40 protein-coding genes are annotated in these 49,389 nt (G+C 76.8%); 27 read left to right on the top strand and 13 right to left on the bottom strand.

The features are described from left to right. From AAHH18_RS14985 to AAHH18_RS15000, 4 genes are all read left to right on the top strand, one after another. Positions 1-225, top strand: a 225-nt coding sequence (locus tag AAHH18_RS14985) for a hypothetical protein (RefSeq protein WP_343302147.1), incomplete at its 5' end; no start/stop codon positions are given. Further along, positions 222-1,178 carry a tRNA (adenosine(37)-N6)-dimethylallyltransferase MiaA gene (gene miaA / locus AAHH18_RS14990; RefSeq protein WP_343302148.1) on the top strand — a complete coding sequence of 319 codons (957 nt, stop codon included), beginning with the start codon at positions 222-224 and terminating at the stop codon, positions 1,176-1,178. The genes AAHH18_RS14985 and miaA, both read left to right, overlap by 4 nt. Beyond that, positions 1,175-2,137, top strand: a complete 963-nt coding sequence (gene dapF / locus AAHH18_RS14995) for a diaminopimelate epimerase (protein WP_343302149.1) — start codon at positions 1,175-1,177, stop codon at positions 2,135-2,137. Before miaA ends, dapF begins: the two co-directional genes overlap by 4 nt. A 55-nt stretch (positions 2,138-2,192) precedes the next feature. Then, complete coding sequence (locus AAHH18_RS15000) at positions 2,193-2,651, top strand: thioredoxin family protein (protein ID WP_343302150.1); 459 nt, start codon at positions 2,193-2,195, stop codon at positions 2,649-2,651. A gap of 13 nt (positions 2,652-2,664) precedes the next feature. On the opposite strand, the gene AAHH18_RS15005 is transcribed toward AAHH18_RS15000, so the two are convergent. Next, positions 2,665-3,276, bottom strand: a complete 612-nt coding sequence (locus AAHH18_RS15005) for a class I SAM-dependent methyltransferase (protein WP_343302151.1) — start codon at positions 3,274-3,276, stop codon at positions 2,665-2,667. A gap of 119 nt (positions 3,277-3,395) precedes the next feature. Between AAHH18_RS15005 and hflX the strand changes: the two genes are divergently transcribed. From hflX to AAHH18_RS15020, 3 genes are all read left to right on the top strand, one after another. Then, the gene (gene hflX / locus AAHH18_RS15010; RefSeq protein WP_459349151.1) at positions 3,396-4,949 is read left to right on the top strand and encodes a GTPase HflX; all 1,554 of its coding nucleotides are present in this window, start codon (positions 3,396-3,398) and stop codon (positions 4,947-4,949) included. Between the two features lie 56 nt (positions 4,950-5,005). Next, on the top strand, positions 5,006-7,180 hold the full coding sequence (locus AAHH18_RS15015; RefSeq protein WP_343302152.1) for an ATP-dependent DNA helicase: 2,175 nt from the start codon (positions 5,006-5,008) through the stop codon (positions 7,178-7,180). Positions 7,181-7,362: 182 nt separating this feature from the next. Beyond that, on the top strand, positions 7,363-8,334 hold the full coding sequence (locus AAHH18_RS15020; RefSeq protein WP_255596361.1) for an L-lactate dehydrogenase: 972 nt from the start codon (positions 7,363-7,365) through the stop codon (positions 8,332-8,334). Positions 8,335-8,353: 19 nt separating this feature from the next. Here AAHH18_RS15020 and AAHH18_RS15025 read toward each other — a convergent pair whose 3' ends face one another. Beyond that, positions 8,354-9,313: a LysR family transcriptional regulator gene (locus AAHH18_RS15025; protein WP_343302153.1), complete on the bottom strand. Its 960-nt coding sequence runs from the start codon at positions 9,311-9,313 to the stop codon at positions 8,354-8,356. Positions 9,314-9,394: 81 nt separating this feature from the next. Between AAHH18_RS15025 and AAHH18_RS15030 the strand changes: the two genes are divergently transcribed. Then, positions 9,395-10,459 (top strand): aminotransferase class V-fold PLP-dependent enzyme, encoded by a 1,065-nt coding sequence (locus tag AAHH18_RS15030; RefSeq protein WP_343302154.1) that lies wholly within the window; start codon positions 9,395-9,397, stop codon positions 10,457-10,459. A 109-nt stretch (positions 10,460-10,568) separates the two neighbouring features. On the opposite strand, the gene lexA is transcribed toward AAHH18_RS15030, so the two are convergent. After that, positions 10,569-11,309 carry a transcriptional repressor LexA gene (lexA, locus tag AAHH18_RS15035; protein ID WP_343302155.1) on the bottom strand — a complete coding sequence of 247 codons (741 nt, stop codon included), beginning with the start codon at positions 11,307-11,309 and terminating at the stop codon, positions 10,569-10,571. 294 nt (positions 11,310-11,603) lie between these two features. Here lexA and AAHH18_RS15040 point away from each other — a divergent pair, with 294 nt between their 5' ends. Next, positions 11,604-12,041, top strand: a complete 438-nt coding sequence (locus AAHH18_RS15040; RefSeq protein WP_343302156.1) for a LysM peptidoglycan-binding domain-containing protein — start codon at positions 11,604-11,606, stop codon at positions 12,039-12,041. 456 nt (positions 12,042-12,497) lie between these two features. Here the strand turns inward: AAHH18_RS15040 and AAHH18_RS15045 are convergent, their stop codons facing one another. Together AAHH18_RS15045 and AAHH18_RS15050 are read right to left on the bottom strand one after the other, a co-directional pair. Further along, positions 12,498-13,646, bottom strand: coding sequence for a DUF6544 family protein (locus AAHH18_RS15045; protein ID WP_343302157.1), 1,149 nt, complete (start codon positions 13,644-13,646; stop codon positions 12,498-12,500). Then, complete coding sequence (locus AAHH18_RS15050) at positions 13,643-14,104, bottom strand: MarR family winged helix-turn-helix transcriptional regulator (protein WP_343302158.1); 462 nt, start codon at positions 14,102-14,104, stop codon at positions 13,643-13,645. The genes AAHH18_RS15045 and AAHH18_RS15050 overlap by 4 nt, the downstream gene beginning before the upstream one ends. A 183-nt stretch (positions 14,105-14,287) precedes the next feature. Between AAHH18_RS15050 and nrdR the strand changes: the two genes are divergently transcribed. Continuing rightward, on the top strand, positions 14,288-14,803 hold the full coding sequence (gene nrdR / locus AAHH18_RS15055) for a transcriptional regulator NrdR (RefSeq protein WP_343302175.1): 516 nt from the start codon (positions 14,288-14,290) through the stop codon (positions 14,801-14,803). A gap of 79 nt (positions 14,804-14,882) precedes the next feature. Beyond that, the gene (locus AAHH18_RS15060; protein ID WP_343302159.1) at positions 14,883-16,922 is read left to right on the top strand and encodes a S9 family peptidase; all 2,040 of its coding nucleotides are present in this window, start codon (positions 14,883-14,885) and stop codon (positions 16,920-16,922) included. A 206-nt stretch (positions 16,923-17,128) separates the two neighbouring features. Here the strand turns inward: AAHH18_RS15060 and AAHH18_RS15065 are convergent, their stop codons facing one another. The 4 genes from AAHH18_RS15065 to AAHH18_RS15080 all read right to left on the bottom strand — a co-directional run bounded on the left by AAHH18_RS15065 (position 17,129) and on the right by AAHH18_RS15080 (position 23,497). Continuing rightward, the gene (locus tag AAHH18_RS15065; RefSeq protein WP_343302160.1) at positions 17,129-18,829 is read right to left on the bottom strand and encodes an AMP-binding protein; all 1,701 of its coding nucleotides are present in this window, start codon (positions 18,827-18,829) and stop codon (positions 17,129-17,131) included. A gap of 61 nt (positions 18,830-18,890) precedes the next feature. Then, a complete protein-coding gene (locus AAHH18_RS15070) occupies positions 18,891-19,940 on the bottom strand; it encodes an aldo/keto reductase (RefSeq protein WP_343302161.1) in 1,050 nt (349 codons plus the stop codon). A 25-nt stretch (positions 19,941-19,965) separates the two neighbouring features. Continuing rightward, entirely contained in the window at positions 19,966-21,162 is a 1,197-nt protein-coding gene (gene serA / locus AAHH18_RS15075) for a phosphoglycerate dehydrogenase (protein ID WP_283320040.1), read from the bottom strand. Positions 21,163-21,265: 103 nt separating this feature from the next. Further along, positions 21,266-23,497, bottom strand: a complete 2,232-nt coding sequence (locus AAHH18_RS15080) for a HelD family protein (RefSeq protein ID WP_343302162.1) — start codon at positions 23,495-23,497, stop codon at positions 21,266-21,268. 310 nt (positions 23,498-23,807) lie between these two features. Here AAHH18_RS15080 and AAHH18_RS15085 point away from each other — a divergent pair, with 310 nt between their 5' ends. The 3 genes from AAHH18_RS15085 to AAHH18_RS15095 all read left to right on the top strand — a co-directional run bounded on the left by AAHH18_RS15085 (position 23,808) and on the right by AAHH18_RS15095 (position 26,613). Continuing rightward, positions 23,808-24,743 carry a proteasome assembly chaperone family protein gene (locus tag AAHH18_RS15085; protein ID WP_283320042.1) on the top strand — a complete coding sequence of 312 codons (936 nt, stop codon included), beginning with the start codon at positions 23,808-23,810 and terminating at the stop codon, positions 24,741-24,743. 56 nt (positions 24,744-24,799) lie between these two features. Further along, entirely contained in the window at positions 24,800-26,092 is a 1,293-nt protein-coding gene (locus AAHH18_RS15090) for an MFS transporter (RefSeq protein ID WP_343302163.1), read from the top strand. A gap of 317 nt (positions 26,093-26,409) precedes the next feature. Beyond that, positions 26,410-26,613 (top strand): cold-shock protein, encoded by a 204-nt coding sequence (locus AAHH18_RS15095; protein WP_146952335.1) that lies wholly within the window; start codon positions 26,410-26,412, stop codon positions 26,611-26,613. A 106-nt stretch (positions 26,614-26,719) separates the two neighbouring features. Here AAHH18_RS15095 and AAHH18_RS15100 read toward each other — a convergent pair whose 3' ends face one another. Beyond that, complete coding sequence (locus AAHH18_RS15100) at positions 26,720-27,535, bottom strand: spermidine synthase (RefSeq protein WP_343302164.1); 816 nt, start codon at positions 27,533-27,535, stop codon at positions 26,720-26,722. A 201-nt stretch (positions 27,536-27,736) separates the two neighbouring features. Between AAHH18_RS15100 and AAHH18_RS15105 the strand changes: the two genes are divergently transcribed. From AAHH18_RS15105 to AAHH18_RS15115, 3 genes are read left to right on the top strand one after another with little or no spacing between them, the layout of a single operon-like run. After that, positions 27,737-28,174: an SAV_6107 family HEPN domain-containing protein gene (locus AAHH18_RS15105; protein ID WP_222169670.1), complete on the top strand. Its 438-nt coding sequence runs from the start codon at positions 27,737-27,739 to the stop codon at positions 28,172-28,174. Further along, a complete protein-coding gene (dinB, locus tag AAHH18_RS15110; protein WP_283320045.1) occupies positions 28,171-29,520 on the top strand; it encodes a DNA polymerase IV in 1,350 nt (449 codons plus the stop codon). The genes AAHH18_RS15105 and dinB overlap by 4 nt, the downstream gene beginning before the upstream one ends. Positions 29,521-29,558: 38 nt before the next feature. After that, complete coding sequence (locus AAHH18_RS15115) at positions 29,559-29,948, top strand: DUF3040 domain-containing protein (RefSeq protein ID WP_283320046.1); 390 nt, start codon at positions 29,559-29,561, stop codon at positions 29,946-29,948. Between the two features lie 247 nt (positions 29,949-30,195). On the opposite strand, the gene AAHH18_RS15120 is transcribed toward AAHH18_RS15115, so the two are convergent. From AAHH18_RS15120 to AAHH18_RS15130, 3 genes are read right to left on the bottom strand one after another with little or no spacing between them, the layout of a single operon-like run. Next, a complete protein-coding gene (locus tag AAHH18_RS15120) occupies positions 30,196-32,439 on the bottom strand; it encodes a DUF3488 and transglutaminase-like domain-containing protein (RefSeq protein WP_343302165.1) in 2,244 nt (747 codons plus the stop codon). Between the two features lie 37 nt (positions 32,440-32,476). Further along, the gene (locus AAHH18_RS15125) at positions 32,477-33,661 is read right to left on the bottom strand and encodes a DUF58 domain-containing protein (RefSeq protein WP_343302166.1); all 1,185 of its coding nucleotides are present in this window, start codon (positions 33,659-33,661) and stop codon (positions 32,477-32,479) included. Between the two features lie 35 nt (positions 33,662-33,696). Further along, positions 33,697-34,701 (bottom strand): AAA family ATPase, encoded by a 1,005-nt coding sequence (locus AAHH18_RS15130; protein WP_343302167.1) that lies wholly within the window; start codon positions 34,699-34,701, stop codon positions 33,697-33,699. Positions 34,702-35,205: 504 nt separating this feature from the next. Here AAHH18_RS15130 and mraZ point away from each other — a divergent pair. The 10 genes from mraZ (at position 35,206) to murC (ending at position 49,256) form a co-directional block, all read left to right on the top strand. Further along, on the top strand, positions 35,206-35,640 hold the full coding sequence (gene mraZ, locus AAHH18_RS15135; RefSeq protein ID WP_283322019.1) for a division/cell wall cluster transcriptional repressor MraZ: 435 nt from the start codon (positions 35,206-35,208) through the stop codon (positions 35,638-35,640). 183 nt (positions 35,641-35,823) lie between these two features. Beyond that, positions 35,824-36,909 carry a 16S rRNA (cytosine(1402)-N(4))-methyltransferase RsmH gene (gene rsmH / locus AAHH18_RS15140; protein WP_343302168.1) on the top strand — a complete coding sequence of 362 codons (1,086 nt, stop codon included), beginning with the start codon at positions 35,824-35,826 and terminating at the stop codon, positions 36,907-36,909. Continuing rightward, the gene (locus tag AAHH18_RS15145) at positions 36,906-37,319 is read left to right on the top strand and encodes a hypothetical protein (RefSeq protein ID WP_283320051.1); all 414 of its coding nucleotides are present in this window, start codon (positions 36,906-36,908) and stop codon (positions 37,317-37,319) included. The genes rsmH and AAHH18_RS15145 overlap by 4 nt, the downstream gene beginning before the upstream one ends. After that, positions 37,316-39,196: a peptidoglycan D,D-transpeptidase FtsI family protein gene (locus AAHH18_RS15150; RefSeq protein WP_343302169.1), complete on the top strand. Its 1,881-nt coding sequence runs from the start codon at positions 37,316-37,318 to the stop codon at positions 39,194-39,196. Before AAHH18_RS15145 ends, AAHH18_RS15150 begins: the two co-directional genes overlap by 4 nt. Before the next feature lie 73 nt (positions 39,197-39,269). Beyond that, positions 39,270-40,874: a UDP-N-acetylmuramoyl-L-alanyl-D-glutamate--2,6-diaminopimelate ligase gene (locus tag AAHH18_RS15155; RefSeq protein WP_343302170.1), complete on the top strand. Its 1,605-nt coding sequence runs from the start codon at positions 39,270-39,272 to the stop codon at positions 40,872-40,874. Next, positions 40,871-42,364 (top strand): UDP-N-acetylmuramoyl-tripeptide--D-alanyl-D-alanine ligase, encoded by a 1,494-nt coding sequence (locus AAHH18_RS15160; protein WP_343302171.1) that lies wholly within the window; start codon positions 40,871-40,873, stop codon positions 42,362-42,364. The genes AAHH18_RS15155 and AAHH18_RS15160 overlap by 4 nt, the downstream gene beginning before the upstream one ends. Next, the gene (gene mraY, locus AAHH18_RS15165; protein WP_283320055.1) at positions 42,361-43,443 is read left to right on the top strand and encodes a phospho-N-acetylmuramoyl-pentapeptide-transferase; all 1,083 of its coding nucleotides are present in this window, start codon (positions 42,361-42,363) and stop codon (positions 43,441-43,443) included. Before AAHH18_RS15160 ends, mraY begins: the two co-directional genes overlap by 4 nt. Beyond that, a complete protein-coding gene (gene murD / locus AAHH18_RS15170) occupies positions 43,428-44,900 on the top strand; it encodes a UDP-N-acetylmuramoyl-L-alanine--D-glutamate ligase (protein WP_343302172.1) in 1,473 nt (490 codons plus the stop codon). The genes mraY and murD overlap by 16 nt, the downstream gene beginning before the upstream one ends. 10 nt (positions 44,901-44,910) lie before the next feature. Beyond that, a complete protein-coding gene (gene ftsW, locus AAHH18_RS15175) occupies positions 44,911-46,140 on the top strand; it encodes a putative lipid II flippase FtsW (RefSeq protein ID WP_343302173.1) in 1,230 nt (409 codons plus the stop codon). 134 nt (positions 46,141-46,274) lie between these two features. Beyond that, complete coding sequence (gene murC, locus AAHH18_RS15180; RefSeq protein ID WP_343302174.1) at positions 46,275-49,256, top strand: UDP-N-acetylmuramate--L-alanine ligase; 2,982 nt, start codon at positions 46,275-46,277, stop codon at positions 49,254-49,256. Positions 49,257-49,389 lie beyond the last annotated feature (133 nt).

Below are 49,389 nucleotides of genomic sequence, written 5' to 3' on the forward strand. Positions count from 1 at the left end.
CTGGCCGGCGGTCCCGCCGCGCTGGCGCAGGCGCTGGACGCGCTCGGCCCGCGGGCGGCCCGCGAGCTCGCGGTGTCCGGGTGGCCGACGTGGCGCGCGGCCGCCGCCGCGGCGGAGGGTCCCGTGCGGGTGTCCGGGCCGCGGGTCGAGGTCGTCGCGGGCGCGTGGCACGTCGTGGCGGCCTGGCACGCGGCCGGGCACCCTGCCGCGCAGGAGGCCCCGTGACCCTCGTCGTCGCTGTCGTCGGCCCGACGGCCACCGGCAAGTCCGACCTCGGCCTGGCGCTCGCGGAGCGCCTCGGGGGCGAGGTCGTCAACGCCGACGCGCTGCAGCTCTACCGGGGGCTGGACATCGGCACCGCGAAGCTGGCGCCGGCCGAGCGCCGCGGCGTCCCGCACCACCTGCTCGACGTGCTGGACCCCACCGAGGACGCGAGCGTCGCCGCCTACCAGCGCGACGCCCGCGCGGCCGTGGCCGACATCGGGGCGCGCGGCCGGCGGCCCGTCGTGGTCGGCGGCTCGGGGCTCTACGTCCGGGCCCTGCTCGACCGCATCGAGTTCCCGGGCACCGACCCGGAGGTCCGCGCCCGGCTCGAGGCCCGCGTCGAGGCGGAGGGTGCCCGCGCGCTGCACGCGGAGCTGGCGGCCGTCGACCCCGTGGCGGCGGACAGCATCGGACCGCGCAACGCCCGGCGGATCGTGCGCGCGCTGGAGGTGGTCGCGCTGACCGGCAGGCCGTACTCCGCGAACCTGCCGGGGCACGACTACGCCGTCCCGGCGGTGCAGATCGGGCTCGACTGCGACCGGGCGGTGCTCGACGCGCGGGTCGAGGCCCGGGTCGACCGGATGTGGGCGGCCGGGCTCGTCGACGAGGTGCGCGGGCTCGTGAAGAGCGGGATCGGCCGGACCGCGGCCCACGCCGTGGGGTACGCGGAGGTGATCGCGGCGCTGCGGGGCGAGATCACGCTGGACGAGGCCCGCGCGCAGGTCGTCGCCGGGACGAGGCGTCTCGCCCGCAAGCAGATGGGGTGGTTCGGGCGCGACCCCCGGGTGCACTGGCTGGACGCCCAGGACCCGGACCTGCCGGAGCGCGCGCTCGCCCTGGTGGCGGCCGCGGACGCCGGCGAGCTCGGCCTCGCCACGGCCGACCCGGCGCCCCGCCGTAGTCTGGGTTCATGACCGTCCCCACAGCCGCGCCCGCGACCGCCACCTCCTCCCGGGTGCTGCACGCGACCAAGGGGCACGGCACCCAGAACGACTTCGTGCTGCTGGACGGCCGCGACGGCGTCGACCTCGACGCGGCGCTCGTCCGGGCGCTCGCCGACCGGCGCGCGGGCGTGGGGGCGGACGGCGTGATCCGGCTGGTCGCCAGCGGCGACCTGCCCGAGGGCGCCGCCGTGCTCGCCGAGGACCCCGCCGCCACGTGGTTCATGGACTACCGCAACGCCGACGGCTCCGTGGCGGAGATGTGCGGCAACGGCGTCCGGGTGGTCGCGGCGTACGCGCGGGCGCTCGGGCTCTGGGACCCCGCGGAGGGCGAGCTCGTGCTCGGCACGCGCGCCGGCGTCCGCCGCGTCCGCGAGGTCGAGGGGCCGGCCGGCGAGCTCTGGTACGCCGTCGACATGGGCGCGTGGCGCCTGCCGGGCGGCACCGGGGCGGTGTCCGCCGGCTTCGACGCCCAGGTCGCGGTGGCCGGGCTCGACGTGCCCCGGCCGGCGCTCGGCGTCGACCTCGGGAACCCGCACACCGTGCTCGCGCTCGCCGGGGACGCCGAGCTGGACGCCGCCGACCTCACGCGGGCGCCGGCCGTCGAGCCGGTGCCGCCGCACGGCACCAACGTCGAGCTCGTCGTGCCCCTCGGCGAGGAGCGGGACGCCGACGGCACCGTGCTGGGACGCCTCCGGATGCGGGTGCACGAGCGGGGCGTGGGGGAGACCCGGTCCTGCGGCACCGGCGCCTGCGCCGCGGCGCTCGCCGTGCGCACGTGGGCCGGGCCGCAGGCGCCCGACGTGTGGCTGGTCGACGTCCCCGGCGGCACGGTGCGGGTCACGGCGCTCGCGGACGGCCACGTCGAGCTCGCAGGGCCCGCGGTGCTCGTCGCGGACGTCGACGTCGACGTCGCGGCGCTCGCGGGCTGAGCACGGGCGCCGGCCGTCCGGGAACACCACGGCGGCGACGAGGCGTTCCGTCTCCGTGACCCCCGATCCCCGGCCGCGTGACGCGGGCACGCCGGCGCGTGACGTGCTGCCGCCGTCCGGCGCGCTCCCGCCTGGCGCCCTCCCGTCCGGCGCGCTCCCGCCCGGCGCCCTCCCGCCCGGCGCCACCGCGGCGGACGCGGCGGGGCAGCCCCTCCACGCGGGCGCGCTGCGCCACCCGCTCGGCGCCGCGGCCACGTTCGTGCAGCTCTCGTCGGCGTTCTGCGCCCCGTGCCGCGCGACCCGCCGGATCCTCGAGCGCGTCGTCGCGACGACCGAGGGCGTCGCCCACGTCGAGGTCGACGTCGCGGACCGGGCCGACCTCGCCGAGCGGTTCGCGGTGACGCAGACGCCGACGGTCGTGCTGCTCGACGGCGGCGGTCGGCCCGTGGCGCGCGTGACCGGCGTGCCGTCGCTCGCGCAGGCCCGTGCGGCGGTGGCCGCCGTCGCCGGCTGACGCCGGCCGCCGGTCAGCCCGCGGCGACCACCCGCAGCACCCGGAACCCCCGGGACGTGGCGACGCGGTCGACGTCCGCCTCGCCCCCCAGCTCCTCGCCCAGCCAGCGCAGCAGGGAGTCCGACCCGAGGTTCTTCGCCACGACCAGGTACGCCTCACCACCGGGGACGAGCCGGCGCAGCCACTGGCGGAGCATCGCGTGCAGGGTCTCCTTGCCCACCCGGATCGGCGGGTTCGACCAGATCGCCGCGAACCGCACGTCGTCCGGGACGTCCTCCGGGCGCACCGCGCGCACCCCGGTCAGCCCGTGCGCCGCCGCGTTGCGGCGCGTGAGGTCGAGGGCGCGCTCGTTGACGTCGACCGCCCACACGCGGGCCGCGGGGGACGCCAGCGCGAGGCTCAGCGCGACCGGCCCCCACCCGCACCCGAGGTCCAGCAGGTCGCCGGCGCGGGGCGGCGCGGGCACGTGGCGCAGCAGCACCTCGGTCCCCGCGTCGAGGTGGTCCGGGGAGAACACGCCGCCCGCCGTCCCGACGTCCAGGTCCCGGCCGGCCAGGTGCACGGTGCGGCGCCGGAGCTCGCCGTCCGACGCGGGCTCGGCCGTGAAGTAGTGCTCGGGGCTCACGTCCGCGACCCTACCGGCGTCCGCCGGTGGCGAATTGCCTCGCGCGGCCCCCCGGGGCGCGCGACACTGGACACCGGGCGCCGACGACGGACGCCCGTCGCCGACACCGAAGGACGCGCGTGACCGATCCCCAGACCCCCCCGACCCGCGAGCAGGACGTCACGGACGCACCGGGGGACCCGCAGCAGGCCGCGCGGGACGCCCAGCGGGTCGCCGACGACGTCGTCGCACGCGTGCTGGCCCGGGCGGGCACGGCGCTCCAGGACGGCGCGACCGTCCACACCGCGCACGACGGGGAGCAGCTCGACCTCGAGGAGCGCACGTCGCTGCGCCGGGTGGCGGGGCTCTCGACGGAGCTCCAGGACGTCACCGAGGTCGAGTACCGGCAGCTCCGGCTGGAGCGCGTGGTGCTCGTCGGCCTCTGGGGCGGCCCGGGCACGACGCAGGAGACCGCTGAGATCTCGCTGCGGGAGCTCGCGGCGCTCGCCGAGACGGCCGGCTCCGAGGTGCTGGACGGGCTGCTGCAGCGCCGGTCCACGCCCGACCCCGGCACGTACCTCGGGTCCGGCAAGGCCGCGGAGCTCGCGGGCGTCGTCCTGGCCGTCGGCGCGGACACCGTCGTCGTCGACGGGGAGCTGGCGCCCTCGCAGCGCCGCGCACTGGAGGACGTCGTCAAGGTGAAGGTCGTCGACCGGACCGCCCTGATCCTCGACATCTTCGCCCAGCACGCCAAGTCGCGGGAGGGCAAGGCTCAGGTCGAGCTCGCGCAGCTCGAGTACCTGCTCCCGCGCCTGCGCGGCTGGGGCGAGTCGATGTCCCGGCAGGCGGGTGGCCAGGTCGGCGGCGCCGGGGCCGGCATGGGCTCCCGCGGACCCGGTGAGACGAAGATCGAGCTGGACCGCCGCCGCATCCGCAACCGGATGGCCAAGCTGCGCCGCGAGATCGCCGCGATGGAGCCCGCCCGGCAGACCAAGCGGGCGTCCCGGAAGAAGAACGCGATCCCGTCGGTGGCGATCGCCGGCTACACCAACGCCGGCAAGTCCTCGCTGCTGAACCGGCTCACCGACGCCGGCGTCCTCGTGGAGAACGCGCTGTTCGCCACGCTGGACCCGACCGTGCGCCGCGCCCAGGCCGCGGACGGCCGCGTGTACACCCTGGCGGACACGGTGGGCTTCGTCCGGAACCTCCCGCACCAGCTCGTGGAGGCCTTCCGGTCGACGCTCGAGGAGGTCGCCGACGCGGACCTGGTGCTGCACGTCGTGGACGCCTCGCACCCCGACCCGGAGGGGCAGATCGCCGCGGTGCGGCACGTGTTCGCCGACATCCCGGGCGCGATGGACGTGCCCGAGATCATCGTGCTGAACAAGGCCGACCTCGCCGAGCCGGAGGCGCTCGCCCGCCTGCGCTCGCGCGAGCACGGCGCGGTCGTCGTCTCGGCGCACACCGGCGACGGGATCGACGAGCTCCAGGCGGTCATCGCCGACCAGCTCCCGCGCCCGGGCGTCACGGTCGACGTCGTGATCCCGTACGACCGCGGCGACCTGGTCCACCGGGTGCACGAGACCGGGGAGATCGACGCGGAGGAGCACACCGAGCTCGGCACGGCGCTGCGCGGGCGGGTCGACGCCGGCCTCGCGTCCGAGCTGGCGGCCGCGGCGGTCCGCGGCCGCTGACGCCCGCCGACGACGCCGCGTGCGGGGCTGTCGGCGCGCGCGACTACCCTGTCCGGGTGCCTGATCCAGCCCCGGACGTCGACCACCTCCTCGACGTGGCGGTGGCGGCGCTCGGCGGTGCGCCGCGCGAGGGCCAGCGGCGCATGGCCCGGGAGGTCGCCGACGCCATCGAGGCCGGCCGGCACGTGATGGTCCAGGCGGGCACCGGCACCGGGAAGTCGCTCGGGTACCTGGTGCCGTCGGTCCGGCACGCCGTGCTGGCCGACGAGCGCGTCGTGGTCTCGACGGCCACGCTCGCCCTGCAGCGCCAGGTCATGACGCGCGACCTGCCGCTCGTCGCGGACGCGCTCGCCCCGGAGCTGCCGCGGCCCCCCCAGGTCGCCCTGCTCAAGGGCTGGCACAACTACGTCTGCGTGCACAAGACCGCGGGCGGCTACCCGCCGGACGACCAGGGCATGCTGTTCGACCTGGGGGACCGCGGTGCGGCGGACCACCCCGCGACCGCGGAGGCGACGGACGGCGAGCCCGCGGAGAAGGAGTCGCTCGGGGCCCAGGTGGTCCGGCTGCGGGAGTGGGCGGAGGCCACGGAGACCGGCGACCGGGACGACCTGGTGCCCGGCGTCGGTGACCGCGCGTGGCGGCAGGTCTCCGTGACGGCGCTGGAGTGCCTGGGGCAGCGGTGCCCGGTGCTCGACGAGTGCTTCCCCGAGCGGGCGCGGGCCGCGGCGCGGTCCGCCGACGTCGTCGTGACGAACCACGCGATGCTCGGGATCGCGGCGTCCGGCTCGCCCGGCGTGCTGCCCGAGCACCAGGTGCTCGTGGTCGACGAGGCGCACGAGCTTGCCGACCGCGTCACGGCGCAGTCGACCGCGGAGCTGTCGGTGGCCACCGTCGAGCACGCCGGGCGGATGGCGCGCCGCCACGCCGGTGTCGCGACGACCGACCTCGACGGTGCCGCCGCGGCGCTCGGCACCGCCCTCATGCAGCTGCCCGAGGGCCGGTTCGCCCAGGGGCTGCCGGAGGGCACGCGCGCCACCGTGGCGATGGTGCGGGACGCCGCGCGGTCGCTGCTCACCGCCCTGCGTCCGGAGAAGCCCGCCGCGGGCGAGAGCGCCCAGCCGGACCCGGGCCTGAAGATCGCGACGTCCGCGGTGCTGGCGCTGTTCGAGGTGGCCGAGCGGATGGCGGCGGACCCCGACGACCAGCGGTTCACCGTCCTGTGGTGCTCCCGCGGGGAGCGCGACGGGGCGACCCGGCTGTACGCGGCGCCCCTCGCGGTGAACGGCCTGATCCGCACGAACCTGCTGGCCGGGAGGGCGTCCGTGCTGACCTCGGCCACGCTCAGCCTCGGCGGGGAGTTCCGGCCGATGGCGCGGGCGATCGGCCTCGAGGGGGCGGGCGAGGCGGCCGCCGCGACGGCCTCCGTGGCGACGCCCGCGGCGGTGCTCGGGGCGCCGGGCGGGAGCGAGGGGACGGACGCGGGGGGTGCGGCGTCCGCGGGGGAGGCGTCCGCTCGCGGGCGGGCGGGCGCCGAGGGGACCGGGTCGTCCGCGACCGCGACCCTGCCCTGGCACGGCGTGGACGTCGGCAGCCCGTTCGACTACCCGCGCCAGGGCATCCTCTACATCGCGCGCCGTCTGCCGCCGCCCGGGCGCGAGCCGGCGACCGACGCGCAGCTCGACGAGATCGAGGCGCTCGTCACGGCCGCCGGCGGCCGGACCCTCGGGCTGTTCTCGTCGCGTCGCGCCGCGGTGGCCGTCGGCGAGGCGATGCGCGAGCGGCTGGACGTCCCGGTGCTCGTGCAGGGCGAGGACCAGCTCCCGACGCTGGTGCGGCGGTTCACGGAGGACGAGGCCACGTGCCTGTTCGGCACCCTGTCGCTCTGGCAGGGCGTCGACGTCCCGGGCCGGGCGAACCAGCTCGTGATCATCGACCGCATCCCGTTCCCGCGCCCGGACGACCCCGTGCGGTCGGCCCGCTCCGAGGCCGTCGCCGCGGCCGGGGGCAACGGGTTCATGTCCGTCGCGGCCACCCACGCGGCGCTGCTGCTCGCGCAGGGGGCCGGGCGCCTCATCCGGTCCGTGGACGACCGGGGCGTCGTCGCCGTCCTCGACCCGCGTCTCGCCACGGCGCGGTACGGGGAGTTCCTGGCGCGGTCGCTGCCGGCGTTCTGGCGCACCACGGACCGCGAGGTCGCGCTCGGGGCGCTGCGCCGGCTCGCGCAGCCCTGATCGCGCGTCCGGGCCCGCGCGGGCCCGTGACGTGCGTCGCAGCCGAGCGGACGCACAGCCGGCCCGGGGGCGGCTAGCCTCGTGCGCAGCAGCGCGCCGACCGGCGCCGACGCAGCACCAGCACCACCGGGAGGACCGCCGTGAGCGATCAGACGAACGACGTCGAGGGCGACGAGCTCGGACTGCCGGGGACCGCCGCCGGACCGCGCCGCACCACCAAGCTCGCCGTCGTGGGCGCGGGCGCCGTCGGGTCGACCATGGCGTACGCGGCGCTGATGCGCGGCGCGGCCCGCAGCGTGGTGCTGTACGACATCAACAAGGCCAAGGTGGAGGCGGAGGCGCTCGACCTGGGCCACGGCATCCAGTTCATGCCGATGGCCGAGGTGGTCGGGTCCGACGACATCGCCGCGTGCGCGGACGCGGACGTCGTCATGGTCACCGCCGGGGCGAAGCAGAAGCCGGGCCAGACCCGCATCGACCTGGCCGAGGCCACGATCTCGCTGGTCAAGAAGATCCTGCCGTCGCTCGTCGAGGTGGCGCCGAACGCGGTGTACGTGATGGTGACCAACCCGGTCGACATCGTGACGTACGCGGCGCTGCGGGTGTCCGGCCTGCCGCCGACCCAGCTCTTCGGCTCCGGGACCGTCCTGGACTCCTCCCGGCTGCGGTACCTCATCGCGCAGTACACAGGCGTCGCCGTGCAGAACGTGCACGCGTACATCGCGGGCGAGCACGGCGACACCGAGCTGCCGCTGTGGTCGTCCGCCACGATCGGTGGTGTCCCGCTGCTCGACTGGAACGCGATGGACGGCCACGTGCCGCTGACGCGCGAGGTGCGCGACTCGATCGCCCGCGAGGTGGTCGACTCCGCGTACCGGATCATCGCCGGCAAGGGCGCGACCAACTACGCGGTGGCGCTGGCCGGGTCCCGGATCATCGAGGCGATCGTCAAGGACGAGCGGCGGATCCTGCCCGTGTCGTCGCTGCTGGACGGCTACCACGGCATCTCGGACGTGTGCCTCTCGGTGCCGTCGGTGGTGGGGCGCTCCGGCGTGGGCGAGCGGCTCCAGGTGCCGATGTCGACGGACGAGCTCGCGGGGCTCAAGCGCTCGGCCGAGTCGCTGCGGGCGGTGGCGCGGCGCTTCGGGCTCTGAGCGACCGCGGCGCCGGGTCTCAGACGCGCCCGGTCGCGCCACGCGGCCGGACGTGGGGGTGCTCGACGCCCGAGGCCGCGGTGCGCAGGGCGGCGAGCGCGGCGGCCACCGCCGGGACCCGCGCCGTCCCGGGTGCCGCGACGGCCTCGACGACGCGCGACGTCCCGGGGTGCGCCGGGTGGACCGTGACGCCGGGGTGCGGCAGGGCGGCGAGCGCGAGCCCGGGCAGGGTCGCCACCCCGAGCCCCGCGCGGACCAGCCCGAGCACGGCCAGGTAGTCGTCGGTGGCGAAGTCCACCCGGGGCGCGAACCCGGCGCGCGCGCACGCGCCCACGAGCTGCGCGCGGCACTGCGGGCAGCCCGCGATCCACGGGCGGTCCGCGAGCGTGCCGAGCGCCACCGGCTCCCCGGACCGGCGGCCGTCGGCGGCGGGCAGCACCACGAGGACGTCGTCGTCCAGCAGCGGCACCCGGAGCAGGCCGCGGCCCTCCCCGTCGTCCGGCGGCGCGGCGTCCGCGGCGCGGAACGTCAGGGCGACGTCGACCCTGCCGGCGGCGAGCTCGGCGAGCGCCTCGGGCGGCTCCGCCTCGGCGAACGTCGTGCTCAGGCCGGGGTGCTCGGCGCGGAGCGCGGCGAGCGCGGCGGGCAGCAGGGTGGCGGCGCCCGAGGGGAACGCGGCGACGCGCACCCGCCCGGCCCGCAGCGACGCCACGGCCGCGACCTCCTCCAGCGTGGCGTCGAGCGCCGACTGCACGGCGGCGGCGTTCCGGGCGAGCACCAGGCCGGCCTCCGTCAGGCGCACGCCACGCCCCGCGCGGACGACGACCGGCGTGCCGACCGCCCGCTCCACCGCCCGGAGCTGCTGGCTGGCGGCGGGCTGCGTCAGCCCGAGGGCGCGCGCGGCGGCGGTCACGCTGCCGGTGTCGTGCACCGCGCGGACGAGGCGGAGGGCGGCGGCGTCGAGCGGTCGGGGCGACATCCTCGGAGCATAAGTTAGACGCATGGGTACGGGAGAAACTGGCGCTTGTCCGCATGAGCGTCTCCGGGCAGAGTCTCCGGCATGCGATCCCTCGACGAGCTCCGCGCCGACTTCGACCCCGCGCCGGGCTACCTGAACGCCGCGACCGCGGGCGTCGCGCCGCGGCGGACGGTGCAGGCGCTCCGGGACGACCTGGACCGCTGGGGCGGCGGCCGGCTCGACGTGCCGGGCTACGAGGCGGCCGTCCGCGCCGCGCGCGCGTCGTTCGCGCACCTCGTGGGCCTGCCCGTGGCACGCGTCGCGATCGGGTCGCAGGTCTCGGCGATGACCTCGCTCGTCGCGGGCTCCCTCCCGGACGGCGCGCGGGTCGTCTGCGTGGACGGCGACTTCACGTCCGTGGTGTTCCCGTTCCTCGCGCAGGGCGACCGGATCCGGGTCGAGCACGTGCCGGCCGCGCGGCTGGCCGAGGCGGTCGTGCCCGGCGTGGACCTCGTGGCCTACGCACTGGTCCAGTCGGCCACGGGGGAGGTGCTCGACGACGAGGCCGTGGTCGCGGCGGCGCGCTCGGCCGGTGCCCGCACGCTGTGCGACCTGACGCAGGCGGCCGGGTGGCTCCCCGTGGACGCGGGCCGGTACGACGTGTCCGTCACGGCCGCGTACAAGTGGCTCTGCGCCCCGCGCGGCACCGGGTTCCTCACCGTGCGCGAGGAGGCGCAGGACGGGCTGCGACCCGCGCAGGCGGGCTGGTACGCCGGCGAGGACCCGTGGGCCTCCTGCTACGGGCCCGCGATGCACCTGGCGTCCGACGCGCGCCGGTACGACGTCTCCCCGGCCTGGCAGGCCTGGCTCGGTGCCGCGGAGTCGCTCGACGCGTTCGCCACGACCGACCCCGCCGCCGTGCGGGCGCACGGGGTCGGCCTCGCGGACGCCCTCCGCGCGGGGCTGGGCCTGGAGCCCGGCGGGTCCGCCGTCGTCAGCCTCGCGGACCCGGACGGCAGCCGCCTGGCCGCCCTGGGCGCGGTCGGGTGCCGCGTGGCCGGGCGCGCCGGGCGCGTCCGGCTCGCCTTCCACGTCTGGAACGACGAGGAGGACGTCGCGCGCGCCCTCGCGGCGCTGACGCCGTCGGGCGGGGACGCTGCGGCCTGAGCGCGGCGGGTCGCCCGAGGGGCGGTCGACGTCCGCGGGCGTCCCCGGCCCGGTGGTCCGGGCGGGCGCCGCCGCCGCCGAGGTCCGGGCGGCGTCGCGGCGGGCGCCGCTACAGCGCGCGCAGCACCGAGACGACGCGGCCGAGCACCTGGGCGTGGTCGCCGTCGATCGGCGAGTACGCGGGGTTCTGCGGCATCAGCCAGACGTGGCCGTCGGTGCGCTTGAGCGTCTTGACGGTCGCCTCGCCGTCGAGCATCGCGGCGACGATCTCGCCGTTCTCGGCCACGGGCTGGCGGCGGACGACGACCCAGTCGCCGTCGCAGATCGCGGCGTCGACCATCGAGTCGCCGACGACCTTGAGCAGGAACAGGTCGCCGGCGCCGACGAGCTGGCGGGGGAGCGGGAAGACGTCCTCGACCAGCTGCTCGGCGAGGATGGGCCCGCCGGCGGCGATCCGGCCGACCACCGGCACGTAGGCCGCCTCGGGCGCGCCGTCGCGGGGGGCGCTGTCCTCGTCGCCGAGGCCCGCGACGCCCGGCAGGGGGGCGACGCCGCGCGAGTCGTCCGGCTGGACGACCTCGATGGCGCGCGGCCGGTTGGGGTCGCGTCGCAGGTAGCCCTTGCGCTCGAGCGCGGTCAGCTGGTGCTTGACGCTCGACGGGCTCGTGAGGCCGACGGCGTCGCCGATCTCGCGCATGCTCGGCGGGTAGCCGCGGGACTCGACAGAGGCCCGCACGGTCTCCAGCACCAGGCGCTGCCTCGGGGTCAGCCCGTCGCCCTCGGCGTCGAGCTCGACCACGGCAGGCCCGTCTGCCGCGCCCGCCGTCGCGCCGGATCCCTCGATGGCCATCTCCGCTCCCGTCTCCGTGGCGCCGGTGCCTGCCGCACCCGTCCGCCGAGCCGGGCGACCGCGCAGGTCACGGGGCTGCGGACCCACCCGGCGGCGTCCGCCCGGCGGTCGTGTCAGACCCTCGTGGTGCGCTGTTCCCGACGTCCCCGAGCGTAGGGCGCGCGGACGGGTGGATCAAACACCTGTTCGATCGTGTCTCGACATCGCGCTCCGGGTGTGGTTCAGTTCGTACAGACGTTCGAACGAACAGGTGTTCGGCGGGTCGCGAGGCGGCCCAGGAGGGAAGTGGTGGAGATGAGCGCCATCGCAGTGCAGCCGCGACTCGGGACGCGTCCCGTGGCCGAGCGGCCGGCCCGTCCTCGTCCTGCCGCGGTGGGCCCGGTGACGGCGCGGTCCGCCGGCCGGGAGCGCACCGCCGCGCGTCCGTCCGCCGCCCCCGAGGCGACGCTGCACCTGACGCGCCGGGGTCGTGCGGTCCTGCTCGTCCTGGCCCTGCTCGTGGTGCTCGGAGGGGTCGTCGGTGGCCGCGCGGTGGCGGACGGTCCGCAGCAGGCGACCGAGGTCACGACCCACGCCGTGGTGGCCGGCGAGACGCTCTGGCAGATCGCCGCCGACGTGGCGGCCCCGGGCGAGGACGTGCGCGACGTCGTGCTGTGGCTCCAGGAGCTCAACGGACTGCCGGACGCCTCGCTGATGGCGGGTCAGGTGCTGCTGCTGCCTGCGGGCTCCTGACCTGCTGGTCCGGTGCATCCGGGCCGCCGTGAATAACGGCACAGGACGCTTGCGTAATTGGGACGCCTGCCTCTACTGTGGTGCCACCTCGAACGGCTGGCTGGGGGGCTCGCCGCGAGGGACGCGTCGTCGCCGGCACCGTGGGTTCGTCCCGCCGCCCGGCGCGAGGCGTGCAGCAACCGTCCGCGCGAGGCGAGTCGCCCGGACGAGACGGGACGGGGGCGTCCCCACGGGGGTGGCCGCACACGCGGCCACCCCCGTCGTCATGTCCGGCCCGGGCGCACGAGTCCCGGCAGCACGGGCAGCTCCGCTGCCCGGTGCGCCTCGGGGCGGGTCGACGTCGCGGCGTCGCCGCGCTGGGTCGGATGCTCGGCGTCGCCGCGCTGGGTCGGATGCTCGGCGTCGCCGCGCTGGGTCGGATCCTCGGCGTCACCGCGTCGGCGCGACGTCCGGGCGTCACCGCGCCGGTGCGACGTCGTCCAGCACCATCTCGGCGTAGCGGAACGGCTCGCCCGTGCTCGGGTGCCACATCGCGGCGGCCGCCGACGGCAGCCGGCGCCCGTGGTGCACCGCGTAGCCGTCCACCGGTGTCGACCAGCGCTCGCGTGTGAACGACCGCCCGTCGCGCGTGGCGCGGAAGCGGTCGTCGGAGACGAAGTCCACGAGGTCGCCGTCCTCGTCGAACTCGAGCACCGCCCGCACGGAGTGTCCGCCCTGCCGGTACGTCCCCCGCACGCGGCGCGCGTCGAGCTCCTCCCACGTCACGGGTGCGGCGAGCAGCGCGGACGGCGCCATCAGGCAGAGGTCGTTGAACAGCGTCACCGTCTCGCTCCGGTCCATCGCCGGGCCCGCGCCGCGCAGGACGGGGACGACGGAGAGCAGGTCACCCCGCATGGTGGCCCTGCCCTCGGTCAGCACGTGCAGCACGTCGACCGGGAGCCCCGCCGCGGTGGCGTCCAGCAGGAAGTGCCGGGTGGGGCGGGGGCCGGCGGTGTCCACCTGCTCGCCGGTGAAGGTCATCCACCGGTCGGACGGCCCGCTGCGGATCCGGCCGTGCAGCGTCACGCGCACGGCGGTCACCGGCGGGCGACCGACGCTGTCGGTGCGCCGCAGGTAGCGGGCGACGGCGGCCGGGAGCGTCGCGAGGTCGTCCGCGGTGACGGCGCCCGCCCGGTCGGCGTCGGCCCGGACGTCGGCTGCGGCGAGGGCGGCCGCGACGCCGCGGCGGTACCGCGCGCGGGCGGACCGGTGCCCCGTCGCGCACCACCCGTGCAGGACCGCGATCCCGAGCACGACGTTCGCGAGGGTGCCCCAGCGGGCGTCGCCGTGCGACACCACGAGCACCTGGGACGCCACGACCGCGACCGCGCCGGTCCGCCACCAGGTCGGCCGGTCGGCGATCAGGGCGGCGCCGGCCCCGATGAGGAGCACCGCCGTGGCGAGCCACGCGAGGCCCTCCGCCGACCCGACCGCCGGGGGTGCGGCGTCGCCGGCCAGGCCCGGACCTCCGGGTGTGGCGGCGAGCACGAGCAGGTGCGCCGCGCCGTGCGCCACCGCGAGCGCGCCCACGGCGAGGTGGACAGTGCTCCTGGGTCGGCCGGTCACGCGGGGGTCCTCCCGTCGGCGAGCGCGGCGAGGCACCGGCCCACGAGGTCGGCGAGCCGGGCCAGGTCGGCGTCGTCGAGGCCGGCGAACACCCGCGCGACGAGCCCCTGCTGCTGGGCGACCGCGGCGGGGGAGTCGAACAGCTCGGCGACCCGCGGTGTGGTGCGCAGGCGCGTGGCCCGGCGGTCCGCCGGGTCGGGGACCAGGTCCACCAGGCCGCGACGCTGGAGCTGCAGCGCGATCTGCTTGACGTTCTGCCGTGAGGTGCCGACGACCTCCGCGGCGCGCGTCAGCGTCGGGTGCTCGCCCGGGAAGCCGCGCACGAGCACCGCGAGCAGCAGCCACTGCCGGCTCGTGACGCCGTAGCCGGTGAGGGCCTCGTCCGTGTGGCGCGTCAGGTGCTGCCCGAGCACGAACAGCGTCCCGAACAGCTCCGCCTCGTCTGCCGCGCGCGTCATGTGCGTAAGGTATTACGGATCGCGCGGGTCCCGCGGGGGACGGAGGTCCCTCCGTGGGACGTCCCGGGGCCGGGACGGTGTTGCACCGGGTGCGGCGCCGGTCCTACCGTGTCCCGGTCGTCCGGGAGGGCGCGGCGCCCGCCGCCGTGCCGGCCGCACGACCCGGACCTGCTGGAGGCCCTCATGCACTGCCCGTTCTGCCGCCACGCGGACTCGCGCGTCGTCGACTCCCGCACGTCGGACGACGGTCTGTCCATCCGCCGACGCCGGCAGTGCCCGCAGTGCAACCGCCGGTTCACGACGATCGAGACGGCCAGCCTCTCCGTGGTGAAGCGGTCCGGGGCCACGGAGCCGTTCAGCCGCGAGAAGATCGTGAACGGCGTCCGCAAGGCGTGCCAGGGCCGGCCGGTGAGCGAGGACGACCTCGCGCTGCTGGCGCAGCGGGTCGAGGAGACGCTGCGCGCGAGCGGGTCCGCGGAGCTGGACGCCTACGAGATCGGCCTCGCGATCCTCGGGCCGCTCCGCGACCTGGACGAGGTCGCGTACCTGCGCTTCGCGAGCGTCTACCAGGCCTTCAGCAGCCTGGACGACTTCGAGGCCGCGATCACGGTGCTGCGCGCCGAGAACGAGGTGGCGGACGCCGCGCGTGCCGCGGGGGCCGCCACGACCGGCGAGGGCGACGCCCCGGCCGTCTCCTGAGAGGGTCGGTGCGGCCGGCGGGGTGACCTCCGGCGCTGCGACGCCCGGCCCCGGTACCGGGCGTACTACGGTCGGTCGGGTGATCCCCACCGACCTCTCGCTCCTGCACGTCCCCGGAACCCCCGCGCTCGGTCCGGACGGCTCGTACGCCGTCGTCTCCCGCACCGCGCCCGACCTCGACCTCGACGAGTACACCGGCCAGCTCTGGCGGGTGCCGACGGACGGCTCGGGCGAGCCGGTCCGGCTCACCCGCGGCCACCGCGACACGGACCCCCGGGTGTCGCCGGACGGGCGGTGGGTCGCGTTCCTGCGCGCCGAGCCGAAGGGACGTCCCCAGCTGCACGTCGTCGAGGCGGCCGGCGGCGAGCCCGTGCGACTCACCGACGCGCCGCTGGGCGTGCAGACGTCCCGGTGGTCGCCGGACGGGTCCGCGCTCGCGTTCGTCGCGCGGGTGCCCGAGGAGGGCCGGTACGTCGCCGGCGAGGACGCCGGTGCCGAGCGGCCGCGGCACATCACGACGTTCCCGTACCGCAACGACGGCGTGGGCTTCACCCGGGACAAGCGGCGGCAGCTGTTCGTCGTGCCGGTGCCGGCCGACCTGCCGGGGCGCAGCACGCCGGCGGAGGGCGACGACGCGGTGCCGGCCCGCCGGGTCACGTCCGGGGAGCTGGACGTCGAGCAGGCCGAGTGGCTCCCCGACGGGCGCCACGTGGTGGTGGTGGCGGCACGCCACGCCTCGCGCGACGAGGACCTGCGCGCCGACGCCGTGGTGGTCGACACCGCGGAGGGTGCGGACGCGGCGCCGCGCGCGCTGACCGACGCGGACGCCGGCAGCACGCTGGCGGTCTCGGCCGCGCTGCCGTCGCCCGACGGGACGACGCTGTGGCTGCTCGCGCAGGACATGGGGACGTCCGGGAGGGACTTCGTCGCCCGGCAGACCGGCCTGTACCGGCTCGGCCTGACCGCGGGCGCGGACGGTGACGCCGGCCCCCGGGCGGACGGGCAGCCGCAGCGGCTGACCGACGAGGAGGCCGTGGACCTGGACCCCGGCACCTTCGCGGTCACGGCCGACGGCGTGCTGGCCGGGGTTCTCCACCGGGGGACGGTGCTGCTGCGCGAGCTGCGCGCCGACGGCTCCGCGCGCGACCTCGTGACCGGGGAGCTGGCGGTGCACGGCGTGGCGGCCGCACCGGGCGCGCCGGTCGCCGTGGTCGCCGCCGCAGGCCCGCTGACGTCCGGGGACCTGCACGCGGTCGACCTCGCGTCCGGTACCACCCGGGTGCTGACCGACTGGTCCGCGCCGCTGCGTGCGACCGGGCGCGTGCGCGCGCCGCGGGAGCTGACGACGACGGCGCCGGACGGCTACCCCGTCCACGGCTGGGTGGTCACGCCCGACCCCGAGCGGTTCGCCGGCCCGCACCCGACGATCCTCATGATCCACGGCGGCCCGTACGCGCAGTACACGGTCGGGCTGTTCGACGAGGTGCAGACGCTGGCGGAGGCCGGGTACGCCGTCGTGTACGGCAACCCGCGCGGCTCGGCGGGCTACGGCTCCGCCCACGGCTCGGCGATCCGGCACGCGTTCGGCACCGTCGACACCGACGACGTCCTGGCGCTGCTCGACGCCGCGCTGACCGACCCCGCGCTGGACGGCGGGCGCGTCGGCGTCATGGGCGGCTCGTACGGCGGCTACCTGACCGCCTGGCTCACGACGCGGACGGACCGGTTCGCCGCGGCGATCGTCGAGCGCGGGTTCCTCGACCCGGTGAGCTTCGTCGGCTCCAGCGACATCGGCTGGTTCTTCGGGCTCGAGTACCTCGGCGACGGTGACACGGACGAGGAGCGCGCCGCGGTGGCCGCGCAGTCGCCGATGGCGCACGTCGCGCGGGTCACGACGCCCACGCTGGTCATCCACTCCGAGCAGGACTGGCGGTGCCCCGTCGAGCAGGGTCAGCGCTGGTTCGTGGAGCTCAAGCGGCGCGGGGTCCCTGCCGAGCTGCTGCTGTTCCCGGGGGAGGGCCACGAGCTCACGCGGTCGGGCCGGCCGCAGCACCGGCTGGTGCGCTTCGAGCACGTGCTCGCCTGGTGGGCCGCGCGCCTGCCCGTCACCACGGCCTGACGGCCCGGCCGCCCGGCCGGAGCCCGCGAGGTCGTCACATCGGTCCGAGGTCGTCACGCCCACGTGACGACCTCGGCCAGGTGTGACGACCTCGCGCGGGGCGCTGGCGACATCGCGCGGGGTGCGGTGACCCCGCGCGGTCCGGTGAGCTCGCGCGCGGAGCGGCGGCGCCCTGTCGGGACGGGTGCCGGCGGTGCGGCCGGGTGTCAGGCCGGGGCGGCGGCCGCGAGCAGGTCGTCGCGGACCACGCGGCGCAGCACCTTCCCGATCTGCGAGCGCGGCAGGTCGGTGAGAATGACGATCTCGCGCGGGACGGCGTACCGCGCGAGCCGCTCGGCGCACCACTCGCGCACGGCCTGCAGCTCCACCTGGGCGTGCCCGAGCTCCATGACCACGGCGGCGACGACCTTCTCGCCCAGGTCCCCGCCCGGCAGGCCCACGACGGCGACGTCGCGCACACCGGGCATCGTGCGGAGCTTGTCCTCCACCTGCGACGGGTACACCTTGAACCCGCCGGTGACGATCATCTCCTTGATCCGGTCGACGAGGACGACGAACCCGTCGTCGTCGAGCCGCACGACGTCGCCCGTGCGGAGCCAGCCGCCCGGCAGCAGCTGCCCGGCGGTCTCGTCCGGCCGGCCCCAGTAGCCCTGGAACACCTGCGGCCCGCGGATCAGCAGCTCGCCCTGCTCGCCCGGCACCACCTCGCGGGTCGGGTCCTCCTGGTCGACGACGCGGACGTCGGTGCTCGGGAACGGCAGCCCGAGGGCCCCGGGCCGGCGGGCGGGGGACAGGGGTGAGCCGAGCGCGACGGGGGAGGTCTCGGTCATCCCGTAGCCCTCGATGACGAGGCCACCGGTGAGCCGCTCCCACCGGGCGGCGGTCTGCGGCGACAGCGACATCGCGCCCGAGATCGCGTACCGGAACGACGTGAGGTCCGCGGACCGTGCCTCGGCGGCCGCGGCGAGGCGGTCGAGCATCGGGGGGACGGCCGGCAGGAACGTGCCGGGCCGGCGGCGCTGGGCCGCGAGGACGGCCTCGGGGTCGAACTTCGGGAACACCACGAGCGTCGCGCCGACGCGGGTGGCGTAGGTGAGGCAGAGCGTGAGGCCGAAGGCGTGGAAGAACGGCAGGACGCCGTAGATCGTCTCGGTGCCCGGCTCCGCGCCCGTCCACGCCTGGCCCTGCACCGTGTTGGCGACCAGGTTGCGGTGGGTGAGCACCGCGCCCTTCGGGGTGCCCGTCGTGCCGCCGGTGTACTGCAGCAGCGCGACGTCGTCGGCCGTGGGCAGCGGGTGCGAGGACGGCAGCGGCGAGGCCGCCGCGACCAGGCGGTGCCACACGGGCGTGCCGGCCGGCGGGGTGGCCCGCAGCGCGTCGCGGGTCCGGCGGGCCGCCGGCAGGGGGAGCCGCAGCGCGAGGCGCTTGGCGGCGGGCAGGTCGGCGGACACGTCGACGGCGACGACGGTCCGCACGTCGGTGCCGGGCCGGGCCTCGAGCGCCGCGGCGACGGCCTTCTCCCAGACCAGCGCGACGGTGGCGCCGGAGTCGGCGAGCTGGTGGCCGAGCTCGGCGGCGGTGTACGTGGGGTTGTGCTCGACGACGACGGCGCCGAGGCGGAGCGTGGCGTAGAACGCGACGACGTGCGAGGCGCAGTTCGGGAGCGCGATCGCGACGCGGTCGCCGGCGCGGACCCCGAGGTCGTGCAGGGCACCGGCGGCGCGGGCCACCTGGTCGGCGAGCTGGGCGTACGTGGTGGTCGCGCCGAGGAAGTCGAGTGCGACGCGCTCCGGCCAGGTGGCGGCGGAACGCTCCAGGGCTGCCGTCAGCGGCTCGTCGGGCACGGTCACCTCCGGGGGGACCCCGGGGGCGTAGGAGGCGTGCCACGGACGGGAGAAGTCGCTCACGAGCACACCGTAACCTACGCAGCCGTAAGTTACGCGGGCGTAGCCTCAGGCAACCGTGGATTCACAGGTTCGACGACCGCGAGCCCCACAGGTTGATGCCCGCGTCCACGGCGTGCCGGTCGATCTCCGCGACCTCCTCGGCCGTCAGCGCGGGCCCGCGGACCGCGGCGAGGTTCTCCTCGAGCTGCTGCGGCGTGCGTGCGCCGAGCGCCACCGACGTCACCCGGGGGTCCCGCAGCACCCACGCGATGGCGAGCTGCGCCAGCGACTGCCCGCGGGCGTCGGCCACGGCCGCCAGCGCCCGGACGCGCGCCAGGTTCTCGTCGCTGAGGTACTCGGGCCGCAGCGGGCCGCCCCGGGCCGCCCGGGAGTCCTCGGGCACACCGCCCAGGTACTTCCGCGTGAGCATCCCCTGCGCGAGCGGCGAGAAGGCGACGACCCCGAGGCCGGCGTCACCGGCGACGTCGAGCAGGCTGCGCCCGCCGGCGGCGTCGTCGGGCTGCTCGACCCAGCGGTTCAGCATCGAGTACGACGGCTGGTGCAGCGCCAGCGGCAGCCCGATGCCGTCCGCGACCGCCAGGGCCTCCCGCGTGCGGCGGGCGGAGTACGACGAGATGCCGGCGTAGCGCGCCCGCCCCGAGTCGACGGCGGTCTTGAGCGCCCCGATCGTCTCCTCCAGCGGAGTCGCCGGGTCGAACCGGTGGCTGTAGAACACGTCGACGTGGTCGACGCCGAGCCGGCGCAGCGACTGGTCCAGCGACGCGAGCAGGTACTTGCGGGACCCGAACTCCCCGTACGGCCCGGGCCACTGCCGGTAGCCGGCCTTCGTCGCGAGCAGCAGCTCGTCGCGGTAGGGCGCGAGGTCCGTGGCGAGCAGCCGGCCGACGGACTCCTCAGCGGCGCCGGGCGGGGGACCGTAGTTGTTCGCGAGGTCCAGGTGCACGACGCCGAGGTCGAACGCCCGCAGCACGAGCGCGCGCTGGTCGGCGAACGGCGTGCCGTCGCCGAAGTTCTGCCACAGCCCGAGCGTCACCGCGGGCAGGTCGAGCCCCGTGCGGCCGGCGCGGCGCAGGGGGAGGCGGTCGTGGCGCTCGGGGTCGGCGAGGTGCATGCCCCCGACCGTAGCGGCGCCCGCCTCAGTCGACGACGCGCAGGCGGATCGTCTCCGGCCGCGACCGCAGCGCCGCCACGACGTCGGGCTCCACGGCGACGGCGTCCGTCACCACGTAGCCGACCTCGCCGCGGGTCGCGAGCAGCTGGCCCTCAATGTTGGCACCGTGCTCGGCGAGCGTCTGGTTGACGGCCGCCAGCACCCCGGGGACGTTGCGGTGCAGGTACGTGAGGCGGTGCACCCCGGGCCGGTGCTCGAGGGTGAGGTTCGGCAGGTTGACGCTGAGCATCGTGGTGCCGGTGTTCATGAAGTCGCGCAGCTTGTTCGACACGAACTGGCCGATCGCCTCCTGCGCCTCCTCCGTCGAGCCGCCCGTGTGCGGGGTGAGGATGACGTTCGGCAGGCCGCGCAGCTCGGACTCGAACGGGTCGCCCTTGCGCTTCGGCTCCACCGGGAACACGTCGACGGCGGCGCCCGCGACGTGGCCCGACAGCACCGCGTCGCGCAGCGCGCCGTAGTCGACGACGAACCCGCGGGACAGGTTGAGGAACACGGCCCCGGGGCGCATCCGCGCGAACTGCTTCGCGCCGAACAGCCCGGCGTTCCCGCTGCGGCCGTCGACGTGCAGCGTGACGATGTCGGCGACGTCCAGCAGCTCGTCGAGCGTCTCCGCGCGCCGCGCGTTGCCGAGCGCGAGCTTCTCCGCGGTGTCGTAGAACACGACCGACATGCCGAGGTTCTCCGCCAGCACGGACAGCTGCGTGCCGATGTTGCCGTAGCCCACGATGCCGAGCGTGCGGCCGCGGACCTCGTGCGCGCCGTCCGCCGACTTGTTCCAGACGCCGTCGTGCATCGACCGGTCGAGCACCGTGAGGCGCCGGGTCAGCGCGATGATGTCCGCCAGTGCGATCTCGACCACGGACCGCGTGTTGGAGAAGGGCGCGTTGAAGACCGCGACGCCGCGGGACGCCGCGGCGTGCAGGTCGATCTGGTTGGTGCCGATGCAGTACGCCCCGATGGAGACGAGGTCGGACGCCGCGTCGAGCACGGCCTCCGTCACCTGCGTCTTGGAGCGGATGCCGAGCAGGTGCACGCCCTGGAGGGCCTCCACCAGCTCGGACTCGTCGAGCGCGCCGGAGCGCGTCACGACCTCGTAGCCGGCGGACTCCAGGATGGTCCGGGCCTGGGGGTGCAGGTTCTCGAGCAGCAGGGCGCGTGGCACGGACCCTATGGTGCGCCTCGGCGTCGCACGCTCCAAGCCGGTCCCGGTCCTCGGACACGCACCCGGGTCCCCGGCCCCGCCCGCCGTGGGGCGGGCGGGGGTCTCAGGCCTCCCAGCCGGCGGGCAGCGGGAGCGCGTGCACGACCCGCAGCGCCTGCGTCGGGCGCGTCATCGCGACGTACAGGTCCCCGGCCCCGCCCTTGAGCACGTCCGCCGGCTCGACGAGCACCACGACGTCGAACTCCAGGCCCTTGGCCTGCGTCGGCGTCATCAGGGTCAGCGGCGCGTCGAGGTCCGGTGAGCCCGCGCGGGTGGCGCCCGCCCCGGGGAGCGCGGCGGCGAGCGCCGGCAGCGCCTCGGGGGCCGCGATGACGGCGACCCGCCCGGCGCCCGACGCGTCGCGCACGTCGGCGAGGGCCTCGGCCGCGTGGCGCGCGACCGCCTCGGCGACGCCGCCGGCCTCCACCTGCTCGGTGCGCAGCGCGTCGTCGACGTCGCGGGCGGACGTCGCGGGCGTCAGCGGCAGCCCCGCGGCGCGCCCGACGCGCTCGGCCGCCACCGCCACGGATGCGGGCGTGCGGTAGTTGACGGTGAGCTCGGCCAGGCGCCAGCCGCCCGCGAGCAGGCGGTCGAACGTGGCCGCCCAGTCGCGGGTGCCCGCGGCCGTCGACGTCTGCGCCACGTCGCCGACCACCGTCAGGGACCGGGTGGGCACGCGGCGCAGCACCATCCGCCACGCCATCGGCGACAGCTCCTGGGCCTCGTCGACGACCACGTGGCCGTACGTCCACGTGCGGTCCGCCGCGGCGCGCTCCGCCGTGGTCAGCGCCGGGCCGGTGGCCGCGAACCGGTCGGCGAGCAGCTCCGCCGAGACCAGGCCGCCGCCGGACTGCTCGAGCACCTGCCGGGCGTAGTCGAGCTCCTGCGCGCGCTGCGCGGCGTCGTGCTTGGCCTGCGCCCGCGCCGCCTGGTCGTCCTCGCCGAGCAGCTCGGCCGCCTCGTCGAGCAGCGGGACGTCCGCGGCCGTCCACGGGGCGTCCGGCTCGCGCAGCAGCGCCGCGCGCTCGTGCGCGGACAGCTCCGGGGCCGCCGCGTCGAGCCGCGCCGGGCGGCTCAGCAGGGCCGACACCAGACCCTGGGGCGTCAGCGGCATCCACGCCAGGTTGAGCGCCACCCGGATCTCCCGGGTGGTGCGCAGCTCCTCGATGATCTCGCCGCGCTCGTCCGGGGCCACGGACCAGCCGAGCTGGCTCACGTACTGCTCGGCCAGCCGGCCCAGCATGTCCCGGACGAACGTGACCCGCGCCTGGTTGTGCGGGCGGTGGCCGCGGCGGGCGTGCGCGATCGCCGACCGCACGTCGGACGGCCGCACCACGACGGTCCGGCCGTCGATCGTCACGGACGTCGGCCGGTCGGGGACCCGCTGCCGCTGCCGGACGGCGCGCTCCACGATCCGGCGCCACACGAGGCGGCCCTTGATCTCGGCGACGGCGTCGTCCTCCTCGCCGGCTGCCACGACGCCCGGGAACAGCTCGGCGACCGTCGTGGACACCACGCCGGTCTCGCCGAGCGAGGGCAGCACCTGGTCGATGTAGCGCAGGAACGTGCGGCTCGGCCCCAGCAGCAGCACGCCTGAGCGCTCGAGCGTGCGGCGGTGCGCGTAGAGGAGGTAGGCGGCGCGGTGCAGCGCGACCGCGGTCTTGCCGGTGCCGGGACCGCCCTGCACGACCAGCGCGCCGGCGAGCTCCGCGCGGATGATCGCGTCCTGCTCGGCCTGGATCGTCGCGACGATGTCGCCCATCCGCCCGGTGCGGCGCGCGGCGAGGGCGGCGAGCAGGGCGCCCTCGCCCGACAGCGCCCCCAGGCGCTCGGCCGCGCCGTCGTCCGCGAGGACCGCGAGGTCGAGCACCTCGTCCTCGAGGCCGGTCACGCGGCGGCCGCGCGTCACCAGGTGGCGGCGCTGCACGACGCCGTCGGGCTGCGCGGACGTCGCCCGGTAGAACGACTGCGCCGCCGGCGCGCGCCAGTCGGTCAGCATCGACGCGTGCTCGTCGTCGTTGAGCCCGATGCGGCCGATGTAGCGCCGGCCGCCCTCGGCGAGGTCCAGCCGGCCGAACGCGAGCCGGTCCTCCACGGCCTCCAGGCGCGCGAGCCGGTCCTCGTACAGCGTCGCGAACGCGTCCCGCTCGGAGCGGTTCTGCGGCGAGCCCGATGGCCCGACGCGCCGCACCTCCGCGAGGCGCTGCCGCGTCTGGTCCCGCAGCTCGTCGAGCCGCGCGTAGAGCCGGTCGACGACGTCCTGCTCGGCGGCCAGCTGCGCCTCGATCCCGGTCACCGGTGCTCCCGTCCGTCGTCCCTCTGCGCCGTCCTCGGTCCCGCCCCGCACGGTCGTCGCGCGCACGCCGTGCACGCCCGCGCGACGGGTTCCCGGCGCGAGCGGCCGTCCATTATCCGCCATCGGGGAGGTCGCGTGTCACCGGCGACCGGGGGACGTGCGAGGACCGGCCCCGCGGGACGGCGGCGTTCGCCCGTGGCGGACGCGGGGCGTGGGAGGCGTGCGCGGGAAGCAAGCGCCGCCGCACGCTGTTGACGTGCACGGAGGGCTGTCGACCCCGACGCCCGGCAGACGTCATCCAGGAGGACCCATGCTGGACCCGAGCGAGATCTACGCCGTCGACCCGGCGGTCGCCGCCGAGGTCGAGGCGCGGAGCGCCGGCGGCAGCGGGCCGGTGCTCGTGCACGCCGTCCGCGGCTTCGTCGACGCCGGCGGCGCCGGCCGGCTGGCCGCGGAGCACCTCACCGAGCAGCTCCCCACGGAGCGGCTGGTCACGTTCGACGTCGACCAGCTGCTCGACTACCGCTCCCGGCGCCCGACCGTGACGTTCGAGGGCGACCACTGGGGCGAGTACGACGAGCCGGAGCTCGCGGTCGACCTGGTGCGCGACAGCGGCGGCGTGCCGTTCCTGCTGCTGCACGGCGTCGAGCCGGACGTGCAGTGGGAGCGCTACGTGGCCGCCGTGCGGCAGATCGTCGAGCGCTTCGACGTGCCCCTGACCGTCGGCCTGCACGGCATCCCGATGGGCATCCCGCACACCCGGCCGATGTCGGTCACCGCGCACGCGAACCGCCCCGAGCTCGTCGCGGGCCACCCGTCGTGGTTCGGCACGGTCCAGGTGCCCGCCGACGCGAGCTCCCTGCTGGAGATCCGGCTGGGGCAGAGCGGGCACGACGCCATGGGCTTCGCGGTCCACGTGCCGCACTACCTCGCGCAGTCGCCGTACCCGCAGGCGTCGATCACGGCGCTCGAGCACGTGCAGCGCGCGGCCGGGCTGGAGATCGACCTCGGCGCCCTGGTCGAGTCGGCCGAGGAGACGCGGCTCGAGGTCGAGCGCCAGGTGGCCGAGTCCGAGGAGGTCGCGGCGGTCGTCCACGCGCTCGAGCAGCAGTACGACGCGTTCACGCGGAACATCGGCCGACCGAGCCTGCTGGCCGAGAGCGCCGAGCTCCCCACCGCCGACGAGCTCGGCGAGGAGTTCGAGCGGTTCCTCGCGGAGCAGCGCGGGGACGGCACCGGCCTGTAGGCGCCCGGCGCGCGCCCGTCCGGGACGGGCCCCGCAGCACGGCAGAATGGTCCGACGTGACCTCCGACCGCCGCGCCCTCGTCGTCTGGGGCGTGGCGGTCGTCGCGTACGTGGTCGCGGTGATGAACCGGTCGTCGTTCGGTGTCGCGACGATCGAGGTCACCGAGCTGTACGGCGTGTCGTCCGCGCTGCTCGCGACGATGGCCGTCGCACAGCTGGTGGTCTACGCGCTGCTCCAGGTGCCCGTGGGCGTGCTGCTCGACCGCTACGGGCCGCGTGTGCTGGTCGCGACCGGCGCCGGCGTCATGGCGCTCGGGCAGGCGGTGCTCGCGCTCGCCCCGTCGGCGGGCCTGGTGCTGGCCGGCCGCGTGCTCGTCGGCGCGGGGGACGCGCTGACCTTCGTCTCGGTCGTGCGCCTGGTCCCCGCGTGGTTCGCCGTGCACCGGGTCCCCCTGATGACGCAGCTCACGGGCAGCCTGGGCCAGGTCGGGCAGGTGCTGTCCGCGGTCCCGCTCGTGGCGCTGCTGCACGCGCAGGGGTGGCGGACGACGTTCCTGTCGGTCGCCGCGGTGGGTGTCGTCGCCTGCGTGGCGGTGCTGGCCGTCGTGCGCGACGCCCCCGCGCCGGCGGCGGAGCCCGCGGACCGTGGCGGGCGGCGCGTCGGCCTGCTGAAGCGCCGGCGTGCGGCACGGACGAGGCCGCCCCGGCAGCCGGGCGCCCTGCGGGCGGTGCTGCGCGACCCGGGGGCCCGGCTGGCGTTCTGGATGCACTTCTCCGGGCAGTTCAGCAACCACGTCGTCGTGCTGCTGTGGGGCTACGCCTTCTTCGTGGAGGGCCAGGGCAGGACGCCGGGGGAGGCGAGCGCCCTGCTCACCGTCAACGTGGTCGCCGCGGTCGTCGCGGGGCCGCTCGTGGGGCTGCTGGTCGGTCGGCACCCCCGCGCCCGCACCCCGCTGGCGGTCGGCACCCTCGTCGCGGTCGGCGTGGCGTGGCTGGCGGTGGCGGTGCCGTCGCGCCCCGTCCCGCTGGGCGTGCTCGTCGTGTTCGTGGTGGTGGTCGCGGTCGGCGGCCCGACGTCGCTCGTGGCGTTCGACGTCGCCCGGTCCTGCACGCCGCCCGCGCGCCTCGGCACGGCCACCGGCTTCGTCAACACCGGGGGCTTCGTCGGCGCGCTGGCGACCATGCTGGTGGTCGGCGTGGTGCTCGACCGCGTCGGCGGCGAGGTGCGGGACCTCGAGGCGTTCCGCGCGGCGTTCGCGTGGGTCGCGCTGCCGTGGGCCGTGGGGATGCTGGGCATGCTGCTGGGCCGCGGCCCGGCCCGTCGCGCGCACCCCGGCCTGGCGGTCTAGCGGGGTCCGTCCCGGACGCCGACCACCCGGTCGGTGTGAGCATCTCGTGATCGGACCGTGACCGGATCGTTGTCGAGGAGGGGCCTCGGGCCGGGGAAGAACCATGGCGCGGCGCTGACCTGCGTGAGAGGATCGGCGTGTTGCAGTGACGTACTGACGCTTGACCGGCGCCGCCGGGAGGACCCCCCGGGGTCGCCCGCACGGCACCTTCCAGCCATCCGGCTGGTCCACCCGGTGCAGGACGCGGGATAGGCATTGCGGCACGGCGCGGGGCACGAGGTCCCGCACCGTCACCGGATGGACAGAAGGACAAGAACATGGCACAGGGTGCTGTCAAGTGGTTCAACGCTGAGAAGGGCTACGGCTTCATCGCCCAGGACGGCGGCGGCGCCGACGTCTTCGTCCACTACTCGGCCATCGACTCCCAGGGCTACCGGAGCCTCGACGAGGGTCAGCGCGTGGAGTTCGAGATCACGCAGGGCCCGAAGGGCCCGCAGGCGGAGAAGGTCCGCCCGCTCTGACCCACGAGGTCCGGTCCGGCCGGGCGGGCTGACGCCCGCGCGGACGACCTGACGACGAGGCCGCACCCCCGAGCGGGGTGCGGCCTCGTCGTGCGTGGGGGACCGGCTACAGGTCCACGCCCGGCTCCGGCTCGACCTCCGGGGCCGCGTCCCGCAGCGGGGCCGCCCGCCCGGTGAACGCCCGGAGCTCGTCGCCGTGCAGGAGGCGCGCGGGCACGGGGAGCGACCGCAGCTCCCGCGCGAGGCCGGGGTCGGCGAGCAGGTCCGGGTCGTCGGTCGCGGCGAGCACGACGTTCCCGTACCGGCGGCCCCGCAGGACCGCCGGCTCGGCGACCGCCGCGACGTGGCGGAACCCCGTCGCGAGGGTCGCGGCCTCCGCGCGGACGAGCGTGAGCGGGGGGCGGTCGGCGCAGTTCACCAGGTACAGGCCGCCCGGCCGCAGCACCCGCACCACCTCCTGCACCACCTCCTGCGTGGTCAGGTGCGCCGGGGTCCGGTCGCCGGCGAACACGTCGCGCACGACCACGTCCGCACCGGCCGCGGGCAGGGTGGCCAGCTCGGCCCGGGCGTCGCCCGCCCGGAGGCGCAGCGCGGGGGAGCGCGGCAGGTCGAACCAGTCGCGCACGAGGGCGACGAGCACCGGGTCGAGGTCGACGGCCACCTGCCGGGCGCCCGGGAAGCGGGCGTCCACCCACCGTGCCAGCGCGCAGCCCGCGGCGCCGAGGTGCACCGCCCGCACCGGCCCGGTGCCCGCCGGGAGGCGGTCCAGCACCGCCGCCATCTGCTGCATGTACTCGAACTCGAGGCGGGACGGGTCGGCCAGGTCCAGGTGCGAGCTCGGCACGCCGTTGACGAGCAGCGTGACCGCGTCGGGGTCGTCGGGCGAGCGCACGAGCTCGGCGGTGCCGGTCGCGATCGGCACCGGCCCGACCGGCCAGGCGTCCGCGCCACCCCGGCGCGCGGACCGTGTCGGTGGTCGGTGCGAGGCTGAGGTCGTCCGGGCGGGTCGTCCGGGGCCGCCGGACCTGCCGGAGCGGTCGCGGGAGGCCATCCGGACACGGTACGGGTTGACGCGTTCGAACAGGTGTTCGATACTGGGTGGGTCGAGAGAAGGAGGTGCGCGATGCCGGTCAGGACCCTTCGTGCCCCGCGGGGTGCGGCGCCGGGGCTCTCGGGCCGCACGGCCGAGCTCCTCCAGCGCGCGGACGCCGAGCTCGTGGCCGCGCAGTTCTCGACCGAGCCGTGGGAGCAGTTCACGCACGCGCACCTCGCCGCCCTCCGTGCCGGCGCCGCCGTGCTGGCCGAGCGCCAGCCGCTGTCGGGTCGCCGCGCACCGCGCACGGTGTGGGAGCTGCTCGACGGCGTCGCTCCGGAGCTCGGCCGCTGGACGGGCTACTTCGCGGCCGGCGCCGGCCTGCGCGCCGCGGTGGACGCCGGCCGGTTCGACGCGGTGAGCGCCGAGCGCGCGGAGCAGGTGCTGTGCCACGCGGAGGACTTCCTCGACATCGTGCGCGCCCAGCTCGAGGACGCCGCTGCCGTCGGTGAGGCGCGCGCCGGATGAGCCGGGGCCCGCGGTCCCAGGACGCGCGGCGGGACTGGGGCACCGAGGAGGACGGCTGCTCGATCCTGCATGTCGACATGGACGCGTTCTTCGCGTCGGTGGAGCTCGCCCGGCGTCCGCACCTCCGTGGCCGTCCGGTGGTGGTCGGGGGCTCCGAGCGGTCGGTGGTGCTGGCCGCCACGTACGAGGCGCGCGCGTTCGGGGTCCACTCCGCCATGCCCATGTCGGCCGCCCTGCGGCTGTGCCCGCAGGCGGTCGTCGTCCCGCCGGACCACCAGGCGTACCGGGCGGTCTCCGAGGGTGTCATGGCGATCCTGCGGGACGTCACCTCGCTCGTCGAGCAGGTGAGCGTGGACGAGGCGTTCCTCGACGTCGGCGGCGCCCGGCGGCGGCTCGGCAACCCCACCCGCATCGCGGCGCTCATCCGGGAGCGCGTCCGCGCCGAGTACGGCATCACCTGCTCGGTCGGGGTCGCCGCCACCAAGTTCGTGGCGAAGCTGGCGTCCGGTCACGCCAAGCCCGACGGCGTGCTCCTCGTGCCGAAGGCGGCGACCGTGGCGTTCCTGCGGGTGCTGCCCGTCGGTGCGCTGTGGGGGGTCGGTGACCGGACGGCCGCGTCGCTGGAGCGCTGGGGGATCCGCACCGTCGCCGAGCTCGCGGACAGCGACGTCGCGACGGTGCAGCGCGCCGTCGGGCGGGTGGCCGGCGCGCACCTGCACGACCTCGCGTGGGGGCGGGACCCCCGCCCGGTCCGCCCGGGCCGGGAGGAGAAGAGCGTCGGGGCGGAGGAGACGTTCGCCGCCGACGTCGCGGACGTGCGGGTGGTCGAGAGCAAGGCGCTGGAGCTCGCCGACCGGTGCGCGGGCCGGCTCCGGGCGCAGCACCTCGCGGCGCGGACCGTCGCGATCAAGGTGCGCACCGCCGACTTCCGGACGCTGACGCGCTCGCGCACGCTGCCCCAGCCGACCGACGTCGGGCGGGAGATCTACCTGGCGGCGCGGGACCTGCTCGCGGGGGTCGACCTGGGCGGTCTCCCCGTGCGGCTGATCGGCGTGCGGGCGGAGGGGCTGGTCCCGGCCGAGGACGTCGTGCGGCAGCCGACGCTCGAGGAGGCGGTGGCGGAGAACTCCGACGCCCGGCGCGAGGCGGAGCGCGCGATGGACCTCGTCCGGGAGCGCTTCGGACGGTCGGCGATCGGCGCGGGCACGCCGGCGGTCGGGCGTTCGGCGCGCACCGAGAAGGCCGCGGACGTGACGCCGGACGGGCTCGCCCCCGAGATGTCGTCCGCGTCACGGGTGAGGCGGGCCTCTCCGACTACCGACTTCCGCGAACGGCATCTATCCTGACGTGAAGAAGTCCCGACGGCGGAGCACGGGGGGTTGGAATGCCTCTCTCCGAGTACGAGCAACGTGTACTGGAGCAGATGGAGCGTCAGCTCACGTCTGACGATCCCCGGCTCGCGAACACGCTCACCTCGCGTGGGCGGAAGCCGGTCCTGCGGTACGTCCTGGGCGGCATCGGTGCCGTCGCCGGGCTGCTGCTGCTGGTGGGTGGTGCCGCCGCGTCCGAGGTCTGGCTCGGGGTGCTCGGCTTCGTCGTGATGTTCGCGTCCGTGGCGATCGCGTTCACCCGACCGCGCCGCAGCAGCGCCGCCGGCCCGACCGGCGTCGTCCGGCCCGACGGCAGCACGGCGCCGCGGCCCGCGCCGCGCAAGAAGGGCTTCATGAACCGCATGGAGGACCGCTGGGACCGTCGGCGGGACCAGGGCCGCTGACGCCCTCGCACCCGTCGCTGCGACGTGGTGCGGCCCGGTGGTGCCGTCGCGCGCGCATGACCAGCGGTCGCGTCGGCTGCTGACGTCGCCTCCTGCTGACGTCGCCTCCTGCTGACGTCGCGGGCTGCTCCCGTTGCGTCCTGTTGGCGTTGCGGGCTGCTCCCCGTCGCCGGCTGCTGACGTCGCCGCCTGCCGCCGTCGCCGGCTGCTGACGTCGCCGCCTGCCGCCGTCGCCGTCGCCGGCCGCTCAGCCCCGCGCGGGCAGCGGGTCGCCCGGCGCCTCCGGCCGGCTCCCCGTGCTGACGTCCGTCAGCACCTCCGCGAGCCACGCCTGCAGCTCGGCGGGCGCCGGCAGGCCGGGCTCCGGGGCGTAGCGCTCCCGCTCGACCGCGGTGGCGAGCGCGGCGAGCGCCTGCTCCGCCTCGGGGGACAGCGGGCGACCGCGGCGCTCCACCACCTGGTCGCGGACCGCCGCGGCGGCCTGCCGGGGCGTGTGCGCGTCGGACCACCCGACGCCCGCGCGCCGCAGGCGGTCCCGCAGCCGTCGCCACGCCGCCTCGGGGGTGAGGCGGGAGCCCTGCTGCTGCCGCCGGCGCAGCGCGATGCCGCCCAGCACCCCGGCGGCGACGAGCACGAGCACACCGAGCGTGATGAGCGGGGCGGGGGTGCCGTCGGCGGTCGTCACCCCCGGGAGGCCGCCGCCGCTGCTCGACGCGGTGGACGTCGTGGTCGGGGTCGGGGCGGTGCTCGGTCGCGCGGTGCCGGTGGTCGGGGCGGCGTCCGGCGTGGTGGCGCTGAAGGGGTTGCTCCACGCGGGGGGAGGGCCGGTCTGGACGGCGGGGGTGGGCTCGAACCGCACCCAGCCGGTTCCGGGGAAGTACAGCTCCGGCCACGCGTGGGCGTCGGCGCCCGTGACCCGGTACGAGCGGTCCGACCCGAGGTCGCCCGGCAGGAACCCGACGCCGAGGCGGGCCGGGATGTCGAGCGTGCGGGCGAGCACGGTCATCGCGGTGGCGAACTGGACGCAGTACCCCCGCCGGCTCTGCAGGAAGTCCCACACGGCGTCGTCGCTGGTGCCGGCCTCGACGGACGTGTCGTACCGGAACTGCGTGCCGTCGCGGAAGTACGACTGCAGCGCGAGGGCCCGGTCGTAGGCGGTTCCCGCGCCGGCGGTGATCTCCGCGGCGAGGTCCCGCAGGTCCTGCTCGTGCTCCGTGCCGGGGACGGCGAGGTAGGCGTCGGCGCCGTCCGGGAGGTCGCCCGTGGCGGCACGCAGCAGGTCCGCGTCGAGCGCCGGCACCTCGACGACCATGTCGTACCGGGTGCCCGCCTGCGTCCGGTCCTGGCCGACGACCTCGTCCCGCGCGGCGTCGTAGGACCAGCGGCCGTCGATCGCGACGGTGCGGGGGAACGTGCTCACCGGCAGGCGCTGCTCCCGCAGAGCCCCCACCTGGACGTCGACGGAGACGAGGGTGCCGCGCGCCGGGTCGGGCGCGGCGCCCACGAGGCCCGGCGTGGAGGACAGCAGCCCCGCCCGGTCCCAGTCCGTGAGCTCCGCGCCGGGGTCACGCTGCCAGGACCGGCCGTCGAAGTCGCGCAGGGTGAACGAGCGCAGCGGTCCGACGAGCCCGGCGGTGGCGGCGGGGCGGCCGTCGGCCTCGGGGTCGACCGCCTCGACGGTGTAGCGCAGCACCACCTGCGAGGACTGCTCGCGCAGGCTGTCGCGCAGGTCCAGGTCGTCGGCGAGACGCACCGGCCCGACCGCGCCGGTGCCGACGTCGGGCAGGTCGAGCCACGACCAGGCGGGCACGGCCGCCACGACGGGTCCGGCCGCGAGCGTGACGACGACCAGGCCCGCGGCGCCGGCGAGGACCGTGGCGGCGCGCCGTCCTCCGCGGTCGCGGCTGACCGGTGGCTGTGCGAGCGCGAGCAGGACCAGGTAGAGGAACCCGGTCGCGGCGAGCGCCGCGGTGCTGCCGGGGAAGCCCAGGACGACGGCGGGCGTCCACACCGCGACGAGGGCCAGCCCGGTGAGCGCGGGCATGCCGCACCCGACGGCGAGCAGGTCCGCGGCGAGGAACACCAGGACGGCGGCGCCGACGATCAGCAGCTCGACGGGTGGGGGCACCGGCATCGGCACCACGGACACCTCGATGAGCTGGGCGGCCTGCGTGCCGAGCTGCCCCGCCCGTTCGAGGGTGCCGGGTCCGACGAGCAGGGCGTTGCCACCGGGCGGCGTCGCGTACCAGGCGAGCAGCGCGTACGCCGAGACGATCAGCGCGACCGTGGACGGCAGCCACGACGACCGGCTGACCGTGCGCACGCCGAGCACCACGAGCGCGGCGCCGGCGACGGCGAGCACGGCGTGCAGCGCCCAGGTGCTCCCGGCGAGCAGGCCCGACAGCGCGCCGAGCGCGGTGCCCGTCGCCGCCGCCACCACGGCCGTCGCGACGGGTGAGCGCCAGCCCCGCCGGAGCGCGCTGCCGCTCACGGCTGCCTCCGGGGGTGCCCGGACCGCGGTGCGGCCCTCACGTCGTCGCCCCGGTCAGCCGCCACCAGGCGGCCGCGAGGTCGGAGCCGGGCGCGGCCAGGACGACTCGCCAGCCCGCCCGGCGCAGGGCGCGGGCGGTGGCGGCGGCGGGCTCGTCGGCGTCGTCCCCCCGGACCACCGCCCAGGAGGGCCGGGTGCGGCTGACCTCGGCGAGCGCCGCGCGCCCGGCGCCGCCCTGCGCGCCCAGCACCGCCACGACCAGCCCGGACCCGCCGTCGGCCTCGTCCACGGCGCCGAGCTCGGCGAGCAGCGCGCGCTCCGCCGCCGCGGGGTCCGGGTGCCCGGCGAGGTCGACGGTGGCGTCGAGGAGCTGCTGCGCGGCCGGCATGCCGACGTCGACGAGCCCGCGGTCGTCGGCCGGCGCCCCGGTGAGCAGGTGCGTGGGGTGACCGGCTGCGCGGACGGCGAGCGCGACGGACGCGGCCAGGGAGATGCTCCACTCCAGCGCGTCGCCGGGGCCGGGCTGGTCGAGCAGCACGGTCACGGGGCGCATCCCGGCGCGCTCGTCGGAGCGCACGACGAGCTCGCCGCGCCGGGCGCTGCTCGGCCAGTGCACGCGGCGCAGGTCGTCGCCGACGCGGTAGTCGCGCAGCGCGGCGTCGTCGGACGCGGGGGAGCGCGCGCCGACGACGGACCGCTCCGGCTCGGCGACCAGCAGCTCGCGCGGGACGGGCAGCTCGACCACGGCGGGCCACACGGTGACCGTCTCGCGCGCGCCGAGCGTGGCCCGCACCTGCGCGACGCCGAACGGGTCGGTGCGGGTGACCACGAGCGGTCCCAGCGCCCACCGCCCGCGGCGGGTGGCCTGGACGGGGTAGCGCAGGCGCACGGCGCGCGGCTCCCGGGAGACGGCGGCGCGCAGCGGCCGGCCGCCGGACAGCTCGACGGCGGCCTGCTCGCGCAGCCGCAGGTCGGTCAGCCGTGCGCGCGAGGCGCCACGGGCCAGGGCGACCTCCACCTGCACGTCGGCGGTCCGCCCGGCGTGCACGGGGTCGGGCCGCACCGTCCGCCGCGTCCGCAGCGCGTTGCCGCGGCCCGGGTCGACGACGCCGACGGCCGCCAGGCCGAGCAGGACCAGCAGCACGGGGAGCGTGCCGAGCGTGAGCAGGTCGGTCGAGCCGAGCCCGGTGCCCGCCGCGGCCACGACGAGGCCCGCGACCACGAGGCCCACCCCCCGGCGGGTCGGGCGCAGGCGCATCAGCCCGCGGCGGTCCGGTCGCGGACGGCCGCGCGCGCCGGGGCGGGCACCGCGGTGCGCGCCACCAGGTCGCCGATCACGTCCTGGCCGGTGCGGCCGGACAGCCGCGACTCGGCGCTGAGGATGACCCGGTGCGCGAGGACGGCGACCGCCAGGTCCTGCACGTCGTCGGGCAGGACGTGGTCGCGCCCGGCGACCGCCGCGAGGCCCTTGGCGGCGCGCAGCAGCTGGATCGCGGCGCGCGGCGAGGCACCGAGGCGCAGCGCCGGGTCGGCACGGGTCCCGCCGACGAGGTCGACGACGTACTGCTTCACCGCCGCCGAGGCGTACAGGTGGCGGGTGGTCGTGATCAGGCGCGTCACCTGCGCCGCGTCCGTCACGGCCGAGAGCCCGTCGAGCGGGTCGGCGGTCTCCTGCAGGTCGAGCATCGCGACCTCGGCCTCCGCGGTCGGGTAGCCGACCGCGAGCCGCGCCATGAACCGGTCCCGCTGCGCCTCGGGCAGCGAGTACGTGCCCTCCATCTCGACCGGGTTCTGCGTCGCGACGACGAGGAACGGCCGCGGCAGCGGGTAGGTCCGCCCGTCCACCGTGACCTGCGCCTCCTGCATGGACTCCAGCAGGGCGGACTGCGTCTTCGGGGAGGCGCGGTTGATCTCGTCGCCGATCACCACGTGGGAGAACACCGGACCGGGCCGGAACTCGAACTCGCCCGTCTGCGCGCGGTAGATGGTGACGCCGGTGAGGTCGCTCGGCAGCAGGTCGGGGGTGAACTGGACCCGGCCGACGGTGCAGTCGATCGTGCGGGCGAGCGCCTTCGCGAGGGTGGTCTTGCCGACTCCGGGCACGTCCTCGAGCAGCAGGTGACCCTCGGCGAGGAGCACGGCGACCGCGGTGCGGACCAGCTCCGGCCGGCCGCTGACGACGCGGTCGATGCCGGCGCGCATCCGGTCCGTCACGGTGATGAGCTCGTCCATCTCGGACGCGCCGGGCACGGCCAGCGGCATGGGACCCCCTCGGTCGACTGGGGGAAGCCTAAGCGCCCGCGCTGGTGGGCGGGAGGTCGGCGGCCGCGGCGGGATCCGCACGGCCCGCGCCGGCCCCGGGTGGGGCGTGCCCCCGGGGCGGCCCGGCGACGCGGCCGGGGCGCTCCACTTCCCTCCCCGGGGAGGGAGGGGCCGGGCGGTGGCGGCCGTGGGCCGGGGGCGAGCGAGACGCCGCGAGGCGCTGACCTGCGACGAAGCGCTGCGGCGCCCGCGGGGACCGGACCGGGCGGCCGCCGGATCCCACGCCGTCGCCACGCGGGACGCGTCATGTCCTCCACCGCGCTCCACCGGCTCTGACCTGCGCAGACGGCTCAGGTTCACCCGTCCGGCGCCGATCTCACAGGTACAGGTGGAGTGAAGTGGAGTACCGTGGAGCCACGGGGTGCCAGCGGGTGCCCCGAGCGCGGTCCGGGGGAGGTGGGCGACGTGGGGTTCGAGCAGGCGCTGGCCGGCCTCGGTGCCTCCGTGCCGTTCCTCGGGACCCACACCCCCAAGCTCGACGACAAGGGGCGGCTGATCCTCCCGGCCAAGTTCCGCCCGCAGCTCGCGCAGGGCCTGGTCATGACGCGCGGCCAGGACCGCTGCCTGTTCCTGCTGCCGCTCGACGAGTTCGCCCGGATGCACGACAAGCTGCGCCAGGCCCCCGTCACCAGCAAGCAGGCCCGCGACTACCTGCGCGTGTTCCTGTCCGGAGCCTCCGACGAGGTCCCGGACAAGCAGGGGCGCGTGTCGATCCCGCCGATGCTGCGCGCCTACGCCGGCCTCGACCGCGACGTCGCCGTGATCGGCGCCGGCACCCGCGTCGAGGTCTGGGACCTCCAGGCCTGGGAGACCTACCTGGCCGCGCAGGAGGCCGGCTACGCGGAGACCGCCGAGGAGGTGTTCCCCGGAGCCTTCTGACGCACGACCACCGCCCGGTGAGACCTCCCCCCGGCAGCTCTGACGCACTTCCCCGGCGTCAGAGGGCCGGTGGGGGATCTGGTCGGACGGCGGAGGGGCCGCCCGACCACTTCCGTGCCCCGCACCAGCACCACCCGCACCAGCCGCACCACGCCGCGCCAGCCCGCCCGAGAGGAGGCACGCATGTCCGAGCACGACGCCGCGTCGCGGCACACGCCCGTGCTCCTGCAGCGCTGCCTCGACCTGCTCGCCCCGGCGCTCGCCGCGCCCGGGTCGGTCCTGGTGGACGCGACGCTCGGCATGGGCGGGCACAGCGAGGGCGTGCTCGCGGCGCTGCCGCACGTGCGGGTCGTCGGCGTGGACCGCGACCCGGAGGCGCTGCGGCTCGCCTCGGCGCGGCTCGCGCCGTTCGGCGACCGGTTCACCCCGGTGCACGCCGTGTACGACGAGATCCCCGAGGTGCTCGAGCGGCTCGGCCTCCCCGGCGTCCAGGGCGTGCTCATGGACCTCGGCGTGTCGTCGCTGCAGCTCGACGAGGCGGAGCGCGGGTTCTCCTACGCCCAGGACGCCCCGCTGGACATGCGGATGGACCCGACCCACGGCCGCACCGCGGCCGACGTCCTCAACACCTACGACGAGGCCGAGCTGACCCGGGTGCTGCGCGAGTACGGCGAGGAGCGGTTCGCCGGTCGCATCGCCCGCCGCATCGTGCAGGCGCGCGCGACCGCGCCGGTGGAGCGGTCCGGCCAGCTCGTGGACCTGGTGCGCGCGGGCATCCCCGCCGCGGCGCGCCAGACCGGGGGCAACCCCGCCAAGCGGACGTTCCAGGCCCTGCGCATCGAGGTGAACGACGAGCTCGCCGTGCTCGGGCGCGCGGTCCCGGCGGCGGTCGAGGCGCTCGTCGTCGGGGGGCGGATCGTCGTCGAGGCGTACCAGTCGCTGGAGGACCGGCTGGTGAAGCGCGCGTTCGCGGCGGGAGCCGAGATCAGCGCGCCGCCCGGGCTGCCCGTGGTGCCGGAGACCCACGCCCCCTACCTGCGGCTGCTGACGCGCGGCGCCGAGGAGGCCGACGCCGCGGAGATCGCCCGCAACCCGCGCTCCCAGTCGGTCCGGCTGCGGGCCGCCGAGCGGCTGCGGCCGACGCCGGAGCACCTGCGTCCCGGCGCCGGCGCCCCGCCCCACGGCGCCCGCGGACGCGGCGCGCGCCGCACCGAGACCGGCCGCCGCACCGACACGACCCGCACCACCGGACCGAGGAGAACCGCATGAGCGCCGAGCAGGCCGCGGCGCGCGCCCCGCGCGTCCACCCCCGTCCGTCCACCACCCCCGCCGCCGCCCCCGCGCGCCCCCGGCTGCGCGTCGTCCGGCCGCCGGCGCAGGCGCGCACGCACGTGCCGTTCGTCGTCACGTGCATGGCGATCCTCGCGGCGGCGCTGCTGGCGGCGCTGCTGCTGAACACCCAGCTCGCCGCCGGCGCGTACGCGACCCGCACGATGGACCTGCGGCTCGCCGAGCTGGCGCGCACCGAGCAGTCGCTGTCGGCCGAGCTCGACGCGAACAAGGCGCCGGCGCACCTGGCGGAGCAGGCGACCGCGCTCGGCATGCAGCCGGCGGGGTCCACCGCCTGGCTGCGGCTCGCGGACGGCACCGTCCAGGGGGCGACCGGAGCCGGCCAGTGAGCACGCCGCCGCGCCGGACGTCCGCCCCGGCGCGGCCCGCCCGCCCGGCCGGCGTCGCGCGCCGCGTGCCCGGCACCTCCGCGCCGCGCGTCCCCACGCAGCGGGGGCCGCGTCGCGCCGCCGTCGCCGGCGGGCCCAGCATCACGCTGCTCAACCGCCGCCGCACCGTGCTGGTCGTCGTGGTGGCGCTGCTGCTCACGGTGTTCTCCGGCCGGCTCGTGTGGCTCCAGGGCGTGCAGGGGCAGGCGATGGCCGCGGAGGCGCTGGAGAGCCGCCTGACGAAGGCGACGCTCGTGGCCTCGCGCGGGCAGATCACGGACGCCGAGGGCGAGGTGCTCGCGACGTCGGTCGACCGGTACGACATCGAGGCCAACCAGCGGCTGATCCGCACCTGGTCGGCGAAGGTCGACGGCACCACGTACACGGGCGCGGCGGGGGCGGCGCAGCTCCTGGCGCCGGTGCTCGACGCGAACGTCGCGGAGCTCGGCGCGAAGCTGGACGGCGACAAGGGCTTCGTCTACGTCGCCAAGAACGTGCTGCCGGAGGTCTGGCAGGCGGTCGCCGAGCTGCGCATCAACGGCATCACGGCCAGCCAGGTGGCGGACCGCGTCTACCCGAACGGCAACCTCGCGGGCAACCTGCTGGGCTGGGTCAACGCCGAGGGGACCGGCGCCACGGGCGTCGAGGCGGTGCTCGACGGCGAGCTCGCCGGCACCCCGGGCAGCACGACGTACGAGCGGGGGCGCGGCGGCCAGCAGATCCCCGGCGGCTACCAGGAGTCGACCCCCGCGGTGGACGGCCGCAGCGTGCAGCTGACGATCAACGCGGACATCCAGTGGAAGGCGCAGCAGGCCATCGAGCAGCAGGTCGCCGCCACCGGTGCGGACTCCGGGTCCATCGTCGCGCTCAACACCAAGACCGGCGAGGTGCTCGCGATCGCCGACTCCCGCACGGTCGACCCGAACGACCCGGGCAAGACGCAGGATCTGTGGAGCGGGTCGAGCGCCGTGTCCGACGTGTTCGAGCCCGGCTCGACGGCGAAGGTCATCACGATGGCGGCGGCGATCGAGACCGGTCTCGTCGACCCTTACAGCCAGTTCGAGGTGCCCTACCAGTACACGACGCCGAACAACCAGACGTTCAAGGACTCGCACGAGCACGCGGGGCTGCGCCTGACGACCACCGGCATCCTCGCGGAGTCGTCGAACACCGGCACCGTCATGATCGGGCAGAACATCCCGCAGCAGGTCCGGTACGACTACCTGTCGAAGTTCGGCTTCGGCGCGCGGACCGGCATCGAGCTGCCGGGGGAGTCGCCCGGCATCCTGCACCCGTCCGACGACTGGGACGGCCGGTCCAAGTACGCCGTGCTGTTCGGGCAGTCGCTCTCCGTCACGGCGCTGCAGGCCACCGAGGTGTTCGCCACGATCGCCAACGGCGGCACCCGCATCGCGCCGCACCTCGTCGCGGGCTGGACCGAGCCGGACGGCACGTACACGCCGGCCGAGGCACCGGAGGCGACCCAGGTGGTCTCGCCGGAGACGGCCGCCACCGTGCTCAGCATGATGGAGAGCGCCGTCGACGAGGGCACCGGCTCGGCGGCCGCCATCCCGGGCTACCGCGTCGCGGGCAAGACCGGCACGGCCCAGTCCTGGCGCGCCGACGGCTCGCAGGGCATCTCGGCGTCGTTCATCGGCGTGGCCCCGGCCGACGACCCGGCCATCGCGGTCAGCGTCGTCCTGCACAACCCGCGCACGTCGGAGTGGGGCGGCACCGTCGCGGCCCCGGTGTTCTCCGAGGTGGCCGGCTACGCCCTCACGGAGCTCGGCGTGGCCCCCAGTGGGACCCAGCCCGAGCTGTTCCCGACGACCTGGTGAGGCGGGCGTGACCACCGTCACGGGCGGCCTCCCGGTCGCGGGTCCGACCGCCCCTCGCGGTAGCCTCGTGCCCATGACGTCCCCGCAGGGCCGGCTCCGGCCGGAGCACCCCCACCGCCGCCGGGTCGCCGACCTCGCCGCCGCCGCGGGCCTCGTCAGCGCCGGCCCCGAGGTGCCCGGCGACCTGCTGACCTCGGGCGTCACGGTCGCGAGCGGCGACGTGCTGCCGGGCGACGTGTTCGTCGGCGTGCCGGGCGCGCACACCCACGGCGCGGCCCACGCCCCGCAGGCGGTCGCCGCAGGCGCCGTGGCCGTGGTCACCGACGCCGCGGGCGCCGCGCTGCTGTCCGGCGAGCCCGCGCTGCGCGACGTGCCGGTGCTGCTGAGCGACGACCCGCGGGCCGTCGCCGGCATCCTCGCCGCGGAGCTGCACGACCACCCCGGCCGCCACCTCACGACCGTCGGCGTCACCGGCACCAACGGCAAGACGACCACGACGTACTTCGTCGAGGCCGCGCTGCGCCGGCAGCACGGGCGCACGGTGGTGATGGGGACGGTCGAGCTGCGCATCGGCGACGAGGCGATCGAGAGCCCCCGCACCACGGTCGAGGCGCCGGTGCTCCAGTCGATCCTCGCCCTGGGGCTGGAGCGGGGCGCGACCGCCGCGGCGATGGAGGTGTCCTCGCACGCGCTCGCGCTCGGCCGGGTGAACGGGCTGGAGCTCGACGTCGCCGGCTTCACGAACCTCCAGCGCGACCACCTCGACTTCCACGGCGACATGGAGGGCTACTTCCAGGCGAAGGCCCAGCTGTTCCGGCCCGGCCGCGCCCGGCGCGCCGTGGTCGTCGTGGACGACGAGTGGGGCCGCCGGCTGGCCGCCGAGGCGGAGATCCCGGTCGACACCGTCGCGACGCACGTCGGCTCCCCGGAGTCGGCCACGGCGGACTGGGCCGTCACCGAGGCCGACATCGGCCTGGACGGCGTCGGGTCCTCGTTCGTCCTGCGCGGGCCGGACGGCGCCGAGCACCGCGCGGCGAGCCCGCTGCCCGGGCTGGTCAACGTCTCGAACGCGGCGCTGGCGGTCGTCCTCGCCCACCGCGCCGGCGTCCCGCTCGCGGACGCGATCGACGCCGTCGGGCACGCCAGCGGCGTCCCCGGCCGGATGGAGCGGGTCGTCGAGCGCCGCCCGGCGCCGGACGAGCGCCCGCTGTGCCTCGTGGACTACGCCCACACCCCGGACGCGCTCGTCCTGGCGCTCGAGGCGGTCCGCCCGATCACGCCCGGCCGGCTCGTCATCGTGTTCGGCTCCGACGGCGACCGGGACCGCGGCAAGCGTCCGATCATGGGCCGGATCGCCGCGCGCCTCGCCGACGTGCTCGTCGTCACCGACGAGAACCCCCGCTCGGAGGACCCCGCGTCCATCCGGGCCGCGATCCTCGACGGGGTGCGCGAGGAGCGCCCCGACCTGGCGGACGTGCACGAGGCCACGAGCCGCACGCAGGCGATCCACGACGCCCTCGACCTCGCGACGGAGCTGGACACCATCATCATCACCGGCAAGGGTCACGAGCCGACCCAGGAGATCGCCGGCGTCTTCCACCGCTACAACGACCGCGACGTCCTGCGCGCGGCCGACGCGGAGCGGACGGCCCGGCAGCAGCAGGAGCAGCACGCGTGATCGCGATGACGGCGGCGCAGGTGGCGGCCGCGACCGGCGGGCGGCTGCGCCCGGCGGACCTCGACCCGTCCACGGTGGTCACCGGACCGGTCGTCGTGGACTCCCGGCTGGCCGGGCCCGGCGCGCTGTTCGTCGCGCTGCCGGGGGAGCACGTCGACGGGCACGACTACGCGGCCGCCGCCGTGCGCGCCGGCGCGACGCTCGTCCTGGCGACGCGGGAGCTCACCGACGACGGCTCCGGCGACGGCGCCCCGGTGCCGCTGCCCGTGGTGGTGGTGGACGACGTCGAGCGCGCGCTCGGCGAGCTGGCGCGCGTCGTGCTCGAGCAGCTGCGCGAGGCCGCGGTCGAGCCGGGCGGCAGCGGGCTGCGCGTCATCGGCGTGACGGGATCCGTCGGCAAGACCACCACCAAGGACCTGCTGGCGCAGCTGTGCACCGTGGCCGGCCCGACGGTGGCGCCCGAGAAGTCGTTCAACAACGAGATCGGTCTGCCGCTCACCGTGCTGCGCGCGGACGAGCAGACCCGGTTCCTCGTGCTCGAGATGGGCGCCTCGGGGATCGGCCACCTCGACTACCTCACGGACATCGCGCCGCCGGACGTCGCCGTGGTGCTCGTCGTCGGGCACGCCCACCTGGAGGGCTTCGGCGGGATCGAGGCCGTGGCGCGCGCGAAGTCCGAGCTCGTCACCGGTCTCGCGCCGGGCGGCGTCGCCGTGCTCAACGCGGACGACCACCGGGTGCTGGCCATGGCGGAGCTGGCCCCGGGGCCCGTCGCGACGTTCGGCACCACCACCGGGGCGGACGTGCGCGCCGTCGACCTGCGCGTGGACCGCGCCGGCCGGGCGGCGTTCACGCTCGACGCCGGGCGCGTGCCGCCGGTCGAGGGGGAGACGTCCCGGGAGCGGGCCGACGTCACGCTGCGGCTGGTGGGGGAGCACCACGTGCACAACGCGCTGGCCGCCGCGGCCGCCGGGCTCGTCGTCGGCCTGTCCCTCGCGGACGTCGCCGCCGGGCTGTCCGCCGCCGACGCGATCAGCCCGCACCGCATGCACGTCGTCGAGCGCCCCGACGGGGTGACGGTCGTCGACGACTCGTACAACGCCAACCCCGACTCGATGCGCGCCGCGCTGCGGGCGCTCGCCGTGCTGGCGGGGCGCGAGCGCCGCTCGGTGGCCGTGCTCGGCGAGATGATGGAGCTCGGCCCCGACGCGCGCGCCCAGCACGAGGCGATCGGCCTGCAGGTGGTGCGGCTCAACGTCGGCCTGACCGTCGTGGTCGGGGAGGGCGCGCGGGGCATCGCCGCCGGAGCCGTGCGCGAGGGGTCGTGGGGCGACGAGGTCGTCGTGGTGGACGACGTCGACGCCGCCGCGGAGCTGCTCGGGTCGGAGCTGCGGCCCGGCGACGTCGTGCTGCTCAAGGCCTCGAACGGCGCCGGCCTGTGGCGCCTCGGCGACCTGCTGACGGGCGTGCCCGCGGAGGTGCAGCCGTGATCTCCGTCCTCGTCGCCGGCGGCGTCGCGATGGTCGTCGCGCTGCTCGCCACCCCGCTGTTCATCACGTTCCTCGTCGGGCGCCAGTACGGGCAGTTCATCCGGCAGGACGGCCCGACCGCGCACTACACCAAGCGCGGCACCCCGACGATGGGCGGCGTCGTCATCATCGCCGCCACCCTGCTCGGCTGGGGCGCCGCCGTGCTGGCCTCCGGGACGCTGCCGAGCGCGTCCGCGGTGCTGGTGCTGTTCCTCATGACCGGGCTCGGCGTGGTCGGGTTCCTCGACGACTTCATCAAGATCTCCCGGCAGCGCAGCCTCGGCCTGTCCGCGCGCTGGAAGATCGTCGGCCAGGGCTTCGTCGGCATCACGTTCGCCGTGCTCGCGCTGCAGTTCCCCGACGCGACCCTGCGCACGCCCGCCTCGACGCACATCTCGTTCATCCGGGACACCGGGCTGGACCTCGGGTTCGCCGGCGCCACCGTCGGGGCGATCCTGTTCGTGATCTGGGCGAACTTCCTCATCACCGCCTGGTCGAACGCGGTGAACCTCACCGACGGGCTCGACGGGCTCGCCACCGGGTCGTCGCTGATCGTGTTCGGCGCGTACGTCATCGTGTGCGTCTGGCAGTTCAACCAGCGCTGCGGACTCCCCGACGGCGACCCCACCCGCTGCTACGGCACCCGCGACCCGCTCGACATGGCCGTGGTCGCCGCGGCGATCACCGGCGCGTGCTTCGGGTTCCTGTGGTGGAACGCCAGCCCGGCCAAGATCTTCATGGGCGACACCGGGTCGCTGGCCCTCGGCGGCGCGCTGGCGGGCCTGTCGATCGTCACCCGCACCGAGGTGCTCGCGGCGATCATCGGCGGCCTGTTCGTCATCATCGTGATGTCCGACGTGATCCAGATCGGCTTCTTCAAGCTGACGGGCAAGCGGGTGTTCAAGATGGCGCCGCTGCACCACCACTTCGAGCTGTCGGGGTGGGGCGAGGTCACGATCGTGATCCGGTTCTGGCTGATCGCCGGGCTGTTCGTCTCCCTGGGCGTCGGCATCTTCTACGCGGAGTGGGTGACGGGCTGACCGTGGACGACAGCGCCGCCGGACCCGCGACCGCGCAGGACCTCGGGCGCGCCCGGGTCGTCGTCGCCGGCCTCGGCGTCTCCGGCCGCGCGGCGCGCGACGTGCTGACCGGCCTGGGCGCGCACGTCACGACGGTCGACGACCGCGCCGAGGACGCCGACCACCGCGTCGACGCGTTCCTGGCCGCGGGCCTGCTGGACGCCGCCGACGTCGTGGTCGTCTCCCCGGGCTGGCCGCCCGCCCACCCGCTGCTCGCCGCCGCCCGCGCGGCCGGCGTGCCGGTGTGGAGCGAGGTCGAGCTCGCCTGGCGGCTGCGCGTCGGCCGGGACACCGGGGACGGCCCCGCGCCGTGGCTCGCGGTCACCGGCACCAACGGCAAGACGACGACCGTCGAGATGCTCGACGCGATCCTGCGCGCGGCCGGCCGGCGCTCGGCCGCGGTGGGCAACGTGGGCACGCCGGTCGTCCTGGCCGCGACGGACCCCGCGCTCGACGTGCTCGCCGTCGAGCTGTCGAGCTTCCAGCTGCATCACACGACGTCGGTGGCGGCCCAGGCGGCCGCGGTGCTCAACGTCGCGGCCGACCACCTGGACTGGCACGGCTCGCTCGACGCGTACGCGGCCGACAAGGGGCGCATCTACTCGGGCGTGGAGGTCGCGTGCGTCTACAACGCGGCCGACCCCACCACGGAGCACCTCGTGCGGGAGGCCGACGTCGCCGACGGCGCGGTCGCGGTGGGCTTCACGCTCGGCGCGCCGTCGGTCGGCCAGGTCGGCCTCGTCGACCACGTCCTCGTCGACCGGGGCTTCGCCGCGCTGCGGCACACCCACGCCCAGGAGCTCGCGACGCTCGACGACCTGGCGCACCTCGCCGGGCCGGACGGGCTCGCGCCGCACGTCGTGCAGGACGCGCTCGCCGCGGCCGCCCTGGCGCTCGCGCACGGCGTGCCGCCCGAGGCGGTCGGGGCGGGGCTGCGGTCCTACCGGCCCGGCGCGCACCGGATCGCGACGGTGGCCGAGGTCGACGGCGTGCGCTGGGTGGACGACTCCAAGGCCACGAACGCCCACGCGGCGGCCGCGTCCCTGGCGGCCTTCGCCCCGGGCAGCGTGGTGTGGCTCGCGGGCGGGCTCGCGAAGGGCGCGACGTTCGACGACCTCGTGGCGTCGCGGACCGACCGGCTGCACGCGGTCGTCCTCATCGGGGTGGACGCCGCGCCGCTCGCCGACGCGCTCGCCCGACACGCGCCGCAGGTCCCCGTGGTCCGCGTGGATCCCGGTGACACTGGGACGGTGATGACCCGCGCCGTGACCGAGGCCCGCCGCCTGGCGGACGCCCGGGGCGCCGGCACCACCGTCCTGCTGGCGCCGGCGTGCGCCTCGATGGACCAGTTCTCCTCGTACGCCGAACGGGGAGAGGCGTTCGCCGCCGAGGTCCGCGCACTGCTCCCGAGGGGGTGACCCGGCGCCGATGGCCCAGACGACCGACGCCCCGTCGCCCGCCACGGAGCAGCGCCCCTCGCGGCTCGGGCAGTGGAACAGCGCCGTCACGAGCTACTACCTGCTCGTCGGCGCCGCCGGGCTGCTGCTCGTGCTCGGCCTCGTCATGGTCCTGTCCTCCTCCTCGGTGGACTCGCTCGCCAGCGACGACTCGCCGTACGCGGTGTTCCGCAACCAGGCCCAGTACGCGCTGATCGGCCTGCCGCTGGCGTGGGTCGCCTCGCGGATGCCGTCGCGGGTGTACCAGGCGCTCGCCTGGCCGCTGCTCGGCGCCGGCCTGGTCGCGCAGCTCCTCGTCTACACGCCGCTCGGCTGCGGCAAGGGCGGCAACCAGGGCTGGGTCTGCGTCGGCGGGTTCACCGCGCAGCCCGCCGAGGCGCTCAAGCTCGCGCTCGTCGTGTGGCTCGGCGCGGTGCTCGCCCGCAAGCAGCCGCTGTTCGACGACTGGAAGCACGCCGCGATCCCGGCGCTGCCGGTGGCCGCCGGTGCCGTCGGCATGGTCCTGCTCGGCCACGACCTGGGCACGGCGATCATCATGCTGCTGCTCGTCGCGGGCGCGCTGTTCGTCGCGGGGGTGCCCATGCGCATCTTCGCCGCCGCGGGCGTCGCGGCCGCCGCGGGCGTCGCCGTGCTCGCGATCGGCAGCACCAACCGGACCAGCCGGATCCTGGACTGGTTCACCGGCGACTGCGACGAGCTGGGCGGCTGCTACCAGACGGTCCACGGCCTGCAGGCGCTCGCCACGGGCGGCTGGGCCGGGCTCGGCCTCGGGCAGAGCCGCGAGAAGTGGTCGTACCTGCCCGAGGCGCACAACGACTTCATCTTCGCGATCATCGGCGAGGAGCTCGGCCTCATCGGGACGCTGCTCGTGCTCGTGCTCGTCGCCGTGCTGGCGTTCGCGATGTTCCGCGTCATCGCCCGGCACCGGGACCCGTTCGCCCAGATCGTCACCGGGGGCGTGGCCGCGTGGATCGTGGGCCAGGCCCTCGTCAACATGGGGGTCGTCGTCGGGCTGCTGCCGGTGATCGGCGTGCCGCTCCCGCTGGTGTCGGCGGGCGGGTCCGCCCTCATCACGACGCTGGTCGCCCTCGGCATGGTCGTGTCGTTCGCCCGCACCGAGCCGGGCGCCGCGGAGGCCCTCGCCGCCCGGCCGAGCGTCGTGCGCCGGTCGCTCGCCGTGATCGGGCGGACCCGTGCCTGACGTCGCCGGTGCCCCGCAGCACCCCGCCCGGTGCCGTCCCGGAGCGCCGGACCGGCCGCCGGCCCGCGCCCGGCACCCCCGCCCCTCGTCCCGCTCGCACCACCGGCGCCCCCGCGCCTGAACCGGAGGACCCCGTGACCGCACCCGACGCCGACGCCACGCACGACGAGGAGACGCGTCCCCGCGCGGTCCTGCTCGCGGGCGGCGGCACGGCCGGGCACGTCAACCCGCTGCTCGCCGTGGCGGAGGAGCTCCGCGCCCGCGACCCGGAGCTGCGCCTCGTCGCGCTCGGCACCGCGGAGGGCCTCGAGTCGCGGCTGGTGCCCGAGCGCGGGCTGGAGATGCGCGTGGTCCCGAAGGTGCCGCTGCCCCGCCGGCCCACCCCGGACTGGCTGCGCCTGCCCCGGATGCTGCGGGTGGCGGTCGACGCGGCGGGCGAGGCGATCGACGCCACCGGCGCGTCCGCGGTCGTCGGGTTCGGGGGCTACGTCTCGACGCCCGCCTACCTGGCGGCCCGCTCCCGCGGCGTGCCCGTGGTCGTCCACGAGCAGAACGCCCGGGCCGGGCTCGCGAACCGGCTCGGCGCGCGCGGCGCGCACGCCGTCGCGGTGACCTTCCCCGGCACGCGGCTGCCGCGCGCCCAGGTCACCGGGCTGCCGCTGCGCCCGGAGATCGCCGGCCTGCTGGCCGACCGCGCCCGCGACCCTGAGGGGACCCGGCGCCGCGCGGCCGCCGAGCTGGGCTTCGACCCGTCCCGCGTCACGCTCCTGGTCACCGGCGGCTCGCTCGGGGCGGTGTCCGTCAACCGCGCGCTCGCCGCGCAGGCGCGCGCCGTGCTCGCGACCGGGGCCGAGGTGCTGCACCTGACCGGCGCCGGCAAGGCCGAGGAGGTGCGCTCCGCGGTGCGCGGCGTCCCCGGCGCCGAGCGCTACCACGTGCGCGAGTACCTGGGGGAGATGGAGCAGGCGCTCGCCGTCGCGGACCTCGTGCTGTGCCGGGCCGGCGCGGGGACGGTCAGCGAGCTGGCCGCGCTCGGGATCCCGGCGGTGTACGTGCCGCTGCCCGTCGGCAACGGGGAGCAGCGGCTCAACGCGCAGCCCGTGGTCGCCGAGGGCGGCGGGCTGCTGGTCGCCGACGACGCCCTCACCGGCGACTGGATCTCCACGCACCTGCTGCCGCTGCTGGAGCCGGGTGCCGCGGACGAGCGCCGCGCCATGGGCGAGGCCGCCGCCCGGGTGGGCGTGCCGGACGCCGCCGCGCGCGTCGCCGACCTCGTGCTGGACGCCCTCGCCGAGGGCGAGCGGGTCGCCGCCCAGCGGGCGGAGGCGGAGCGGGCGGCGGCCGAGCGTGCCGCCGCGGACGCCGCGGAGCGCGAGGCGCGCGCCGACGGAGCGGGTCGTGCGGACGCGGGCCCGGCGGGCGACGGCTCCGGGGCGGACGACGGACCGCTCGCGGACGGCGCGGCGGTCGGCGGCACGGCCGTGCCGGACGGCGACGACGCCGCGGCGGCGGGAGGCCGGGGGGACGGTGAGCCGAGCGCCCACCCCGCCGCGACCCGCGGTGACGCGGTGGCCGATCTCGGGCGCGTGCACCTGGTCGGCGTCGGCGGGGCGGGGATGTCCGCCGTGGCGGGGCTGCTCGCCGCGCGCGGCCTGCCGGTCTCCGGCTCCGACGCGCACGAGGGCCCGGCCCTGCCGGCCCTGCGCGAGGCGGGCGTGGTCGTCCACGTCGGCCACGACGCGGCGCACCTGGCCGGCGTCGACACCGTCGTGGTGTCGAGCGCGATCCGGGACACCAACCCCGAGCTCGCGGCGGCGCGGGAGCGCGGGCTGCGGGTCCTGCACCGCTCCGAGGCGCTGGCCGCGCTCATGACCGGGCGCATCGGCATCGCCGTGGCCGGCGCGCACGGCAAGACGACGACGTCGACGATGGTCGCGACCGCGCTCGCCGTCGCCGGCCGCGAGGACCCGGTGCTCGACCCGTCGTACGCGATCGGCGGCACCGTCCTCACCGCGGACGGCGCCGCGCCCGGGCACCGCACCGGGGCGGGCGAGGTCTTCGTCGCCGAGGCCGACGAGTCGGACGGGTCCTTCCTGGCGTACGCGCCGGCGGTCGCCGTCGTGACCAACGTCGAGCCCGACCACCTCGACCACTACGGCTCGGCGGAGGCGTTCGAGGCCGCGTTCGAGGCGTTCGCGGACCGCGTGCTCGACGGCGGCGCGCTCGTGGCCTGCCTCGACGACGCGGGTGCGGCCCGGCTCGTCGACGCGGTGCGGGACCGTCTCACGCGGCGGGGCGTCCGCGTCCTCACGTACGGCTCGGACGCGTCGGTCGCCGGGGACGGGCCGGGCCCCGACCTCGTGCTCGGCCCGGTGCGGGCGCAGGGCGGCGGCTGGCACGTCACGCTCACGTCGCGCTCCGCCGAGGTCCCCGGCGCGGACCTGGTGCTCGCGGTGCCCGGCGACCACAACGCGGCGAACGCCGCGGCGGCGTACCTGGCGGCGTGGGCCGTCGGTGCCGACCCCGCGGCCGTCGCGGCCGGGCTCGGCGAGTTCCGCGGCACGGGCCGGCGGTTCGAGGACCGCGGCACGGCGGGCGGCGTCCGCGTCGTCGACGACTACGCCCACCACCCGACCGAGGTCGCCGCGCTGCTGCGCACCGCCCGGGGCGTCGCGGGCGACGGCCGGGTGCACGTGCTGTTCCAGCCGCACCTGTACTCGCGGACGCGGACCTTCGCGGCGGAGTTCGCAGCGGCGCTCGACCTCGCGGACACCGTCGTCGTCACCGACGTCTACGCCGCGCGCGAGGACCCGGACCCGGAGACCAGCGGCGACACGATCGTGCAGCGGGTGCCCACGCCGGGGCGCGCCACGTACGTCGCGGACCGGCACGAGGCCGCCCGCGCGGTGGCCGCAGCGGCCGCGCCCGGGGACCTGGTGCTCACGGTCGGCGCCGGCGACGTCACGCTGCTCGGCGCCGAGGTGCTCGACGCGCTGGTGGGCGGCGCCGACGCGCAGGCCGGCGAGCCCCTCGACGCCCCCGACGCCCCCGAGGTGCCCGCGGACCCCGCGGGTGACGACGCGGCCGAGCAGCCCGACGGGACCGGGCGGGCGTGACCCCGCAGCGTCCGCGACCGCCCCAGCCCGGACGGACGTCCGGGCCGCGGCGCCCGCCCGCCCCGCGGCCGGCCCCGGCCTCGTCGGAGCCCCGCCCGGCGACGTCCGGTGCGGCCGCCTCCCGTGCCCCCGC

This window comes from Cellulomonas olei, assembly GCF_039548315.1.
Taxonomy (GTDB): Bacteria; Actinomycetota; Actinomycetes; order Actinomycetales; family Cellulomonadaceae; genus Cellulomonas.

Bases quoted from the DNA above. Each gene is read 5' to 3' on its own strand.
- dapF (WP_343302149.1), top strand. From the start codon at position 1,175: ATGACCGTCCCCACAGCCGCGCCCGCGACCGCCACCTCCTCCCGGGTG.
- AAHH18_RS15025 (WP_343302153.1), bottom strand. From the start codon at position 9,313: ATGTCGCCCCGACCGCTCGACGCCGCCGCCCTCCGCCTCGTCCGCGCG.
- AAHH18_RS15030 (WP_343302154.1), top strand. From the start codon at position 9,395: ATGCGATCCCTCGACGAGCTCCGCGCCGACTTCGACCCCGCGCCGGGC.
- lexA (WP_343302155.1), bottom strand. From the start codon at position 11,309: ATGGCCATCGAGGGATCCGGCGCGACGGCGGGCGCGGCAGACGGGCCT.
- AAHH18_RS15040 (WP_343302156.1), top strand. From the start codon at position 11,604: ATGAGCGCCATCGCAGTGCAGCCGCGACTCGGGACGCGTCCCGTGGCC.
- AAHH18_RS15050 (WP_343302158.1), bottom strand. From the start codon at position 14,104: ATGACGCGCGCGGCAGACGAGGCGGAGCTGTTCGGGACGCTGTTCGTG.
- nrdR (WP_343302175.1), top strand. From the start codon at position 14,288: ATGCACTGCCCGTTCTGCCGCCACGCGGACTCGCGCGTCGTCGACTCC.
- AAHH18_RS15070 (WP_343302161.1), bottom strand. From the start codon at position 19,940: ATGCACCTCGCCGACCCCGAGCGCCACGACCGCCTCCCCCTGCGCCGC.
- AAHH18_RS15085 (WP_283320042.1), top strand. From the start codon at position 23,808: ATGCTGGACCCGAGCGAGATCTACGCCGTCGACCCGGCGGTCGCCGCC.
- AAHH18_RS15095 (WP_146952335.1), top strand. From the start codon at position 26,410: ATGGCACAGGGTGCTGTCAAGTGGTTCAACGCTGAGAAGGGCTACGGC.
- AAHH18_RS15105 (WP_222169670.1), top strand. From the start codon at position 27,737: ATGCCGGTCAGGACCCTTCGTGCCCCGCGGGGTGCGGCGCCGGGGCTC.
- dinB (WP_283320045.1), top strand. From the start codon at position 28,171: ATGAGCCGGGGCCCGCGGTCCCAGGACGCGCGGCGGGACTGGGGCACC.
- AAHH18_RS15115 (WP_283320046.1), top strand. From the start codon at position 29,559: ATGCCTCTCTCCGAGTACGAGCAACGTGTACTGGAGCAGATGGAGCGT.
- AAHH18_RS15130 (WP_343302167.1), bottom strand. From the start codon at position 34,701: ATGCCGCTGGCCGTGCCCGGCGCGTCCGAGATGGACGAGCTCATCACC.
- rsmH (WP_343302168.1), top strand. From the start codon at position 35,824: ATGTCCGAGCACGACGCCGCGTCGCGGCACACGCCCGTGCTCCTGCAG.
- AAHH18_RS15145 (WP_283320051.1), top strand. From the start codon at position 36,906: ATGAGCGCCGAGCAGGCCGCGGCGCGCGCCCCGCGCGTCCACCCCCGT.
- AAHH18_RS15155 (WP_343302170.1), top strand. From the start codon at position 39,270: ATGACGTCCCCGCAGGGCCGGCTCCGGCCGGAGCACCCCCACCGCCGC.
- ftsW (WP_343302173.1), top strand. From the start codon at position 44,911: ATGGCCCAGACGACCGACGCCCCGTCGCCCGCCACGGAGCAGCGCCCC.